Annotated in this window: 52 protein-coding genes and 1 riboswitch (2 of these 53 cut by a window edge); of the genes, 33 read left to right on the forward strand and 19 right to left on the reverse strand. The window is 56.1% G+C overall.

The window, feature by feature from the left end:
* Positions 1 to 687 carry the 3' portion of a phytanoyl-CoA dioxygenase family protein gene (locus KCR01S_RS03150; RefSeq protein WP_061279705.1) on the forward strand. Its footprint begins 132 nt before the window's first position, so the window shows 687 of its 819 coding nt (coding positions 133-819); its start codon lies beyond the left edge, outside the window; the stop codon is at positions 685 to 687.
* Positions 688 to 742: 55 nt separating this feature from the next.
* Here KCR01S_RS03150 and tynA read toward each other — a convergent pair whose 3' ends face one another.
* Together tynA and paaZ are read right to left on the reverse strand one after the other, a co-directional pair.
* Positions 743 to 3010, reverse strand: a complete 2268-nt coding sequence (tynA, locus tag KCR01S_RS03155) for a primary-amine oxidase (RefSeq protein WP_061279706.1) — start codon at positions 3008 to 3010, stop codon at positions 743 to 745.
* 216 nt (positions 3011 to 3226) lie between these two features.
* Positions 3227 to 5272 carry a phenylacetic acid degradation bifunctional protein PaaZ gene (gene paaZ, locus KCR01S_RS03160; RefSeq protein ID WP_061279707.1) on the reverse strand — a complete coding sequence of 682 codons (2046 nt, stop codon included), beginning with the start codon at positions 5270 to 5272 and terminating at the stop codon, positions 3227 to 3229.
* A gap of 285 nt (positions 5273 to 5557) precedes the next feature.
* Here paaZ and paaA point away from each other — a divergent pair, with 285 nt between their 5' ends.
* From paaA to paaY, 13 genes are all read left to right on the forward strand, one after another.
* Positions 5558 to 6487 (forward strand): 1,2-phenylacetyl-CoA epoxidase subunit PaaA, encoded by a 930-nt coding sequence (gene paaA, locus KCR01S_RS03165; protein ID WP_061279708.1) that lies wholly within the window; start codon positions 5558 to 5560, stop codon positions 6485 to 6487.
* Between the two features lie 11 nt (positions 6488 to 6498).
* A complete protein-coding gene (paaB, locus tag KCR01S_RS03170; protein WP_052283318.1) occupies positions 6499 to 6786 on the forward strand; it encodes a 1,2-phenylacetyl-CoA epoxidase subunit PaaB in 288 nt (95 codons plus the stop codon).
* A 7-nt stretch (positions 6787 to 6793) separates the two neighbouring features.
* The gene (paaC, locus tag KCR01S_RS03175) at positions 6794 to 7549 is read left to right on the forward strand and encodes a 1,2-phenylacetyl-CoA epoxidase subunit PaaC (RefSeq protein ID WP_061279709.1); all 756 of its coding nucleotides are present in this window, start codon (positions 6794 to 6796) and stop codon (positions 7547 to 7549) included.
* A gap of 11 nt (positions 7550 to 7560) precedes the next feature.
* Entirely contained in the window at positions 7561 to 8058 is a 498-nt protein-coding gene (gene paaD / locus KCR01S_RS03180; RefSeq protein ID WP_061279710.1) for a 1,2-phenylacetyl-CoA epoxidase subunit PaaD, read from the forward strand.
* Positions 8059 to 8065: 7 nt separating this feature from the next.
* Entirely contained in the window at positions 8066 to 9136 is a 1071-nt protein-coding gene (gene paaE / locus KCR01S_RS03185) for a 1,2-phenylacetyl-CoA epoxidase subunit PaaE (protein WP_061279711.1), read from the forward strand.
* A complete protein-coding gene (paaF, locus tag KCR01S_RS03190; protein WP_061279712.1) occupies positions 9133 to 9900 on the forward strand; it encodes a 2,3-dehydroadipyl-CoA hydratase PaaF in 768 nt (255 codons plus the stop codon). The genes paaE and paaF overlap by 4 nt, the downstream gene beginning before the upstream one ends.
* A gap of 2 nt (positions 9901 to 9902) precedes the next feature.
* Positions 9903 to 10691: a 2-(1,2-epoxy-1,2-dihydrophenyl)acetyl-CoA isomerase PaaG gene (paaG, locus tag KCR01S_RS03195; protein WP_061279713.1), complete on the forward strand. Its 789-nt coding sequence runs from the start codon at positions 9903 to 9905 to the stop codon at positions 10689 to 10691.
* 3 nt (positions 10692 to 10694) lie between these two features.
* Positions 10695 to 12113: a 3-hydroxyacyl-CoA dehydrogenase gene (locus KCR01S_RS03200; RefSeq protein ID WP_061279714.1), complete on the forward strand. Its 1419-nt coding sequence runs from the start codon at positions 10695 to 10697 to the stop codon at positions 12111 to 12113.
* Positions 12106 to 12528: a hydroxyphenylacetyl-CoA thioesterase PaaI gene (gene paaI, locus KCR01S_RS03205; RefSeq protein WP_061279715.1), complete on the forward strand. Its 423-nt coding sequence runs from the start codon at positions 12106 to 12108 to the stop codon at positions 12526 to 12528. Before KCR01S_RS03200 ends, paaI begins: the two co-directional genes overlap by 8 nt.
* Positions 12528 to 13733, forward strand: coding sequence for a 3-oxoadipyl-CoA thiolase (gene pcaF / locus KCR01S_RS03210; protein WP_061279716.1), 1206 nt, complete (start codon positions 12528 to 12530; stop codon positions 13731 to 13733). The genes paaI and pcaF overlap by 1 nt, the downstream gene beginning before the upstream one ends.
* A 28-nt stretch (positions 13734 to 13761) precedes the next feature.
* Entirely contained in the window at positions 13762 to 15078 is a 1317-nt protein-coding gene (gene paaK, locus KCR01S_RS03215) for a phenylacetate--CoA ligase PaaK (RefSeq protein WP_061279717.1), read from the forward strand.
* Positions 15079 to 15197: 119 nt separating this feature from the next.
* A complete protein-coding gene (paaX, locus tag KCR01S_RS03220) occupies positions 15198 to 16124 on the forward strand; it encodes a phenylacetic acid degradation operon negative regulatory protein PaaX (protein ID WP_167348802.1) in 927 nt (308 codons plus the stop codon).
* Between the two features lie 11 nt (positions 16125 to 16135).
* On the forward strand, positions 16136 to 16732 hold the full coding sequence (gene paaY, locus KCR01S_RS03225; RefSeq protein WP_061279719.1) for a phenylacetic acid degradation protein PaaY: 597 nt from the start codon (positions 16136 to 16138) through the stop codon (positions 16730 to 16732).
* Here the strand turns inward: paaY and KCR01S_RS03230 are convergent.
* A complete protein-coding gene (locus KCR01S_RS03230) occupies positions 16725 to 17618 on the reverse strand; it encodes a LysR family transcriptional regulator (protein ID WP_061279720.1) in 894 nt (297 codons plus the stop codon). The genes paaY and KCR01S_RS03230 overlap by 8 nt on opposite strands.
* A 99-nt stretch (positions 17619 to 17717) precedes the next feature.
* On the opposite strand from KCR01S_RS03230, the gene KCR01S_RS03235 reads away from it, so the two are divergent.
* Entirely contained in the window at positions 17718 to 18260 is a 543-nt protein-coding gene (locus KCR01S_RS03235) for a P-loop NTPase family protein (protein ID WP_061279721.1), read from the forward strand.
* An 83-nt stretch (positions 18261 to 18343) separates the two neighbouring features.
* A complete protein-coding gene (gene pptA, locus KCR01S_RS03240) occupies positions 18344 to 18571 on the forward strand; it encodes a tautomerase PptA (protein ID WP_052283306.1) in 228 nt (75 codons plus the stop codon).
* 110 nt (positions 18572 to 18681) lie between these two features.
* Here pptA and KCR01S_RS03245 read toward each other — a convergent pair whose 3' ends face one another.
* Positions 18682 to 19272 carry a flavin reductase family protein gene (locus tag KCR01S_RS03245; RefSeq protein ID WP_061279722.1) on the reverse strand — a complete coding sequence of 197 codons (591 nt, stop codon included), beginning with the start codon at positions 19270 to 19272 and terminating at the stop codon, positions 18682 to 18684.
* 191 nt (positions 19273 to 19463) lie between these two features.
* On the opposite strand from KCR01S_RS03245, the gene KCR01S_RS03250 reads away from it, so the two are divergent.
* The 6 genes from KCR01S_RS03250 to KCR01S_RS03275 all read left to right on the forward strand — a co-directional run bounded on the left by KCR01S_RS03250 (position 19464) and on the right by KCR01S_RS03275 (position 25296).
* The gene (locus KCR01S_RS03250) at positions 19464 to 20168 is read left to right on the forward strand and encodes an ABC transporter ATP-binding protein (RefSeq protein WP_167348805.1); all 705 of its coding nucleotides are present in this window, start codon (positions 19464 to 19466) and stop codon (positions 20166 to 20168) included.
* The gene (locus tag KCR01S_RS03255; RefSeq protein WP_061279724.1) at positions 20165 to 21124 is read left to right on the forward strand and encodes an ABC transporter substrate-binding protein; all 960 of its coding nucleotides are present in this window, start codon (positions 20165 to 20167) and stop codon (positions 21122 to 21124) included. Before KCR01S_RS03250 ends, KCR01S_RS03255 begins: the two co-directional genes overlap by 4 nt.
* Before the next feature lie 63 nt (positions 21125 to 21187).
* Positions 21188 to 22840 (forward strand): ABC transporter permease, encoded by a 1653-nt coding sequence (locus KCR01S_RS03260; protein WP_061279725.1) that lies wholly within the window; start codon positions 21188 to 21190, stop codon positions 22838 to 22840.
* Between the two features lie 79 nt (positions 22841 to 22919).
* On the forward strand, positions 22920 to 23765 hold the full coding sequence (gene nhoA / locus KCR01S_RS03265; protein ID WP_061279763.1) for an N-hydroxyarylamine O-acetyltransferase: 846 nt from the start codon (positions 22920 to 22922) through the stop codon (positions 23763 to 23765).
* Positions 23766 to 23851: 86 nt separating this feature from the next.
* Entirely contained in the window at positions 23852 to 24403 is a 552-nt protein-coding gene (locus KCR01S_RS03270; protein WP_061279726.1) for a shikimate kinase, read from the forward strand.
* A gap of 92 nt (positions 24404 to 24495) precedes the next feature.
* A complete protein-coding gene (locus tag KCR01S_RS03275) occupies positions 24496 to 25296 on the forward strand; it encodes an MBL fold metallo-hydrolase (RefSeq protein WP_061279727.1) in 801 nt (266 codons plus the stop codon).
* A gap of 53 nt (positions 25297 to 25349) precedes the next feature.
* On the opposite strand, the gene KCR01S_RS03280 is transcribed toward KCR01S_RS03275, so the two are convergent.
* From KCR01S_RS03280 to KCR01S_RS03310, 7 genes are all read right to left on the reverse strand, one after another.
* Positions 25350 to 26363, reverse strand: coding sequence for a magnesium transporter (locus KCR01S_RS03280; RefSeq protein ID WP_061279728.1), 1014 nt, complete (start codon positions 26361 to 26363; stop codon positions 25350 to 25352).
* 56 nt (positions 26364 to 26419) lie between these two features.
* A riboswitch (M-box (ykoK) riboswitch) is annotated at positions 26420 to 26602 on the reverse strand.
* A gap of 228 nt (positions 26603 to 26830) precedes the next feature.
* Positions 26831 to 27511: a respiratory nitrate reductase subunit gamma gene (narI, locus tag KCR01S_RS03285; protein ID WP_061279729.1), complete on the reverse strand. Its 681-nt coding sequence runs from the start codon at positions 27509 to 27511 to the stop codon at positions 26831 to 26833.
* On the reverse strand, positions 27508 to 28203 hold the full coding sequence (gene narW, locus KCR01S_RS03290) for a nitrate reductase molybdenum cofactor assembly chaperone (RefSeq protein ID WP_061279730.1): 696 nt from the start codon (positions 28201 to 28203) through the stop codon (positions 27508 to 27510). Before narW ends, narI begins: the two co-directional genes overlap by 4 nt.
* Positions 28203 to 29729, reverse strand: coding sequence for a nitrate reductase subunit beta (narH, locus tag KCR01S_RS03295; protein ID WP_061279731.1), 1527 nt, complete (start codon positions 29727 to 29729; stop codon positions 28203 to 28205). Before narH ends, narW begins: the two co-directional genes overlap by 1 nt.
* A complete protein-coding gene (locus KCR01S_RS03300; RefSeq protein WP_061279732.1) occupies positions 29726 to 33466 on the reverse strand; it encodes a nitrate reductase subunit alpha in 3741 nt (1246 codons plus the stop codon). The genes narH and KCR01S_RS03300 overlap by 4 nt, the downstream gene beginning before the upstream one ends.
* A gap of 168 nt (positions 33467 to 33634) precedes the next feature.
* Positions 33635 to 35020: a NarK family nitrate/nitrite MFS transporter gene (locus KCR01S_RS03305; protein WP_061279733.1), complete on the reverse strand. Its 1386-nt coding sequence runs from the start codon at positions 35018 to 35020 to the stop codon at positions 33635 to 33637.
* 177 nt (positions 35021 to 35197) lie between these two features.
* A complete protein-coding gene (locus KCR01S_RS03310) occupies positions 35198 to 35779 on the reverse strand; it encodes a TetR family transcriptional regulator (RefSeq protein WP_061279734.1) in 582 nt (193 codons plus the stop codon).
* A gap of 120 nt (positions 35780 to 35899) precedes the next feature.
* On the opposite strand from KCR01S_RS03310, the gene KCR01S_RS03315 reads away from it, so the two are divergent.
* Positions 35900 to 37390, forward strand: coding sequence for an MFS transporter (locus tag KCR01S_RS03315; protein WP_061279735.1), 1491 nt, complete (start codon positions 35900 to 35902; stop codon positions 37388 to 37390).
* 170 nt (positions 37391 to 37560) lie between these two features.
* Here KCR01S_RS03315 and yddG read toward each other — a convergent pair whose 3' ends face one another.
* Complete coding sequence (yddG, locus tag KCR01S_RS03320) at positions 37561 to 38442, reverse strand: aromatic amino acid DMT transporter YddG (RefSeq protein WP_061279736.1); 882 nt, start codon at positions 38440 to 38442, stop codon at positions 37561 to 37563.
* A 219-nt stretch (positions 38443 to 38661) separates the two neighbouring features.
* Between yddG and fdnG the strand changes: the two genes are divergently transcribed.
* The 4 genes from fdnG to araJ all read left to right on the forward strand — a co-directional run bounded on the left by fdnG (position 38662) and on the right by araJ (position 44733).
* Positions 38662 to 41709 carry a formate dehydrogenase-N subunit alpha gene (gene fdnG, locus KCR01S_RS03330; protein WP_156478735.1) on the forward strand — a complete coding sequence of 1016 codons (3048 nt, stop codon included), beginning with the start codon at positions 38662 to 38664 and terminating at the stop codon, positions 41707 to 41709.
* Between the two features lie 11 nt (positions 41710 to 41720).
* A complete protein-coding gene (gene fdxH / locus KCR01S_RS03335) occupies positions 41721 to 42608 on the forward strand; it encodes a formate dehydrogenase subunit beta (protein WP_061279738.1) in 888 nt (295 codons plus the stop codon).
* Complete coding sequence (gene fdnI / locus KCR01S_RS03340) at positions 42601 to 43257, forward strand: formate dehydrogenase-N subunit gamma (protein WP_061279739.1); 657 nt, start codon at positions 42601 to 42603, stop codon at positions 43255 to 43257. The genes fdxH and fdnI overlap by 8 nt, the downstream gene beginning before the upstream one ends.
* Positions 43258 to 43563: 306 nt before the next feature.
* On the forward strand, positions 43564 to 44733 hold the full coding sequence (araJ, locus tag KCR01S_RS03345) for an MFS transporter AraJ (protein WP_061279740.1): 1170 nt from the start codon (positions 43564 to 43566) through the stop codon (positions 44731 to 44733).
* A gap of 41 nt (positions 44734 to 44774) precedes the next feature.
* Here the strand turns inward: araJ and adhP are convergent, their stop codons facing one another.
* Positions 44775 to 45785 carry an alcohol dehydrogenase AdhP gene (gene adhP, locus KCR01S_RS03350; RefSeq protein ID WP_061279741.1) on the reverse strand — a complete coding sequence of 337 codons (1011 nt, stop codon included), beginning with the start codon at positions 45783 to 45785 and terminating at the stop codon, positions 44775 to 44777.
* A 216-nt stretch (positions 45786 to 46001) separates the two neighbouring features.
* Between adhP and KCR01S_RS03355 the strand changes: the two genes are divergently transcribed.
* A complete protein-coding gene (locus KCR01S_RS03355) occupies positions 46002 to 46610 on the forward strand; it encodes an inorganic diphosphatase (protein WP_061279742.1) in 609 nt (202 codons plus the stop codon).
* Positions 46611 to 46720: 110 nt separating this feature from the next.
* On the opposite strand, the gene KCR01S_RS03360 is transcribed toward KCR01S_RS03355, so the two are convergent.
* Complete coding sequence (locus KCR01S_RS03360; protein ID WP_061279743.1) at positions 46721 to 48433, reverse strand: ATP-binding cassette domain-containing protein; 1713 nt, start codon at positions 48431 to 48433, stop codon at positions 46721 to 46723.
* A gap of 396 nt (positions 48434 to 48829) precedes the next feature.
* Complete coding sequence (locus tag KCR01S_RS03365; protein ID WP_061279744.1) at positions 48830 to 50524, reverse strand: NAD-dependent malic enzyme; 1695 nt, start codon at positions 50522 to 50524, stop codon at positions 48830 to 48832.
* Between the two features lie 294 nt (positions 50525 to 50818).
* Here KCR01S_RS03365 and KCR01S_RS03370 point away from each other — a divergent pair, with 294 nt between their 5' ends.
* A complete protein-coding gene (locus tag KCR01S_RS03370; protein WP_061279745.1) occupies positions 50819 to 51865 on the forward strand; it encodes an NAD(P)-dependent alcohol dehydrogenase in 1047 nt (348 codons plus the stop codon).
* A gap of 83 nt (positions 51866 to 51948) precedes the next feature.
* Here the strand turns inward: KCR01S_RS03370 and KCR01S_RS03375 are convergent, their stop codons facing one another.
* Entirely contained in the window at positions 51949 to 52707 is a 759-nt protein-coding gene (locus tag KCR01S_RS03375) for a class I SAM-dependent methyltransferase (protein ID WP_061279746.1), read from the reverse strand.
* Positions 52708 to 52809: 102 nt separating this feature from the next.
* Between KCR01S_RS03375 and KCR01S_RS03380 the strand changes: the two genes are divergently transcribed.
* A complete protein-coding gene (locus tag KCR01S_RS03380) occupies positions 52810 to 53601 on the forward strand; it encodes a helix-turn-helix transcriptional regulator (protein WP_061279747.1) in 792 nt (263 codons plus the stop codon).
* Between the two features lie 141 nt (positions 53602 to 53742).
* Positions 53743 to 54363, forward strand: a complete 621-nt coding sequence (locus KCR01S_RS03385; RefSeq protein WP_061279748.1) for a LysE family translocator — start codon at positions 53743 to 53745, stop codon at positions 54361 to 54363.
* Positions 54364 to 54389: 26 nt separating this feature from the next.
* On the opposite strand, the gene KCR01S_RS25765 is transcribed toward KCR01S_RS03385, so the two are convergent.
* Together KCR01S_RS25765 and KCR01S_RS03390 are read right to left on the reverse strand one after the other, a co-directional pair.
* Positions 54390 to 54515 (reverse strand): hypothetical protein, encoded by a 126-nt coding sequence (locus KCR01S_RS25765; protein WP_265094850.1) that lies wholly within the window; start codon positions 54513 to 54515, stop codon positions 54390 to 54392.
* Positions 54516 to 54657: 142 nt separating this feature from the next.
* Positions 54658 to 55635 carry an NAD(P)H-dependent flavin oxidoreductase gene (locus tag KCR01S_RS03390; RefSeq protein ID WP_061279749.1) on the reverse strand — a complete coding sequence of 326 codons (978 nt, stop codon included), beginning with the start codon at positions 55633 to 55635 and terminating at the stop codon, positions 54658 to 54660.
* 150 nt (positions 55636 to 55785) lie between these two features.
* Between KCR01S_RS03390 and KCR01S_RS03395 the strand changes: the two genes are divergently transcribed.
* A complete protein-coding gene (locus tag KCR01S_RS03395; protein WP_167348807.1) occupies positions 55786 to 56676 on the forward strand; it encodes a LysR family transcriptional regulator in 891 nt (296 codons plus the stop codon).
* A gap of 29 nt (positions 56677 to 56705) precedes the next feature.
* On the opposite strand, the gene KCR01S_RS03400 is transcribed toward KCR01S_RS03395, so the two are convergent.
* Positions 56706 to 57290 (reverse strand): NUDIX hydrolase, encoded by a 585-nt coding sequence (locus KCR01S_RS03400; RefSeq protein WP_061279764.1) that lies wholly within the window; start codon positions 57288 to 57290, stop codon positions 56706 to 56708.
* Between the two features lie 153 nt (positions 57291 to 57443).
* Between KCR01S_RS03400 and KCR01S_RS03405 the strand changes: the two genes are divergently transcribed.
* Positions 57444 to 57671: the 5' portion of an antibiotic biosynthesis monooxygenase family protein gene (locus KCR01S_RS03405; RefSeq protein ID WP_061279751.1), read on the forward strand. The gene runs 96 nt beyond the window's last position; 228 of the gene's 324 nt are visible here — the first part of the coding sequence; its start codon is at positions 57444 to 57446; its stop codon lies beyond the right edge, outside the window.

A 57671-nucleotide genomic window follows, 5' to 3' on the forward strand; every position in this document is an offset into this window, starting at 1 on the left:
GATAATCCCAGTGAATATGGTCATGCGCGAACGGTGATCCCCAAAGATGGCTCGGCACCGTTTTTTCAGGACTACTGTAACTGGTCGCGGATCCCGGAGTTTGAGGATTTTGTCTTTCACTCAGCGGCGGCAGAAATCGCGGCAGCGTTAATGCAATCGCAAACGGCGCGATTTTTTCATGAACATACGCTGGTGAAGCAGCCGGGTGGCAGTACGGTCACGCCCTGGCATCATGACCAGCCTTATTACTGTGTTTCCGGGCAGCAAAATGTCAGCTTCTGGATCCCGCTTGATCCGGTGGCGGAACCCACGTCACTGCGTTGTATTCGCGGTTCGCATCGCTGGGAGGCGGAATACAGTCCTACCCGTTTTAATGGCACCAAACTGTACGATCACGCGCGTTTTCACACGCTGCCGGATATCGATGCGCATGAAGAGGACTATGACATTGTCAGTTGGGCGCTGGAACCCGGCGATGCCGTGGCTTTCCATTTCCGAACGGTTCATGGGGCGCGAGGAAACCATACCGCGCGTTCGAGACGGGTCTTTTCCGCGCGGTGGGTGGGTGATGATGCGGCCTTTGCCGAACGCGGAGGGGTCACTTCACCACCGTTTCCCGAGCTGACGCTGCGCGACGGTGAGCCGCTGATTTCGACGCTCTTTCCTCAAGTCTGGCCGCGTGGATAAATAAAAAGGGCGGTAAAATCATGCCGATTTTACCGCCCGTTGCGCATGCGAAACGTTATTTCTTCTTCTCGCCCAGCGTTGGAGTTTCGTCGAAGAAGTTCCACGGTTTCAACAGCGCATGGGCCCATTCGGTTGGCATAATCGGCCACTCTTCGGCGCGTGCGACGTGGGTGGTGCCGGTGGTAATCCATACCACGTCATCGTTATTTTTCAGCGACTCGTCATCCTTCGCATACTCTCCCAGGCCGGTGTCATGCACCGAACGGTTCGGGTACTTGCCTTCCGGATAACGCTCTTCCTGATGGTAACGGGTGACCCACAGCTGTTTATCCATAAAGCTCAAACGATGATAAATCCACTCATCTGGCGCAAATTTCGCGCCGGTTGCCGCCGGATGCGTCCCGCCTGCGTAAGGGATAATCTGGTATGACACCGGATTGCCCATACGGTTTTCTTTGGTGGTGTTGCTCAGCAGGCGAATGGTGCCTGGGTCATATTTCTGCGCGGCTTTCTGCTCAGTTTCGATGTCGTACTGATTCACCTGCATGGTGCTGGTACGCGGGCCGCCGCTGGTGTTAGGTTTCACTTCCGGATCCATCGCCACCAGGCTGTTATTCTCGCCGTCCACGTCGAGATCGAGGCGGAAGTTGTAAATATGCTGGTGAGTCGTGCCGACGATATTATGGTCGATCAGCGTACCGTAGCGGGTATCGTCTTTGGCGCTTGGATCGTGCATGGTTTTCGCCAGCACGCCTTTCACCGCTTCGATCCCGGTTGCACCGGCATCAATACCAATGGTGCCGTTTTCGTGGAATACCCAGTCGAAGATGTAGTCATAGTTGCCGACGGTGCTTATCCAGCGCACCACCAATTCGCGACGTTCGGTACTGACGTTCGGCTGGCCCATCTCCTGGTGCTTATATTCCGGCCCGGCGTAACGTTCAAAGATTGCCACCGCGCGTGGAATGGTGGTTGGCGTACCGGTGTAGTCGGCAATGGTTTCGTCCAGCAGTACGGCGTTGGACGGTGCGTCTTTGCCGCGGGCGATAGGCGAGGTCAGGGTGCCCATACCGTAATCGCCGGAGTCCAGATACGCTTTGAAGTACCAGCCGACATCCGGGTCGCCGTAAGGCACGATCATGCCGCCCAGCGATCCTTCGTACATCACCTGACGTTTTTTACCGTTGTCGTTATAGGTGACGGTAGAGAGAATCGGCCCGACGCGGGAGTTCAGCCGCAGGTGGAAGTCCCAGTTCTGCCAGTGCACCATATCGCCGGTGATGGTGTAGTTTTTACCTTCTGGTTCGATGATATCCAGCGGTTTCACCGATTTTGCTACGCGGTCGCGACCATCAAATGGCCGGGATTCCATCGGCACGGGAATGACCGGGCCTTCTTCAATTTTGATGATTTTTTTCTGCTCAAGGTCAACCACGGCCACCAGGTTTTCAATGGGGTGTGCCCAGTAGTTGCCGTCACCTGTGTCGAGATAGCTGACCACTTTCAGCAAGCGCGCGTCCTGCTTGAGGCCATCTTTGCCATCGAAATAACCGACGGTCAGCGGCGTGGTGACGACCTTGGTGGTGTCTTTAATACCGTGCTTTTTCAGCACTTCAGCAAACTCGGTGCTGGCGTTAATGATGTTCTGCACGCTGACGAAATCGTCAATCAGCACCATGCCATGGGCGTCTTTAATGGGCGTCCAGGAGAGGATCTTTTTGTTTTGCAGATCGACGACGGCTTCAATCACGTGTTTCCCGTCGAGCATAATCACGTCGGCGGTGCGCGGTGTATTCACCGGTGTGCCGTTCAGGGCAAAGTCCCATACCGCTTTTTTATCCGGTTCATGCAGGGAAATTTCGGTGAAACGGGTGTTGGCCTGGAACTCCGGCGCGGCTTTCACAATCGTTACCGCTTGGCCAATCTCTGCGGAGGACAGCGAGTTCAGCGGGTGTGGCACTTTCTCAACCTGGAAGGTCTGATCAAGGCCGGATTGGAAAACGTCGTTGATGAAGGTGTCAGAAACCCACGCCTTGCCTTGCTTCATCACCACCGGAACCTGCAAATTCAGGGTTTTTCCGTTGAGGATCGCGGTTTTCGCGCCCGGTTTCACTTTTACATAGGCGCCGTCTTTAATCAGGGTGTACATCTGCGCATAGTCATCCCACTGCACATCCGCGCCAAATTCCTGCAACGTTTTGTCCATTGGCACCATATGCGCTTCGCCGCCGTGGGCGATGGCCGGGCTCTGCCAGGCGCAACACAGTGCGATAGCCAGCGCGAGCGCCGTTTTACGTTTAGACAGATTCAAAGCTTTAGACATTGTGACCTCATCTTATCGTTATGTTGTGCCGTGCCAGGCTTTTCTTGTTCAGTCTCTTAACCTAACAGCCGAGCGTCATTAAGCGTTTGCTTGCGCTTGCCAGGTTATTTGTCAGTTTTGCCAGTTACAAAAAATGCCTCCGCAGAGGCATTGGGTAAATTGTTGCGCTGGCTCGACGTTGGCACACGCCGTTATCGTGCCGGGGTGACGGCTGCGCTAGGCAGGAAAATCCCCCTGCTGACGGGCAACCAGCGTCAGGATGGAGTAGAGGGCGACCGCCTGCTGATGCTGGTTGAAAATTTCCACCGACCATTCCACCACGCCGGTGGCTTTCTCTTCGGCATTGCGCTGACGTTTGACGGTTTTACGCTTGCAGGTCAGGCGAACCTGAATGGTATCGCCCGGCTTAACCGGTTCGATAAAGCGCAGGTTTTCCATACCGTAGTTGGCGATAACCGGGCCGACGCCCGCATCAACAAACAGACCGGCAGCGGCAGAAATCAGGAAGTAACCGTGCACCACGCGCTCGCCAAAAATCGACTCGGCGGCGGCGATTTTGTCCATGTGAGCGTAGAAGTGATCGCCGCTCAGACAGGCGAAGTTGACGATGTCCGCTTCGGTCAGCGTCCGGCGCGGGGTCAGCAGGCTATCGCCCGGTTGGATCTCTTCGAAATATTTACGGAACGGGTGAATGCGATCTTCCGCGACCTGCGCGCCGCGGACCCACTGCTGGCCGATAGCGGCCAGCATGGTTGGGCTGCCCTGAATCGCCGTGCGCTGCATGTAATGTTTCACCGAACGCAGGCCGCCCAGCTCCTCGCCACCGCCGGCACGTCCCGGACCACCGTGGACCAACTGCGGCAGCGGGGAACCGTGGCCGGTTGACTCAACGGAGGATTCTTCGTTCAGCACCTGAATACGACCGTGCGCACGCGCTGCACCGAGAATAAACTCACGGGCCAGCGCACCGCTGGCGGTGACCAGCGTACCGGCCAGGCTGCCTTCACCCGCGCGCGCCAGTTGCATAGCGTGTTCGCTATTCTGATACGGCATCAGCGTGGCAACGGGGCCAAAGGCTTCAATGGCGTGAACGGCGGAGACTTCATCCGGCTGGGTGCACAGCAACAGCGTTGGCGGGAAGAAGGCCCCGGCGGCGTTCAGATCGGCTTTTCCACCCAGCAAAACCTCACAGCCGGACTGCACGAGGCGGTTGACGTTGTCCTGCACATCCTGGCGCTGCTCGGCGTTAACCAGCGCCCCCATTTTGACGCCTTCCTGCGCCGGATCGCCGACCACCACTTTTTGCAGACGGGCAATCAGCGCGTCGCTCACCGCCTTAATCTGCGTCTGCGGCACAATAATACGGCGAATGGCGGTACATTTTTGTCCGGCTTTCGCCGTCATCTCACGCACCACTTCGCGGATAAACAGCGCGAATTCCGGTTGTTCTGGCGTGACATCTTCGCCCAGCACGCAGCAGTTGAGGGAGTCAGCCTCCATGGTAAATGGAATGGATTTTTCCACCAGATTAGGGTGCACGCGCAGCTGCTGGCCGGTATGGGCCGAACCGGTAAAGGTCACCACGTCCTGGCTATCGAGTTCGTCGAGCAGGGAGCCCGCGCCGCCGCAAATCAGGCTAATGGCCCCGTTTGGTACCAGGCCGCTTTCGACAATCGCTTTGACCATTGCCTGCGTCAATTGTGCGGTGGCGGTGGCCGGTTTGATGATCGCCGGCATCCCGGCAAGCCAGGTTGGCGCCAGCTTTTCTAACATCCCCCAGCACGGGAAGTTGAAGGCGTTGATATGTACCGCCACCCCAGATTTCGAGGTCAGCACGTGGCGTGCGGCAAAGCCGCCTTGTTTTGACAGGGGGATAAGCTCATCTTCCGGCCACAGAGTGTCGTCCGGCAGCTCGCGTCCGCCAAGCCCAGCATAGGTGAAGAGGGTACCGATACCGCCTTCAATATCCACCCAACTGTCGGCACGGGTGGCGCCGGTTTCGGCAGAAATGGCGTAGAAATCAGCTTTTAGCTCCAGCAGATGTTTTGCCACCGCTTTGAGCATTGCGCTGCGTTCAATAAAAGTCATTGCCTGTAAGGCTTTGCCACCGTTCTCGATAGCGAAACGACGCGCCTGCGCCATATCCAGACCTTCGCTGGTCACTTCCCACAGTGCTTCGCCGCTGATGGCGTGATGAATGGTGCGGGGACGGCCCTGGCCTGTCTGCCAGGTGCCGGATAAATAGCTGGCTAACTTCTGCATCGTAAATCTCCAGATATGTTACGTAATCTCGCTATAAATAGTTCTTTTCTGAATCACAAAATGCAAGCCTGATTTTAATAATTTATTAACAATGCGATCGCGGACACGAAGCGATAATAGGTCATCTGGCTGTTAATAAAGGATTTTGCAAAAGCCTTTGCGGTACGCATCACAAAATTCACAAACAAAATTTGTGGTTTTATTTAACTAAGATGTAACTTTTACAAAACAAAGTGATTCACAAAAATTGATTTGTTGAATTTATCGGAATCATAAGGTGATGACGTGACAGAAGAACAACGCTTTGACCAGCGCATCGCGCAGGAAACAGCCATCGAACCGCAGGACTGGATGCCCGATGCCTACCGTAAAACGCTGATCCGTCAGATTGGCCAGCATGCGCACTCCGAGATTGTCGGCATGCTGCCGGAAGGCAACTGGATCACCCGCGCCCCAACGCTTCGTCGCAAAGCGATTCTGCTGGCGAAAGTGCAGGATGAAGCCGGGCACGGCCTGTATCTCTACAGCGCCGCCGAAACCCTCGGCTGCGCCCGTGAAGATCTGTACCAGAAGATGCTTGATGGGCAGATGAAGTATTCCTCCATCTTTAACTACCCAACCCTGACCTGGGCCGACATCGGCGTGATTGGCTGGCTGGTTGATGGCGCGGCGATCGTTAACCAGGTTGCGCTGTGCCGGACTTCATATGGCCCGTATGCACGAGCAATGGTGAAAATCTGTAAAGAAGAGAGCTTCCACCAGCGCCAGGGCTTTGAAGCTTGCATGGCGCTGGCCGCGGGCAGCGAAGAGCAGCGCCAAATGCTGCAAGACGCGATTAACCGTTTCTGGTGGCCTGCGCTCATGATGTTTGGCCCAAGCGATGACAACTCCCCCAACAGCGCGCGCAGCATGGCGTGGAAAATCAAACTGCACTCCAACGATGAACTGCGACAGCGCTTTGTCGACAACACCGTCCCACAGGTCGCGATCCTCGGCATGCAAGTGCCGGATGCCGACCTGCAGCTGGACGCGGAGACCGGCCACTATCGTTACGGCGAAATTGACTGGCAGGAACTCAACGAAGTTATCAACGGGCGTGGGATTTGTAACCACGAACGTCTGGGCGCGAAACGTAAGGCCTGGGAAGAGGGGGCATGGGTGCGCGAAGCCGCGCTGGCACATGCTCAAAAACAACAGGCCCGCAACGCCGCCTAAGGAGAAAGAGAATGAGCAACACATACTGGCCGTTATACGAAGTTTTTGTCCGCAGCAAACAGGGGCTGTCGCACCGCCACGTGGGAAGCCTGCACGCCGCTGATGACCAGATGGCGCTGGAAAATGCCCGCGATGCCTACACCCGTCGCAGCGAAGGCTGCTCTATCTGGGTGGTAAAAGCCAGCAGCATCGTCGCCTCGCAGCCAGAAGAGCGCGGTGAGTTCTTCGATCCGGCGGAAAGCAAAGTCTACCGTCACCCGACGTTCTATACCGTGCCGGACGGCATGGAACATATGTGAGGCAGCGATGAATAACCTGAATCCTGTTGCAACGTATGCCCTGCGTCTGGGCGATAACGGCCTCGTGCTGGCCCAGCGCTTGGGCGCCTGGTGCGGCCATGCGCCGGAGCTGGAGATTGACCTGGCGCTGGCCAATATCGGTCTGGATCTGCTGGGGCAGGCGCGCAACTTCTTAAGCTATGCCGCCGAACTTTCCGGCAGCGGCGACGAAGATACGCTGGCCTTCGGCCGCGACGAACGTCAGTTCCGCAATCTGCTGCTGGTTGAACAACCGAACGGTAACTTTGCCGACACGATCGCTCGTCAGTTCTTTATCGACGTCTGGCACGTCGCGTTGTTCAGCCGCCTGGTCAACAGCCGCGATGCGCAGATTGCCGCGATTGCCGCCAAAGGGCTGAAAGAAGTGCGCTATCACCAGCGTTTTAGCCGCGGTTGGCTGGAGCGCCTGGGCAACGGTACCGACCTCTCCGCGCAGCGGATGCAGCAGGCGGTCGACAACCTGTGGCGCTTTACCGGCGAGCTGTTTATGGCCGATGAGCTGGAGTTAGCGCTGGTTGAGCAGGGGATCGCCGTCGACTCGCGTGAACTTCAGGCCGAATGGCAGGCAACGGTGCATACCGCGCTGCTCGACTCCGGCTTACAGATCCCGCAGGAAGCCGCGTTCCGCAGCGGCGGTAAGCAGGGGCTGCACAGTGAACATCTGGGGCCGATGCTGGCGGAAATGCAGTATCTGCAGCGCGCGTATCCCGGTCAGCAGTGGTAACGGAGGTGGTTATGCAACGTCTGGCTGCAATCGCACCCGCCGAGGTGCGCACCGTCTGGGGATTGCTCAGCGCCATCCCCGATCCGGAAGTGCCGGTACTGACGATTACCGACCTTGGCATGGTGCGCCGCGTCGAACGTCACGGCGACGGCTGGGTGATTGGCTTCACGCCGACCTATTCCGGTTGCCCGGCAACCGAACACCTGCTGGCGGAGATCCGTTCGGTGATGACCGAGCACGGCTACACGCCGGTGCACATTGTTCTGCAGCTTGACCCGGCATGGACCACCGATTGGATGAGCCCGGACGCCCGCGAGCGTCTGCGCCAGTACGGCATTAGCCCGCCGCAGGCCCACGCCTGTCATGCGGGAATGCCCAGCGAAGTGCTGTGCCCGCGCTGCGGTAGCACCCACACCTCGCTGATTAGCGAATTCGGTTCGACGGCCTGTAAAGCGCTCTATCGCTGCGACAGTTGCCGTGAACCCTTTGATTACTTTAAATGTATTTGAGGTTGCGATGACAACATTTCATTCGCTTACCGTGGCAAGCGTCGAACCGGAAACCCGCGATGCGGTGACCATCACCTTCGCCATTCCCGACGCGCTGCGTACCGAGTACGCCTTTCGCCCCGGCCAGCATCTGACGCTGAAAACCCGCCTTGGCGGTGAAGAACTGCGCCGCTGCTACTCCATCTGCCGTAGCCGAACGCCTGCTGAAATCAGCGTGGCGGTGAAAGCTATCGACGGCGGCCGCTTCTCGCGCTATGCCCAGAGCGATATTCAGCAGGGCATGGAATTTGACGTGATGGTGCCGCAGGGCCACTTTGGCTATCAGCCATCGGCCGAACGCTGTGCCAATTACCTGGCGATTGCCGCCGGTTCCGGTATCACCCCGATGATGGCGATTATTGAAGCCACGCTGGCGACAGAAAACAACAGCCGTTTCACGCTGATTTACGGCAACCGCAGCAGCCACAGCATGATGTTCCGTCAGGCGCTGGCCGATCTGAAAGACCGCTATCCGCAGCGTTTGCAGGTGGTGCACCTGTTCAGCCAGGAATCAATGGACAGCGATCTGCTGCAAGGGCGCATTGACGGCGACAAGCTGCGCGCGCTCTCCGAACACCTGCTTGATTTCAGCCGCTTTGACGACGCCTTTATCTGCGGCCCGTCGGCAATGATGGACGACGCGGAAACCACGCTGCGCGCCCTCGGTATGCCGGAGAAATCCATTCACCTTGAGCGTTTCAACACCCCTGGCACCAGCGTGAAGCGCGCTACCGGTGTGCAGGCGGAAGGCCGTACCGTCACGCTGCGTCAGGATGGCCGTGAGCGCCTGATTTCTCTGAGCGCCGAGGACGACAGTATTCTGGATGCCGCGCTGCGCCAGGGGGCGGACCTGCCGTTCGCCTGTAAAGGCGGCGTGTGCGCGACCTGTAAATGCAAAGTGGTCCGCGGCGAAGTGGCGATGGCCGCTAACTACAGCCTGGAAGCCGATGAACTGGCCGCCGGCTATGTCCTGAGCTGCCAGGCGCTGCCCACCAGCGGCGACGTGGTGGTCGACTTTGATGCGCGGGGGATGGCATGAGTGAACTGCTGATAACCCGTCACAACCGCGTACTTCAACTGACGCTGAATCGCCCGCAGGCGCGTAACGCCCTGAATAACGCGCTGCTTGAGCAGATTGCCGAGGCGCTTGAAAGCGCCGCGGCGGATGCCTCGATTAGCGTCTGCGTCATCAGCGGCAACCCACGCTATTTCGCCGCCGGTGCCGATCTCAACGAAATGGCGGAGAAAGATCTGCCCGCCACCTTCGACGATCTGCGTCCCCGTCTGTGGGCGCGGATTGACGCATTCAATAAGCCGCTGATTGCGGTGGTCAACGGCTACGCGCTGGGCGCGGGCTGTGAACTGGCGCTGCTGTGCGATCTGGTGATCGCCGGCGATAACGCACGCTTCGGTTTGCCGGAAATTACCCTCGGCACCATGCCGGGCGCCGGCGGCACCCAGCGTCTCATTCGCAGCGTAGGCAAAGCGCTGGCCAATCGCATGGTGCTGAGCGGTGAAAGCATTGACGCCCAGCGGGCGCAGCAGGCGGGGCTGGTGAGCGATATCCACCCGGCCAATCTCTCCGATGAATATGCGCTGAAGCTGGCGGCGACCATTGCCCGTCATTCACCGCTGGCGCTGCGTGCGGCCAAACAGGCGCTGCGTCTGTCGCAGGAGGTGAATTTACAGGCTGGGCTGACCCAGGAACGCCAGCTATTTACCCTGCTGAGCGGCACGGAAGATCGTCGTGAAGGGATTGCTGCCTTCTTAGAAAAACGTACACCGGACTTTAAAGGACGCTAACCGTGGAAGCTTTCATTCAGTGTGAGATTGAACAGGGCGTGATGACCCTGACGCTAAACCGCCCGGACCGCCTCAATAGCTTTAACGATGTGATGCACCAACAGCTGTCCGATTGCTTAAAACAGGCCGAGCGCGACGACACCATTCGCTGCCTGTTAATCACCGGCGCGGGACGCGGCTTTTGCGCCGGTCAGGATTTGAACGACCGTAACGTTGACCCAAGCGGCCCTGCGCCGGATTTGGGCATGTCGGTAGAGCGTTTTTACAACCCGCTGGTACGCCGTCTGGCCGCGCTGCCAAAACCGGTTATTTGTGCGGTTAACGGCGTAGCCGCCGGTGCTGGCGCGACGCTGGCGCTGGGTTGCGACATTGTGATTGCCGCGCGATCCGCCAAATTTGTGATGGCGTTTAGCAAGCTCGGCCTGGTACCGGACTGCGGCGGGAGCTGGGTGCTGCCGCGCGTTGCCGGGCGTGCCCGTGCGATGGGCCTGGCGCTGCTGGGCGATAGCCTGAGTGCCGAACAGGCCGCGCAGTGGGGGATGATTTGGCAGGTGGTGGACGACGCAGCGCTGAAAGACACCAGCCTGACAATGGCTCGCCATTTTGCCTCACAGCCAACTTTTGGACTGGGGCTGATTAAAAAAGCGCTGCAGCTTTCCGAGACCCACACCCTTGACCAGCAGCTTGACGTCGAACGTGACTTCCAGCGTATGGCCGGGCGCAGCGACGATTACCGTGAAGGCGTTAGCGCCTTCCTCGCCAAACGCGCGCCACAGTTCAGCGGGAAATAAGCTATGAGCCAGAATCAATTCACTGTCGCCGTGATTGGCGGCGGCACCATGGGCGCCGGCATTGTTGAAGTGGCGGCCAGTGCGGGGCATCCGGTGCGCCTGTATGACATCTCCGCTGAGGCGATTACCCGCGCCATCGATGGCATCCGTCAGCGTCTGGAAAGCCGCGTCAGCCGGGGAAAACTCAGCGCCGAACAGGCTCAGGCACTGCTTTCTCGCATTACGCCTGCCACCGAATTGAGCCAGCTTGCCGATGCACAGCTGGTGATTGAAGCGGCATCTGAGCGTCTGGAGATTAAACAGGCGCTGTTTAGCCAACTGGCGGAGATCTGTTCACCGTCCGCGCTGCTGACCAGCAACACCTCGTCCATCTCTATTACTGCTATCGCCGCCGGAATCAAGCACCCGGAACGCGTGGCGGGACTGCATTTCTTCAACCCGGCACCGGTGATGAAACTGGTGGAAGTGGTCAGCGGGCTGGCAACCTCTGCGGAAGTGGTTGAACAACTGTGCGCCTGCGTAAGCCGCTGGGGCAAACAAGCGGTGCGCTGCCGCTCAACGCCGGGTTTTATCGTTAACCGTGTGGCGCGTCCTTACTACGCGGAAGCCTGGCGCGCGCTGGAAGAGCAGGTGGCGTCGGCGGAAGTTATCGATGCCGCGCTGCGCGATGGCGGTGGATTCCCGATGGGGCCGCTGGCGTTAACCGATTTAATCGGCCAGGACGTCAATTTCGCGGTCACCTGTTCGGTATTTAACGCGTTCTGGCAGGATCGTCGTTTTCTGCCGTCGCTGCTGCAGCAGGAGCTGGCGATTGCCGGGCGTCTGGGCAAAAAAAGCGGCCACGGCGTTTACCGCTGGCCGGTGGAAACCCAGCCAGAACTGGCTGAACCGACATTAGCCGCCGACGCAGCCGCGCAAGTTGCCATAAGTGACAACGTCACAAAACTGGATGGCGTTTTGCTGCTGGAGACCTGTGGGGAAACCGCGCTGGCGCTAAGCGTCCGTCACGGTTGCCCGGTGGTGGTTTATGACCATAGCGCCGGCGATACGGTCGTGTTGGCGGCGTCGGCCACCAACTCACCGGCCGAGACCGATAAAGCCATTTACTACTTCCAGCAGCAGGGCAAAAAAGTGCTGCGTATCGCCGATTACCCGGGCCTGCTGGTGTGGCGCACGGTGGCGATGCTGGCCAACGAAGCGCTGGATGCGGTGCAAAAAGGCGTTGCCTGCGCCGAGGATATCGATACCGCCATGCGTCTGGGAGTGAACTACCCACGTGGCCCGCTGGCCTGGGGCGAATCGCTTGGCTGGGGACGGGTACTGCGCTTGCTGGAAAACCTTCAACAGCATTACGGCGAAGAACGCTACCGCCCGAGTGCACTGCTGCGCCAAAAGGCGCTACTGGAGATGCGTCATGAGTAACGAAGCCTGGTGCAACGCCCGCGCCATGTACGAGAAAGATACCTGCGCCCGCGCGTTGGGGATTGAGCTTATCGAAATGGATGATGGCTATTCGCAGATGACCATGGCGGTGACGCCATCCATGCTGAACGGCCATCAGACCTGCCACGGCGGGCAGCTTTTTTCGCTGGCCGATACGGCGTTTGCCTACGCCTGTAATAGCCAGGGGCTGGCCGCAGTGGCCTCGGCCGCCAGCATCGACTTTGTGCGTCCGGCATTTACCGGTGATCTGCTGACCGCCACCGCGCGGGTGAAACAGCAGGGCAAACTGACCGGCGTTTACGACATTGAAATTGTTAATCAGCAGCAAAAAACAGTGGCCCTGTTTCGCGGCAAATCGCACCGCATCGGCGGCACTATCACGGGAGAAGTCTAATGCGCGACGCGTTTATTTGTGACGGAATTCGTACTCCGATTGGCCGCTACGGCGGTGCGCTGGCGGGCGTCCGCGCCGACGATCTGGCGGCGATCCCGCTGCGCGAACTGTTAAGCCGCAACCCGCGTCTTGACGCTAGCCGCATCGATGATGTGATTTTCGGCTGCGCAAACCAGGCCGGTGAAGATAATCGCAACGTGGCGCATATGGCGACGCTGTTGGCGGGCTATCCGCACAGCGTGGCGGGCACCACCATTAACCGCCTGTGCGGTTCGGGTCTGGATGCCATCGGCTTCGCCGCGCGTGCCATCAAAGCCGGTGATGCGGATCTGCTGATTGCCGGCGGCGTCGAGTCGATGTCTCGCGCACCGTTCGTGATGGGCAAAGCCACATCCGCCTTCCAGCGTCAGGCCGAGATGTTTGATACCACCATCGGCTGGCGTTTTGTGAACCCGCTCATGCAGCAACAATTTGGTACTGACAGCATGCCGGAAACGGCGGAGAATGTAGCTGAATTGTTAAATATCAGCCGCGAAGACCAGGATGCCTTTGCTTATCGCAGCCAGCAGCGTACGGCGCAAGCCCAGCGCGACGGCATTCTGGCGCAGGAAATCGTGCCGGTGCAGATTATCGGTAAGAAGGGCGCGGTGAGCGCGGTGCGTGATGATGAGCATCCGCGTGCGGAAACCACGCTCGAACAACTGGCGGCGTTGAAAACTCCCTTCCGTAAAGGCGGCGTCGTCACTGCCGGTAACGCCTCCGGCGTCAACGACGGTGCCGCGGCAATGATCATCGCCAGTGAACAGCAGGCCCATGCGCAGGGACTGACGCCGCGTGCGCGGATTGTGGCAATGGCCACGGCCGGCGTTGAGCCGAAGTACATGGGGCTGGGGCCGGTGCCGGCGGTGCGTAAAGTGCTGGAGCGCGCCGGGCTGAATATTAACGATATGGACGTGATTGAACTCAATGAAGCCTTTGCCGCTCAGGCGCTGGGCGTCATGAGGCAGCTTGGGCTGGCGGATGACGCCGCGCATGTTAACCCCAACGGTGGCGCCATCGCCTTAGGCCACCCGTTGGGCATGAGCGGCGTGCGTTTGGCGCTGGCTGCAAGCCTGGAGCTGGAGCGACGCAAAGGACGCTATGCGCTGTGTACGATGTGTATTGGCGTGGGCCAGGGTATCGCCCTGATCCTCGAGCGAGTGTGAGCTAATTGACCTGCGAGTACCCTAAAAAATGACAACTACAACAAAATTAGATCCGATTGAAACCGCATCGCGTGACGAATTACAGGCTCTGCAAACCGAACGTCTGAAATGGACGCTCAAACACGCCTATGAAAATGTACCGATGTATCGCCGTAAGTTCGACGCGGCGGGGGTGCACCCGGATGATTTCCGTGAGCTGAGCGACCTGAGCAAGTTTCCCTGCACCACCAAGCAGGATCTGCGTGATAACTATCCGTTTGACACCTTTGCGGTGCCGATGGAGCAGGTGGTGCGTATTCATGCGTCATCCGGGACCACCGGTAAACCGACTGTTGTCGGCTATACGCAAAACGATATCGACACTTGGGCCAATATCGTCGCCCGTTCGCTGCGCGCAGCCGGCGGTTCGGCGAAAGATAAAATTCACGTCGCCTACGGCTATGGCCTGTTTACCGGCGGCCTGGGCGCGCACTACGGTGCGGAACGTTTAGGGGCAACGGTGATCCCGATGTCCGGCGGCCAGACTGAAAAGCAGGCGCAGCTAATTCGCGATTTCAAACCTGACATGATCATGGTGACGCCGTCCTACTGCCTGAACCTGATTGAAGAGCTGGAACGCCAGATGGGCGGCGATGCGCGGGGGTGTTCACTGCGCACCGGTGTGTTTGGCGCCGAGCCGTGGACTGCGGGGATGCGGGCGGAAATTGAGCGCCGCCTCGGCATTACCGCGCTGGATATCTACGGCCTGTCAGAAGTTATGGGCCCGGGCGTGGCGATGGAATGTATCGAAACCAGCGACGGCCCAACCATCTGGGAAGATCATTTCTTCCCGGAAGTGGTCAACCCGGAAGACGGTACGCCGTTGGCCGACGGTCAGCACGGCGAACTGCTGTTCACCACGCTAACCAAAGAAGCGCTGCCGGTGATCCGTTACCGCACCCGCGACCTGACGCGTCTGCTGCCGGGCACCGCCCGCACCATGCGCCGGATGGATCGCATCAGCGGCCGCAGCGACGACATGCTGATTATTCGCGGCGTCAACGTCTTCCCATCGCAGCTGGAAGAAGAGATCCTCAAAATTGAACATCTGGCGCCTCACTATCAGCTGGAAGTGGATCGTCGCGGGCATCTTGATTCGCTTTCCGTACGCGTTGAACTCAAAGAAAGCAGCTTAACGCTGAGCCACGAACAGCGCTGCCAGATTTGCCACCACCTGCGTCACCGCATTAAGTCGATGGTTGGCATTTCTACCGACGTGAGCATCGTTAACTGCGGCAGCATTCCTCGCTCTGAAGGCAAGGCGTGCCGCGTGTTTGACCTGCGTAAAGCGGCGGCAAACGGTTAAGGTCACCCCTCAGCCTTCGGTAGCCCGGCATCGAGCCGGGCTACCAGATCCTGCCATACCCGGGATTATTTCCTGTGCTATGATTCAAAAAGGATATAAATAACAACAGAATGAATCATATGGACAAACTCGATAGCTTTATTCAGCAGGCGGTGACGACGATGCCCATCAGCGGCACCTCGCTTATCGCCTCGTTATACGGTGACTGCTTATCCCAGCGCGGCGGCGAAGTCTGGCTGGGAAGCGTGGCCGCGTTATTAGAAGGATTAGGATTTGGCGAGCGCTTTGTGCGCACCGCGCTGTTTCGCCTGAACAAAGAAGAGTGGCTGGACGTGGTGCGAATTGGCCGCCGCAGCTTTTATCGTCTGAGCGACAAAGGGCTGCGCTTAACCCGCCGCGCGGAGAGCAAAATCTACCGCGCCAGCGCGCCGGAGTGGGACGGTACCTGGCTGCTGCTGCTGTCGGAAGGATTAGAAAAATCCACCCTGGCAGAAGTCAAAAAACAGCTGATTTGGCAGGGGTTTGGCGTGCTTGCGCCGAGCCTGCTGGCGTCGCCTTCGCAAAAGCTCGCCGACGTCCAATCGCTGCTGCATGAAGCGGGCGTGGCGGAGAACGTTATTTTCTTCGAAGCCCATTCGCCGCTGGCAATTTCCCGCGCCGCGCTGCGTGAACGGGTAGAGGAGTGCTGGCATCTGACCGAACAAAACGCCATGTACGAGGCGTTTATTTCGCTGTTCCGCCCGCTGCTACCGCTGCTGCGCGATGCGCAACCGGATGAGCTAACGCCAGAGCGCTGCTTCCAGATCCGTCTGCTGCTGATCCATTTTTACCGCCGCGTCGTGCTTAAAGATCCGCTGCTGCCGGAAGAACTGCTGCCCGCCCATTGGCTGGGGCAAACGGCGCGCCAGTTGTGTATCAATATCTATCAACGCGTGGCTCACGGCGCCCAGGCTTTTGTCAGTGAAAAAGGCGAAAGCTCGGTGGGCGAACTGCCCGCGCCGGGGCCGCTCTATTACCAACGTTTCGGGGGATTGCCCGAGGCGTAACAGGAGAAGCCATGCCGATTTACCAGATGGACGGGATGATCCCGGTGGTTCCCGCAGAAAGCTATGTGCACCCAACCGCAGTACTGATTGGCGATGTGATCCTCGGAAAAGGGGTCTACGTTGGGCCAAATGCCAGCCTGCGCGGTGATTTTGGCCGCATCGTGGTGAAAGATGGCGCCAATATTCAGGATAATTGCGTAATGCACGGTTTTCCGGGCCAGGATACGGTGGTAGAAGAAGACGGCCACATCGGTCACGGCGCCATCCTCCATGGCTGCGTGATTGGCCGCAACGCATTAGTTGGCATGAGCGCGGTGATTATCGACGGCGCATCTATCGGTGAAAACAGTATCGTCGGCGCGTCGGCGTTTGTTAAAGCGCGCGCCGACATGCCCGCCAACCACCTGATTGTCGGCAGCCCGGCGAAAGCCATTCGCAGCTTAACCGAGCAGGAGCTGGCGTGGAAAAAGCAGGGCACCCGCGAATATCAGGTGCTGGTTGAACGCTGTCAGAATACGTTATTTGAAGTGCAGCCGCTGACTGAGGAAGAGCCCAATCGTAAGCGGCTGGAGTTTGATGATAGCCTGAAGCCAAAATCGGCTATTTAGCGTCGCGTAGCGCGTCGACCAGCAGCGAAAAGGCGGTGGTGTGCTGGCGGCGGCTTGGGTAGTACAGATAGTAACCGGGGAACGGTACGCACCAATCGGCGAGCACGTGCTGTAAACGCCCGTCGGCAATGGCTTCACGTACCGTATCGTCCGGAACATAGGCCAGCCCCAGCCCGGCCTCGGCGGCATCAAGCCGTTGCGGCAGGCAGTTGAGGATTAACTGGCCTTCCACGCGCACCCGCAGCGGTTCGCCATTTTGCTCAAACTCCCATGCATACAGCCCACCGCGCGTGGGTAAGCGCATGTTGATGCAGCGATGCTGCTGCAAATCGTGCGGGGTTTGCGGTACACCGTACTTTTCCAGATACGCCGGTGAACCGACCACCGCCATGCGCATATCCGGCGCAATACGCACCGCAATCATATCGCGCGCCACCTGTTCGCCGAGGCGCACGCCGGCGTCGTAGCGCGCATCGACGATATCGGTGAGGCCATTATCAACGGTGACCTCGATATTGATATCCGGGTATTGCTGCATAAACGCTTTGAGTTTGGGCCACAGTATCTCATTCATCGCATGCTCGCCGGCGGTCAGGCGAATATTTCCCGCCGGATGTTCGCGGGAATCACGCAGGGCGGAGATCTCCTGCTCAATTTCCAGCAGATGCGGGCTAAGGCGCTGATAGAGCTTTTCGCCGGCTTCGGTAGGGGCAACATTGCGCGTGGTGCGGGTCAACAGACGGACATCCAGCCGGTTTTCCAGATTACGCATCGCATGGCTTAAGGCGGATTGCGACACGCCAAGCTGTGCGGCGGCGCGGGTAAAGCTGCGTTCGCGAGCGACCACCATGAAGGAGATCAGGTCGTTAATATTGTCTTTTAGCATGGAAGGGCCATTGATGAATTTGGTTCATATTTTCGCGGAATTTATTTAGTGTAATGGCCACAGGTTTATATGCAACTCTCTGAATGCTGGCGAGGCCCGATGAAAATCAATGTGGTAGGAACCAGCGGTGTTGGCAAATCAACGCTTGCCCGCCGTCTGTCGCAAACGCTCTCACTGCCGTATATCGAAATGGATCGTTTGTACTGGCGGCCCGACTGGCAGGGAACGCCCGATGACGAACTGTTCGCCAGGCTCACCGAGGCGACCGATGCGCCGGGATGGGTGCTGGACGGCAACTATAACCGCAGTCGCCCGGTAAAGTGGCGGGACGTTGATATGGTGGTGTGGGTCGATTATGGTTTCTGTCGCACCCTGCGCCAGGCGGTCTCCCGCGCCGCTACGCGGGCGTGGCGAAAGCAGGAACTGTGGCCCGGCACCGGCAACCGCGAAAGCTTTCACCGATCGTTTGCCAGCCGCGAGTCGATAATTCTATGGACTTTAAAAACCTGGCGGGCTAACCGCCAGCGCTACCTCCGCGATATGCACGATCCGCGCTGGCAGCATATCCGCTTTGTGCGTCTACAAAACCGCCGTGATACCGAGGCGTTCGTGGCCGAATTAACGGCCCAAAAAATGAATTAATTCGTGATATTAGCGCACAAAATGCCCGCCGTTTTTGCCGCGCTATGATAGTTTTAACGCTCTAACAATAAGGAGTCCTGCCCATGCCACACGTTGATATTAAATGTTTTCCCCGCGAGCTGAGCGATGAACAAAAAACCGCGCTGGCCGCCGACATTACCGAAGTGCTGATTCGCCATTTGAACACCAAAGACCGTGCGGTGAGCGTGGCGCTAAATCAGGTGCAGGAGAGCGACTGGCAGCAGGTGTGGGACGGTGAAATCGCCCCGAAAATGGATGAGCTGATTAAAAAACCGGGCTACAGCATGTAGCGGATCTGCCGCCATCACTGCGTTCTGTTCGGGCTACGCGCAATGTCATTGATGCGCAGCCCGATTTTCCTTCTCAATACTTAAAACCTTTGTACAGACTCCCGCCCGTGTTAAACCGGCTTATCATCCGGCGTATTCGCGCGGATCTGCCGACCGCTGGCAACAAACGTCCCGGCGCCAAGATGATGCAGGGTATTGCGCTTATCGTCATCAAACTGCCAGCGTCCGGCGACGAACGCCTGTTCATCGGCAGCGGCGGCGACTACTTCACCGAAGAGCGTGTCGTACTGAGCCGCCGCGGCGGTGGCGGGCAGTAACCGGCACTCCATCCACGCCAGACATTTCTCTTCCACCAGCGGCAGGCCGAGCACCGGGCCGGTTATTGCCGGAATACCGTAAGCGTTAAATTTATCTTCTTCACGGCCGCTGACGCTACCGACCGCGTAGGTCCAACTGGCGGCAGCGACGCCCGGTACGACGATGCCGAAGGTGCCATTACGTTCGATGATTTCCCGCGACCACGCGCTTTTATCGACCACAATCGCTATCCGCGGCGGCGCAAACTCGACCGGCATCGACCAGGCGGCGGCCATCACGTTGCGGCGTTTGGTTTCAACATCATAGCTGGTTATCAGAACGGTTGGACCGTGGTTAAGCAAACGGCTGGCGTGCTGGAGTTCAACGGGGCGAAAACGGCTCATGGGTTTTCCTTTGCGTGAATAGACATGTCTCTCGCCACACATTAAATCGCAATAAAAGCGTAATCAATACGTCATATCGCCTGCCTATAGTCGCCTGCACTAAGTCCCAAAGAGGATAACACTATGTTAGCTCCCCTGTATTTATCACAGGTGAGCGTGTCTGCCTTGTCGCCACTCCCATGGGGAGGACGATAATGCGCGCGCTTACCGGCATTCGGCTCGATGGCGTCTCCTTCGCCTTCGGCGCTACCACCGTACTCGATAACATCGCTTTGCACATCGAACCGGGCAGCATTGTTGCACTGCTGGGGCCATCCGGCTGCGGCAAAAGCACGTTGCTGCGCCTGCTGGCGGGGCTCAGCGTCCCGGCGCAAGGCTCTATTCACTTTGGCGATCGACTGGTGGCAAAACCCGGCTGGGGATTGCCGCCGGAGCAGCGCGATATCGGCATGGTTTTCCAGGATTACGCGCTGTGGCCGCATATGACGGCGGCGCAGAACGTGGCGTTTCCGCTACGGATGCGCAAGGTGTCATCAGGCGAACGCGAGCGGCGAGTCAACGAGGCGCTGGCGATGGTTGGGCTGGCGGACTTCGGCGGGCGGAAACCGTCGGGGCTTTCCGGCGGCCAGCAGCAGCGGGTGGCGCTGGCGCGGGCGATTGTTGCTGAACCGCGCGTGTTGCTGTTCGATGAACCGCTCTCCAATCTCGATAGCGAACTGCGCGAATCACTGTGCATGGAGATGAGCCGCCTGCTGCGCCAGCTGGGTATTACCGCCGTTTACGTCACCCACGATCGCCGCGAAGCCGAGCTGTTAGCCGACCGCATTGTGCATCTTTCTGCGGGCAGCATTGCTGCTGTTCGCGCCGTTGCTTCATCCTCAGGGGAACTTGTATGAAATCCATTAAACAGGGCGTTGCGCTTGCCATGATGTTATCTGCCACCATGATTTCCAGCGCCCATGCGCTGACCGTGTATACCGCGGGCCCAGGTTCGCTGGCGAAAAGTCTCGCCAGCGGTTACGAAAAGAAAACCGGCGTGAAGGTGAATATCTTCCAGGCCACCACCGGCAAGGTGATGGCGCGTCTGGAGGCCGAACAGGCCAATCCGCAGGCCGATGTACTGATCTCCGCATCGTGGGACACAGCGGAAGACTTACACCATCGCGGCTGGCTGCTGCCGTATCAGAGCGGTAATGCTGATAAGGTTCCGGCGGCGCTGAAAACCGCAGACTATGTGGCGCAGGGGATTTCGGCATTAGGGATCGTGTGGAACAGTAAAAGCGGCACGCCGGAGCCGAAAGAGTGGCGCGATCTGACCGAAGCGGCGTTTAAAGATAAAGTGACCACGCCCGACCCGGCGCTTTCTGGCGCATCGCTGGATTTGCTGATCGGGTTACAAAATGGCCTGGGAGATAAAGCCTGGACGCTGTTTGAGGCGCTGAAAAAGAATGGCATGGTGGTGAGCGGCCCCAACGCGCAGGCGGTGACGCCGGTGATGCAGGGGGCGAAAGCGGCGGTGTTTGGCGCGGTGGACTACGTCTCCTATGGCAATATTGCTCAGGGTGAATCGCTGAAAGTGATTTTCCCGGCCAGCGGCACGGTGATTGCGCCGCGTCCGATGATGATCCTCAAAACCACTCAGCACGCGGATGACGCGAAAGCCTTTGTCGATTATGTGCTGTCGTCGGAAGGCCAGGCGATGGTGGCTGACGCCTGGTTGATGCCTGCGCGCAGCGATGTGCAGGCAAAACGCCCGCTGCTGGGTGAGCTGAAAATTCTGCCGACCACCAGCGACGGCAGCAGCGAGCGCAGCGCGGTGCTTTCACGTTTTAACGCCTTGTTCGGGCAATAATTTTCCTTCTCCGCCCGGTGTGGTGTTAAGCCGCCGGGCGGTTTGCCATTCAAGGATCGTCGGGTGAAACAAAAATTCCTCTCCGCTGCCACGCTGACCGCCCTGGTTGTACTGGTGGCGCTGCCGCTGTTGTTTATTCTCCTGCAAGCCATATTCCCACACTTTAGCGCCGGTCAGCTGAGCGCACCGTTGAGCGGAATCTCCGCTTTGCTCAACGACCCACAGCTGATGCCGATGCTCGGCGGTACGCTATGGATTGCCTGCGGCGTGGCGCTGGTGAGCGTGTTGGTTGGCCTACCGCTGGGCGTCCTGCGCGGGCTGTTTAATCTGCCGCTGCCTAAGCTGTGGGATTTGCTGTTTTTGATTCCTTTTCTCACGCCGCCGTATATCGCCGCGCTGTCGTGGATGCTGGTGCTGCAGCATAACGGTTATCTGCAGCAGCTCACCGGCTGGGATCTTAACGATCTGCTGTTCAGCCGCTTGGGCATTGTGCTGGTGATGACGCTGAATATCTTCCCGGTGGTCTACTTTGCGGTCTCTCGCAGCCTGCTGGCGAGCGGACAGCTGCTGGCGACCGTCGCCCGGGTGCACGGCGCGAATAGCGGGCAGGCGTTCTGGCACGTGACGCTGCCGATGCTCTCTCCGGCGCTGGCCGCCGGGATGCTGCTGGCTTTTACGCTGGCGATTGAAGAGTACGGCGTGCCGGCGGCGTTAGGCTCGCGGGCAGGAGTGGTGATGCTGACCGTTGGCATTGAGAAAAAACTCGCCGATTGGCCAATTGATTTAACCGGTGCGTCGCTGCTGTCTATTCTGCTGATCGCCGTGGCGCTGCTGGCCTGGTGGCTGCAAAAGCGTCTTACCGGCAATACGGAAGTGACCAGCGTGACGGGCAAGCCGGGTGAAAACAGCGGGGCGGCGCTGGGCTGGATGACGTTACCCGCCGTATTGCTGATGACGACGATTGGCGCGCTGGCGGTGCTGCTGCCTGCGGCGTCGATGGTGGTGACCAGTCTGATGAGCACCTTATCGGGCGGCCTGAATGGCGATAACTTTACCTGGCGTCACTTTGGCGCGCTGTTTGCCCAGCAGGGCGATGCGCTGTCGGCGCTGGGCACCAGCTTATCGCTGGCGCTAGCCTCGGCGCTGATCGTTGGTCTGCTAGGGCTGGTGGCGGCCTGGCTGGTATTGGTGCAAAAGATCAAAGGCAGCGCACTGATTGACGCGCTGTCGCTGATGCCCGCCGCGCTGCCCGGCGTGGTGGTGGGCGTCGGGCTGATTTTGCTGTGGAATCAGCCGTTCTGGCCGCTGTCGCCGTATAACACGTGGTTTATGCTGCTGCTCTCTTATTGCTGTCTGCTGCTGCCGTGGCCGGTGCGCTATGTCGGCAGCGCGCTGCGGCAATTGGGCACCAATCTGGAACCGGCGGCGCGGGTTCACGGGGCGTCGTCGTTCCAGGCGCTGCGGCTGATTGTGTTGCCGCTGGTGTTTCCGGCGCTGCTGGCGGCAATGCTGATGGTCTTTGCCGTCGCTTCCCGTGAGCTGGTGACCTCATTGCTGCTGGCTCCAGCCGGGACACAGACCGTGGCGGTGTTTATCTGGCGGCAGTTTGAACAGGGTTCGGTGGGACAGGGCATGGCGATGGCCAGCCTGACGTTGTTTGTCGGACTGGCGTTAATGCTCAGTGCCTTAGCGCTGATGCAGCGCAATACACGCTAGCTCAACCGATCGCACAAAACAGTCAATGCGGGGACAAAAATAGGCTATAAAGTACGGAAACAAAATGCTGGAGGCATTGATGACCCGCTTTTTAAACGCCTATTTCGCTCGTCTGGGTTGGACGGGCACCCCCGATGTCTCAATCGAGACGCTGCGCAGTTTGCATCTTCATCATAACGGCGCCATCCCCTTTGAAAACCTCGATGTGCTGCTGCCGCGCGAGATGCATCTCGACGATCAGGCGCTGGAAGATAAGCTGGTCAATGCCCGACGCGGCGGCTACTGCTTTGAACAAAACGGTCTGTTTGAGCGGGCACTGCGCGAGATTGGTTTTAACGTCCGCAGTCTGCTGGGCCGTGTGGTGCTGGCGCATCCACCGCAGATGCCGCCGCGCACCCACCGTTTATTGCTGGTGGAGACCGACGGTGAACGCTGGATTGCCGATGTCGGTTTTGGCGGCCAGACGCTGACCGCGCCAATAAAACTGTTGGCCGACATTGTGCAGACCACGCCGCATGGTGATTACCGCCTGCTGTATGAAAATCAGGAGTGGATCCTGCAATTTAGCCATCACGACCATTGGCAGTCGATGTACCACTTCGATCTTGGGCGTCAGTATGCCTCTGACTATGTGATGGGCAACTTCTGGTCGGCGCACTGGCCTCAGTCTCATTTCCGTCACCATTTGCTGATGTGCCGCCACCTGCCGGACGGCGGTAAAATGACGCTCACCAATTTCCACTTTACCCACTGGGATAAAAACCATGTAGTGGAAAAAATTGATTTCCCGGATGTTCCCGCCCTTTATGAAGCGCTGCAAAGCCGCTTTGGCCTCGGCGTTGATGATCCAAAACATGGCTTTAGCGTCGCGGAGCTGGCGGCGGTGATGGCGGCGTTCGATACCCATCCGGATGCCGGGAAGTAGCTCACGGTATGCCATACGTTGGCCGCTTAAGATAATCCTCTTTTATCGAAAGCGGCCTTTCTATCCGGCCGTGCAGCGGAGTGCAGATGCATGTGTTGCTGATTGGGCCGGGCGGTGCGGGCAAAAGCACCGTCGGGGCGTTACTGGCACAACGACTGGATTATCCCTTCATCGACCTGGATACGGTATTTTGCGAACGCATTGCCAATATTCGTGATTATCTGCAAACCCACGGCTATGAATCCTATCTTGAGCAGAACGCCGCGCTGTTTGCCTCGTTATTAAACGAACAAGAGAAAAACGCGGTATTCGCACTGTCATCCGGTTTTCTCGCGACCGATATCCGCCCGGATATTGTGCAGATTAATCGCCAGCGGGTGCGTGAGTGCGGAGTGTCAGTTTTGCTAATGCCGTACAAGAACGTCGACGATGCCTGTCGTTGTATCGTTGGACGCCAGCTTACGCGCGGCTTTGGCCTGGAACGCCACAAAGAAGAACGTAAATTTCGCCAGCGGTTTGGTGAATATAGTGCGCTGGGTGATGTGCAGATTTTTTCCGTTTCGCCGCCGCATGATATTGTCGAACAAACAGTGCAGGGATTGGCGCGATTTTCCAGCATGAGCCGCGTATCACGGTAACGTAAGGACGAGTCTTTATACTGACGGGCTCATTTTATTGGCCGAAACCGGGGGCCGCCAGGCATCTGGTTCATTATCAGGGAAGAGAGACGATGGGGCTGACGCTGCGCGTACTTCTGGAAAACCACCGTAGCGAGGGGGCGAACCCCGCGTTGCGGGCAAAAGCCGGGCTTAGCCTGCTTCTTCAGGATGATCAGACCTCCATTTTGTTCGATACTGGCCCCGATGACAGTTTCATGCACAACGCGACGCTAATGGGCGTGGACCTGAGTGATGTCACCGCCACGGTGCTGTCTCACGGTCATTACGATCACTGCGGTGGCGTGCCGTGGCTGGCGGATAATAGCCGGATTATCTGCCATCCCGATCTGGGGCATGAACGCTTTGCCGCGCTCTCGTTTGCTGGATCCCAGCGTAAAATCAAAAAACTCTCACTCGACATCGATTACTCGCGCCATCGTATGGAATACACTCGCGCGCCAGTGCAGATTAGCGATCGTTTTATCTGGTCCGGCGAAATTGCGGTAGAGAAACCGCGGGCTTATGGTGTGCTCGGCGGGCAGTCGGCGGCGACGGACTACGTGACCGATGAGGGCGTGCTGATTTATCTGTCGGATCGCGGCTTGGTGATCATTACCGGCTGTGGGCACCGGGGGCTGGAGAATATCGTACGCCACTGCCAGAACATCACCGGTATCCGTCAGGTACACGCGCTGATTGGCGGTTTTCATCTGCGTAGCGCGTTGCCTGGCGAGTTGTGGCGAGTGAGGCGATTCCTGCGGGAGCTGAATGTCGATACCGTGATGGGCTGCCATTGTACCGGGGCGTGGGGGAAACTGTGGCTACCGCAGGTGATTTCTCCGGCAACCGGCGATACGTTTGTTTTAGGCTAGGTGTCGTGAGTTTCCCGGCCACAACAGCGACCGGGAAGCAGCGAATAAATGGGTTAGTTCAGGCCTAAGAAATGCTGGGCAATTTTGAAGTAAATAATCAGCCCTGTGCCGTCAATCAGCGTGGCGATAAACGGCGCTGAAACCACCGCCGGGTCGATCCCCAGGCGCTTAATCACCAGCGGAATAACCGACGATACCACCGCACTCCACAGCGTGACGCACACCAGCGTCAGGCTGACAATAAAGGTGATTTCCGGGCCAATGCCCATCATCCATGCCCGGATACAGCCTGCGGTCCCCAAAGTGATAGCCACCAGCAACGCCGTCGACATCTCTTTGCGTAAAATGCGCCCCAGGTCGCGCAGACCGACTTCGCCCAGCGCCATGGCGCGCACCAGCGTTGAGGTGATCTGCGTGCCGCTGTTCCCGCCGGTCCCAATCAATAGCGGGATAAAGAAGGCCAGCGCAATGGCTGATTCCAACGCCTCTTCGAAATGCTGGATCACGCTGCTGGTGTAGGCTTCGGCGATAAACAGCAGCAGCAGCCACACCGCGCGTTTCTTCCACAGCATCACCGGGCTGATGTCCAGATACGGTTTATCCAACGGCAGGGTGGCACCCTGGAGCTGCGCATCTTCCGTTACTTCATCCTCAAGCAACTGGGCTATCTCTTTTTCATTAAGACAGCCGATAAGCTTACCGTTATCGATAACCGGCAGCAGCGTCAGGTGATGTTTTTCAATGATGCTGGCGGCAGCGGCTCGTGAGTCCTGCGGGCCGACGTGAAACAGCGTCGTACCCATTAATTGCGTCAGCGGCTGGCTGTCATCGGCAGCCTGCAGTAATTTGCGTGTCGATAATACGCCGCGCAGGTTTTCACCGTCGACGACAAATACCGCGCACGGAAAATGATCGTCATTTAATATCTGTAAAAAAAGCTCCCGCGCTTCTTTGATATTCAGATGTTCGGGCAGGGAAATAAAATCTCGAGACATGTAGCTTGAGATAATATCGCCGGCGTGCTGCTCGACTGGGTAGAACGGTGCTGTTGCTTGAATATGTGACATTGGAAATTCCCTATAGAAAAACGCGCTTATAGGGCGAACAAAACTGGAAGAGCTGAGAAGAATCCCTACGTCCCGGTTTTAGCACTGAACAACGTATCTGTACGGTCTACACCGTCAGAAGTTATCTTGGCAACACCTTGATTCGATGGATGCCTGTATTTCCCTGTGATGGTCTCTCTCGATACCACCAGGGCGATAACTTATGTTTATTCAGGAGCCTCGCCATAACAAGATTATTAATAAATTGGCCGAGCTTGCTGATATTTATCGCCGTGAAATGATCAGGGCGGCAAATGATATTTTCTTCACCTCGTGGCTTGTGATTCATTTGGTGAGCGTAATATAGCGCGAGATTTTAATTAAGGAAGACAAAGAATATTGTTGTTGAGTAAGCGTTTAGAATTTTCTTGTGGCATAAAAAACCCGGCGTCGCAACGCTCGGCCGGGTGTAATAGAGAATAAAGCCGTTAGCGACGAGAACGCACCACCTGATAACGGCGGGTCAGATATTCGATTGGCGCGCTCCAGACATGAACCAGACGCGTGAACGGGAACAGCAGGAAAATGGTCATCCCCAGCACTAAATGCACGCGATAGACCCATGCTACACCGTCAAGATGCGCCGATGCGCCGCCGTGGAACGTCACCACCGCCTGCGCCCAGTTCACCAGTTTTAACATTTCGCTGCCGTCAGGATGTTGGGCGGAGAATGGAATGGTGGAGAGGCCAAGGCAGCACTGAATCAGCAGAATGCTGAGGATCAGGATATCGGCGGTGCTGGATGTGGCGCGAATGCGCGGGTTGGTGAGGCGACGAATCAATAGACCCGCGCCGCCGACTAGCGTCAACACGCCGCAGGCGCCGCCGAGGATCATCGCCATCAGCTGTTTCTGCGACAGCGGCAGCCAGGACTCATAGACCCAGTGCGGCGTCAGCATGCCGAAGAAATGGCCAAAGAAGATCCCCAGAATGCCGACGTGGAACAGGTTTGACCATAGCACCATGCCGCGTTTGTCGAGCATTTGGCTTGAGGAGGCGCGCCAGGTGTATTGACCGTAATCGTAGCGCAGCCAACTGCCCAACAGAAACACCGTGCCGCACAGGTAGGGGTAGATATCGTAAAAGAAGACGTTGAGGTACTGTATCATTTCGGGCCTCCCGCACGGACGTCCACGTACTGTGGCGCCACGTCCTGGCTAAAGCGTCGTTGATAGCTTTGCAGTGGGGAACTGTCGCAGGCGGTGGCATTATCTTCGATAAACTTCACCTGTTCTTCTTCCCATACCGCATCCAGCGCCTGGCGGGTGTCATCGCGTGCTTCACCCGCCACCTGTTTAGTGACACTGTCACTTGATAATGAGGTGTTGGCCAGCGCCAGCAGGGTATCGAACAGCTGATACCACGGTGCTTCGCGCTGTTTTAATCGCCCGCCGAGCAGCGCCAGAATCGGCGCGACGTTCTGCAGGCCTTCGCGCGCCTGCGCCTCGGGCAGAATGCTGAGATATTCGAGATACAGCGGCAGATAATCAGGCAACTCGCGGCAATCCAGCTGCAAACCGACCTGCTCGTACTGGGTCATCAGCTCGACCATGGCCTGGCCGCGATCGCGCGATTCGGCGTGCACGTGTTCAAACAGCAGCAGCGAGGTGGCGCGGCCGCGCTCGAAGATTTCACACCATTCGGCCTGTTTATCGAGCAGCGCCACGCCCAGGTGTTGCTCGAGGAAAGGACGCAGCGCTGGCGTATCGCTGTCGATAAGAGAGAACAACTCGTCTTTGTTCTCCCAACTGAGCTCATCGGGGTACTCCAGCAGTAGCCCGATGATTTTCAGGATCCGCATTAGTCTTTCTCCCCGATGTTGATGGCATCAATACGATGGCTGTTAAACAGGTTGAACTTGGTGTCCGACCCGTGGCAGCCGTCGCCGAAGGTGAAGCCACAGCCATTTTTTTCCGGGAAGGCGTCTTCCGCCATTTCGCGGTGGCTGGTGGGGATCACGAAGCGATCTTCGTAGTTGGCAATCGCCAGATAGCGGTACATCTCTTCGACCTGTTCAACGCTCAGGCCCACTTCTTCAATCGCCCGGGTATCGGTCACGCCTTCAACCGTCTGCGAGCGTTTGTAGTGGCGCATCGCCATCATGCGTTTGAGCGCGCGCAGCACTGGACCGGTATCACCGGCGCTGAGCATGTTGGCCAGATACTGTACCGGGATACGCAGGCTTTCGACCGCCGGCAGAATGCTGTCGGATTTCGGCAGGCCGCCCGCATCGGCAACGGATTGAATGGGTGACAATGGTGGGACGTACCAGACCATTGGCAACGTACGATATTCCGGGTGCAGCGGCAGGGCCAGCTTCCAGTCCATGGCCATTTTGTACACCGGCGAGCGCTGGGCAGCGTCGAGGGTGTTTTGCGTGATGCCCTGTTTCAGCGCTTCTTCAATCACCGCCGGATCGTGCGGATTGAGGAACACATCGCACTGACGCTCGTAGAGATCGGTTTCGCGTTCAGTGCTGGCGGCTTCTTCAATGCGGTCGGCATCGTACAGCAGCACCCCGAGGTAGCGGATGCGGCCGACGCAGGTTTCTGAACAGACCGTAGGCTGGCCGGACTCAATGCGCGGGTAGCAGAAAATGCATTTTTCGGATTTCCCGCTCTTCCAGTTGAAGTAGATTTTTTTGTACGGACAGCCGCTGATGCACATCCGCCAGCCGCGGCATTTATCCTGATCGATCAGCACAATGCCATCTTCTTCACGCTTGTAGATGGCGCCGCTCGGGCAGGTGGCGACACAGCTTGGGTTGAGGCAGTGTTCGCACAGGCGCGGCAGGTACATCATGAAGGTGTTTTCGAACTGACCGTACATCTCTTTTTGCATGGCGTTGAAGTTCTGGTCATGGGCGCGTTTCTCAAACTCGCCGCCGAGCAGTTCTTCCCAGTTTGGGCCCCATTCGATTTTGTTCATCCGCTGCCCGCTAATCAGTGAGCGCGGGCGGGCGGTTGGCAGGTTTTTGCCTTCCGGCGCGTTGTGCAAATATTGATAGTCGTAGGTAAACGGTTCGTAGTAGTCGTCGATACCGGGGATCAGCGGGTTGGCGAAGATTTTAGCCAACACGTTAACGCGGCCGCCCATGCGCGGGGTCAGCTTACCGGTAATGCCGCGCACCCAGCCGCCTTGCCATTTTTCCTGATTTTCCCAGTCTTTTGGAAAACCGATGCCGGGCTTGGTTTCGACGTTGTTAAACCAGGCGTACTCCATTCCTTCACGGCTGCTCCAGACGTTTTTGCAGGTCACGGAGCAGGTGTGGCAGCCGATGCATTTATCGAGGTTTAAAACCATTCCAACCTGTGAGCGTATCTTCATTTTGACGCCTCCTGAACCTGATCATTGCCTTCATCATCCAGCCAATTAATGTTTTTCATTTTGCGAATCATAATGAACTCATCACGGTTCGAGCCGACCGTTCCGTAGTAGTTGAAGCTGTAAGCCAATTGCGCGTACCCGCCGATCATGTGGGTGGGTTTCGGGCAAATACGGGTGACCGAGTTGTGGATCCCGCCGCGGCGTCCGGTGATTTCTGAGCCTGGAATATTCATAATGCGTTCCTGGGCGTGGTACATCATGGTCATTCCCGGCGGTACACGCTGGCTGACCACCGCACGGGCGGTGAGCGCACCGTTGGCGTTGAACGCTTCAATCCAGTCGTTATCGGCAATCCCTAGCTCTTTGGCATCGGTCTCACTGAGCCAAACAATAGGGCCACCGCGCGACAGCGTGAGCATCAGCAGGTTTTCGCTGTAGGTGGAGTGAATGCCCCATTTCTGGTGCGGCGTCAGGAAGTTGAGCGCTTTTTCCGGGAAACCGTTGGGTGGGATCGCGTTCATATGGCTGACGCTGCGGGTGTCAATCGGCGGGCGATAGGCCACCAGGCTTTCGCCAAAGTCGCGCATCCACGGATGATCCTGATACAGCGACTGCCGTCCTGAAACGGTGCGCCACGGGATCAGCTCGTGTACGTTGGTATAACCGGCGTTATAGGAGACGTGCTCATCTTCCAGACCCGACCAGGTGGGGCTGGAGATAATTTTGCGCGGCTGCGCCTGAATATCGCGGAAGCGTATTTTCTCGTCTTCTTTATTGGTCGCCAGATGTTTGTGGTCGAGCCCGGTAAATTCCCCCAACGCTTCCCAGGCTCTTACCGCCACCTGGCCGTTGGTTTCTGGCGCAAGGGCGAGGATCACTTCTGAGGCGTCAATCGCAGTCTCAATACATGGGCGGCCTTTCGCTGGGCCATCAAGCTTGACGTAGTTGAGCTTGCCGAGGAAATCGACTTCGGTGTGGGTTTTCCACGCAATCCCTTTACCGCCGTTGCCGAGCTTATCCATCAGCGGCCCGAGGGAGGTAAAGCGCTCGTAGGTGGCTGGATAGTCGCGCTCCACGGCGATAATGTTCGGCGCGGTTTTACCCGGAATCAGATCACACTCGCCTTTACGCCAGTCCTGAATGGCGAACGGCTGCGCCAGCTCCGCCGGGGAGTCGTGCTGCAGCGGCTGTAGCACCACGTCGGTTTCAGTCCCCAAATGGCCCTGGCAGATTTCTGAGAACGATTTGGCGATCCCTTTGTAGATTTCCCAGTCGCTTTTCGACTCCCATGCGGGGTCTACCGCCGCAGAGAGCGGGTGGATAAACGGGTGCATGTCCGAAGTGTTCATATCGTCTTTTTCATACCAGGTGGCGGTTGGTAGGACGATATCGGAGAACAGACAGGTGCTGGACATACGGAAATCTAGCGTCACCAGCAGATCGAGCTTGCCTTCCAGCGCTGCGGTCTGCCATTCCACTTCCTCCGGCTTAACGTCATCCGTCGAGCCCAGGTCTTCCCCCTGAATTCCGCTGTCGGCGCCCAGCAAATACTTCAGCATGTATTCATGGCCCTTGCCGGAGGAACCCAGCAGGTTAGAGCGCCAGATAAACATGTTACGCGGGTGGTTTTTGCCGTTGTCAGGCTGTTCGCAGGCCATGCGGATGTCGCCGGATTTCAGTGCCTGTACGGTGTATTCCTGCGGAGTCATCCCCAACTCTTCGGCTTTGGCCTTCACCGTCAGCGGGTTAACGTTCAACTGCGGCGCGGACGGTAGCCAGCCCATACGCTCGGCGCGGACGTTAAAATCAATCAGATGACCGGTATATTTATCCTGATTGGCCAACGGTGAGAGCAATTCCTGGGCGGTCAGTTTTTCGTAGCGCCACTGGCTGGCGTGGTTGTAGAAGTAGGAGGTGCTGTTCATCTGGCGCGGCGGACGGTTCCAGTCCAACGCGAAGGCTAGCGGCAGCCAGCCGGTTTGCGGACGCAGCTTTTCCTGACCGACATAGTGCGCCCAGCCGCCGCCGCTTTGGCCGACGCAGCCGCAGAACACCAGCATGTTGATCATGCCGCGGTAGTTCATATCCATGTGGTACCAGTGGTTGACCCCGGCACCGAGGATAATCATCGAGCGACCGTGCGTTTTGTGCGCGGTATCGGCGAACTCCAGCGCGATTTTCTCAATGTTATGCCGCGAAACGCCGGTAATCTGCTCGGCCCAGGCGGGCGTATAGGCTTTGACCTCGTCAAATCCTTTTGCCGCCAGTTCATCATCCAGGCCGCGATCGAGGCCATAGTTTGCCAGCACCAGATCGTAGACGCTCACCACCAGACGGCTGCTGCCGTCGGCAAAGGTCAGCTGTTTTGCCGGCAGTTGGCGTACCAGAATCGGATCCTGTTTCACGCTTCTGAAGTGCGGGTTTTCGTTACCGCCAAAGTAAGGGAACGCGACGCCAACCACGGTATCGCGATTATCGATCAGCGAAAGGGTGAGTTCAGCTTCTTTGCCCCCGGCCAGCGTTTGCAGGTTCCATTTGCCTTTTTCGCCCCAGCGGAAACCAATCGAACCATTCGGCGCGACCAGTTCGCCGTTGCTGTCATAGGCCACGGTTTTCCACTCTGGATTGTTGCTTTCACCCAGCCCATCGACCAGATCGGAGGCGCGCAGCATGCGGCCCGCGGTATACGAACCGTCATCGCGGCCGTCGAGCATAACCAACATGGGCATGTCGGTATAGCGGCGGCAGTAGTTGATAAAATAATCGCTCGGATTATCGAGGTGGAAAGCCTTTAAAATCACATGCCCCATGGCCATCGCCAGCGCGCTGTCGGTACCTTGTTTCGGCGCCAGCCACTGGTCGCTGAGCTTGGCAACTTCGGAGAAGTCAGGGGTGATAGCGACGGTTTTGGTGCCCTTATACCGGACTTCGGTGAAGAAGTGGGCGTCCGGGGTACGGGTCTGCGGTACGTTAGACCCCCAGGCGATGATATAGCTGGAGTTGTACCAGTCGGCAGATTCCGGCACATCGGTCTGCTCGCCCCAGGTCATCGGCGATGCTGGCGGCAGATCGCAATACCAGTCATAGAAACTCAGGCAGGTGCCGCCAATCAGCGACAGATAACGAGTCCCGGCGGCATAAGAGACCATCGACATCGCCGGAATCGGTGAGAAGCCCGCCACGCGATCGGGGCCATAGTTTTTGATGGTCCAAACGTTCGCCGCGGCAATCAGTTGGTTTAGCTCCTTCCATGAGGAGCGAACAAAGCCACCTTTGCCGCGCGCCTCTTTGTAGCTGCGGGTCTTTTCCGGGCTTTGCATAATGCTATCCCAGGCCACAACCGGATCCGGGTTTTGCGCCAGCGCTTCACGCCACAGCTCAATCAGCTTTCTGCGCGCCAGCGGGTACTTCAAACGGTTCGCACTATACAGATACCAGGAGTAGCTGGCGCCGCGAGGGCAACCGCGCGGTTCATGGTTGGGCAGGTCGGGGCGGGTGCGAGGGTAGTCGGTTTGTTGCGTTTCCCAGGTGACAAGACCATTCTTGACGTAAATCTTCCAACTGCATGAGCCTGTACAGTTCACACCATGCGTGGAGCGGACGATTTTGTCGAACTGCCAGCGCTGACGGTAGCTATTTTCCCAATCACGGTTGTTGTCATAGACCTGTCCGTGACCGTTGGCAAAGGTCTCGCCTTTCTGCTTAAAGTAGCGAAAGCGATCCAGTAGTTTGCTCATGACATTTTCTCCTGACGGAAGACAAAGTCTCCGTGGTTACACTGCTCACATTTATCCGCCATCGTTGACGTTGCAGATGCATCACCCGCAGCAGACGGATGTCCGTGGCGGGTGATGCGTGGTGTTGCTGACGTTGTGCAACTCGCACGACTTAAGGAATCGTTCTATTTATTTGGTTGTCGGTTTACGGCGGCCGTAGACCAGCCAGGTCACCAGCACGCAGACGACGTAGAAGACAAAGAACACTTTCATCGCACCAACCGGCGAACCGGTCATGGCCAGGGAGGTGCCAAAGGCTTTAGGAATGAAGAAGCCGCCGATAGCGCCGATGGCGGAGATAAAGCCCAGCGCCGCGGCGGTGTCGGTGACCGCTTCGTGCTGTGCCTCTTCATCGCTGCCGCCGCGTTTTTTCACGCTGTCGATGGTGATTTGACGGAAGATCACCGCAATCATCTGGAAGGTTGAGCCGCTGCCCAGCCCGGCGGTGAGGAACAATCCCATAAACACCACGTAGAAGGCGAGGAAACTACCGGATCCGCTGCCTGGTAAGGTCAGGAACAGCAGGCCGGAAAACAGCGCCATCAAGATGAAGTTCACCAGCGTGACCTTTACGCCGCCCAGACGATCGGAAATGACCCCGCCAAACGAGCGGGCCAGGGCGCCAATAAACGGTCCGAAGAAAGCCAGCTTCAGGATGTTGACGTCCGGGAACTGGGTTTTTGCCAGCATGGCGAAACCGGCAGAAAAACCGATAAACGAACCAAATGTCGCAAGATAGAGCAGGCTCAGTAACCACATGTGCGGGCGCTTCAATACCGGCAGTTGATCGCGCACCGACGCTTTCGAGCTGGCAATGTCGTTCATACCAAACCAGGCAGCGAGCGTCGCGATAATTAACAGCGGTACCCAGATGATGGCAGCATTGCTGAGCGTTAGCGTCGAGCCATCTTCCTGAGCGACGCCATGGAAGCCGATAAAGGTGAACATCGGCAGGAAAATAACCGCCGGGGCCACCATCTGCATCACGCTGACGCCAAGGTTGCCCAGACCACCGTTAACACCTAAGGCGCTGCCTTGTTTCGCTTTCGGGAAGAAGAAGCTGATATTGCCCATGCTGGAGGCAAAGTTCGCGCCGGCAAATCCGCACAGCAGTGCGATGGTGATAAATACCCAGTATGGAGTAGCGGTGTTTTGAATGGCCAACCCCAGCCAGGCACATGGAATGACAAGGATAATCGTACTGATAACCGTCCAGCGGCGGCCGCCCAAAATAGGCACCATAAAGGAGTAGGGCACGCGTAATATTGCGCCGGAAAGAGAGGGCAATGCGGTTAATAAAAAGAGCTGGTCGGTAGTGAAATTAAATCCCACTTTGTTGAGATTAACTGCTACGGCACTAAATAACATCCAAACGCAAAACGCGAGTAATAAGCAGGCAACAGAAATCCACAGGTTTCTCCTTGCAATTGATTTTCCTTTATTTTCCCAGAACGCCGAATTTTCAGGTTTCCAGTCTTTTAGAAGATAATGATTCTCTTTCTCATTATTTGCCATAATACCCTCGAGAGCAGCGTCATAAAAAAGAAACAAAGGAAAAACAGCGAAGTAGGTGGAGGGGGATTATTATCGCCAGGCCGTTTTATCTCTTTATCGTTGAAGAATAGATAAAAAAAGCGCGTTGTAAGAAAACGCGCTGTGAATAAAACGTTGTTAATTGTTACTAAATGTAAATTAAGAGGGATTAAGTTCTAGCGTAATATAATGTTGTATATAGCGAGTGAAGGTTTCATCATTAATTTCGTTCATCCCTAGCGCGTATATTCCATCTAAGCCACAAACCAATGCAATTAATCGCCAGGCGATATTTTCTGCGCTATCAATTGGCCGGAATTCATTGGCTTCGGTTCCCTGTAAAATGAGAGCAACGGTTTCTTTGTGCCACATATCCATCGTTAGCAGGTATGCGCCTTTCATGTCGTTATCGCTATCGGCTAACAGCTGTGCCTCGCGCCACAGACGGATGTAGGGTTCAAGCCGACCATCATCGCTGCCGACCATGGCAAATAACCGCTCGTGCCAGCTCGCATCGTCTGGGACCAGCGGCATATCAAGCATTTCGCGAATCAGCCTTACGAAGGCCAGCGACTTAAGTTCGCCAATAGAGGTGAAGTGATGGTGTACCTGCCCGCTGGCGACACCGGCAATGGTGGCAATATGGCGAACGGTCATTGCCGTAAAGCCGCCATTTAGCGCCACCTGCATCGCCGCTTTAAGGATCACTTCCCGCCGTTCATCCCGAGTTAAATAGTTCATTTTTCTTTGTTTAAGTGGGGTTTAACTGAGAATAACAAAAAATTGGACATGCGTTCAATAATCCGGCAGGATCCTTTTCCTGGACAACTGTCCAACATAAATGAAATGAGGAAAGGAACTATGTCACGCCAATGGTTAACGCTTATGGCAATTTTGATGGTCTATATCCCGGTGGCGATCGACGCGACGGTGCTGCATGTTGCCGCACCGACGCTAAGCGTCGCGTTGGGGACGAGCGGCAATGAGCTGCTGTGGATCATTGATATTTATTCATTAGTGATGGCCGGGATGGTACTGCCGATGGGGGCGCTCGGCGATAAAATCGGTTTTAAACGCCTGCTGCTGCTCGGTAGCGGGATCTTTGGCATCGCCTCGCTGGCGGCGGCTTTTTCACCCACCGCGCTGGCGCTGATTGTCTCCCGATCGCTGCTGGCTATCGGGGCGGCGATGATTGTACCGGCGACGCTTGCCGGGATCCGCAGTACGTTTGCCGAGGCGAAGCATCGTAATATGGCGCTGGGGCTATGGGCGGCGGTAGGTTCCGGCGGTGCCGCATTTGGCCCGCTGGTGGGCGGCCTGCTGCTTGAGCATTTCTACTGGGGCTCGGTATTCCTGATTAACGTGCCGATTGTGCTGGTGGTGATGCTTTGCAGCGCACGTCTGGTACCGCGCCAACCGGCGCGCCGCGAGCAGCCGCTGAATCTGACTCAGGCGCTGATGCTGATCGCCGCCATTCTGATGCTGGTGTATAGCGCCAAATCTGCACTCAAAGGGCAACTGGCAGTATGGATCACCGTATCGGTGGCGCTGGTGGGGATGCTCCTGTTGGTCACTTTTGTCCGCCAGCAGTTGGCGGCGAGCCGACCGATGATCGACATGCGCCTGTTTACTCATCGTATTATTCTCAGCGGGGTGGTGATGGCCATGACCGCGCTGGTGACGCTGGTGGGCTTTGAACTGCTGATGGCGCAAGAGCTGCAGTTTGTACATCAAAAAACGCCGTTTGAGGCGGGGATGTTTATGCTGCCGGTGATGGTGGCCAGCGGGTTCAGCGGCCCTATTGCTGGGATTTTGGTCTCACGGCTGGGCCTGCGTCAGGTGGCGACCGGCGGCATGTTGCTGAGCGCATTCAGTTTCCTGGGGCTGTCGGTGACCGATTTCAGTACCCAGCAGTGGCAGGCGTGGGGGCTGATGGCACTGTTGGGCTTCAGTGCAGCAAGCGCGCTGTTGGCATCGACATCGGCAATCATGGCGGCGGCGCCGAAGGAGAAAGCGGCGGCGGCAGGGGCGATTGAAACCATGGCCTACGAACTGGGGGCCGGGCTTGGGATCGCGCTGTTTGGCCTGATTCTGACCCGCAGCTACAGTGCGGCGATTGTCTTGCCGCAGGATCTGGATAGCGAATCCGCCACCCGCGCGGCATCGTCAATTGGCGAAGCCATGCAGTTAGCGCAGTCGCTGCCGGTTATTCCGGCACGAGCGTTGGTTGAAGCGGCGCAGACGGCGTTTATTAGCGCCCATAGCGTGGTGCTGGGTACTGCTGGCGTGCTGTTGCTGCTGTTGGCTGGAGGTATTTGGCGCGGGCTGGCGAAAGTGCCGGATCCGGTATAAGTCGGATATTGCCTAACACGGCGAGTTTACGATTGAGATACCCGGGGTGACAGCCGGGTTTGGTGTCCCTCCGGGAACCAAATCCCGGCGTTTACCCTAATCACTTTACTTACTTGAACAGTGATTGGATATCATGTTGGGCGCAGGCGCAAGCTTGTGCCCGATGACGTTTAGGGACGCCGGGTGGCGTACCAACACAGCAGTGAACCACCGCAGACCATCGCCGCACCTTGCCAGAATGACCAGGATAGCGCGGCGCTTAACAGGAATGCCGCCAGTGCCGACGACAGTACCGGCGTAAAGTAGGAGGCGGCAGCCAGCAGGCTGACGTTCCCGTGAAGAATACCGACATTCCAGGCCGCATAGGCAAATCCTAATGCCAGAGCACAGGTCACGAGTTTAATCACCACCGGCCAGCTAAAGATCATCGGCGGTTGTTCGCTCATCAGGAATTTTACCCAGAGGGCGAGTGCGGTGAATAAAACAAACAGGGTGATACCATTTTTGCCTTTGGCATACTTCGCGGTGACCGTGCAGTAGGCTGCCCAGATAAAGGCCCCCACGAATGCCAGAATATAGCTCAGCGGGCTGGAGATAACGTTGCTGCGTATTTCTGCAAGATCCAATCCGTGCTCACCGCCTAATACCCAGGTGACACCCACTATTGAGAGTAATAATCCCGGGATAACCAGCCAGGTGGTTTTTTGACCATTAAAGATAATCGCAAATAAAATCGTCAGGCTAGGCCAGAGATAATTCACCATGCCGACTTCGATGGCCTGTTGGCGAGTGCCGGCATAGCCTAATGAGAGCGCGAGGCACATTTCGTAGCTGACAAAAAACAGGCTACCTACCAGCAAATAGCGCGGTGGAATTTGGCGCAATTGTGGGAAGCCAACGGTAAAAATCAGCAGCAGGCCGCTGAGGCTGTAAATCATTGCGGCTCCGCCCACCGGGCCGAGCCCTTCGCTTACGCCGCGAATCAGACCCACCATCGTACTCCACAAAATAATGGCGCTAAATCCAATGAGCGTCGCTCTTTTCTTATCCATGCCCGACCTGATGCTTTAATCAACGAAGTCTGCGGTTATAGCATTTTTTCACCTTGGCTGGTGATATTTTTCCGCAGCGCCTAACCCTAAAGGATTAATAAAAATCGCGGACGTTGACTATTAAGGGGGCTTCGGTTTTTGACATTGATTTGACGCAAATAAAATAGGGGTAATGCTGTTAGTTTTGGCCGCGAAGTTCACCTGATAATGAGGAAAACAATGGACGTCAGCCGCAGAAAGTTTTTTAAAATCTGCGCGGGCGGTATGGCAGGAACGACAGCAGCGGCGCTGGGCTTTGCCCCAAAAATAGCGCTGGCTCAGGCGCGTAATTTCAAATTACTGCGCGCCAAAGAAGTTCGTAATACCTGTACATACTGCTCCGTGGGTTGTGGGCTATTAATGTATAGCCTGGGCGATGGGGCAAAAAATACCCGTGAAGCCATTTACCATATTGAAGGCGACCCGGATCATCCAGTAAGCCGTGGCGCACTGTGTCCTAAAGGGGCGGGTCTGCTGGACTACGTGAACAGCGAAAGCCGCCTGCGCTACCCGGAATATCGCGCACCTGGCTCAGATAAATGGCAGCGCATTTCGTGGAATGAAGCCTTCGATCGCATCGCAAAATTAATGAAGGCCGACCGCGACGCCAACTTTATTGAGAAGAACGAGCAGGGCGTGACGGTTAACCGCTGGCTCTCCACCGGGATGCTGTGTGCCTCGGCGGCAAGTAATGAGACCGGCATGCTGACGCAGAAGTTTGTGCGCTCGCTGGGCATGCTGGCGGTAGACAACCAGGCGCGCGTCTGACACGGACCAACGGTAGCAAGTCTTGCTCCAACATTTGGTCGCGGTGCGATGACCAACCACTGGGTTGATATCAAAAATGCCAACGTCGTGATGGTGATGGGCGGTAACGCCGCTGAAGCCCATCCAGTGGGATTCCGCTGGGCGATGGAAGCGAAGAATAATAACGATGCGACGCTTATCGTTGTCGACCCGCGCTTTACGCGTACGGCGTCGGTGGCCGATATCTATGCGCCGATTCGTTCCGGTACCGACATTACCTTCCTGTCGGGCGTCCTGCTGTATCTTATCGAAAACAATAAGATCAATGCCGAATACGTGAAGCATTACACCAACGCCAGCCTGCTGGTACGCGATGACTTTACCTTCGAAGACGGCCTGTTCAGCGGTTACGATGCCGATAAACGTCAGTACGACAAATCTTCGTGGAACTATCAGTTCGACGAAAACGGCTATGCCAAACGCGATGAAACCCTGACGCATCCGCGCTGCGTGTGGAACCTGCTGAAAACGCACGTTTCCCGCTATACGCCAGACGTGGTGGAAAACATCTGCGGTACGCCGAAAGCGGACTTCCTGAAAGTGTGTGACGTGCTGGCTTCCACCAGTGCCGCTGACCGTACCACCACCTTCCTGTATGCGCTGGGCTGGACTCAGCATACCGTCGGTGCGCAGAACATCCGCACCATGGCGATGATTCAGCTGCTGCTGGGAAATATGGGTATGGCTGGCGGCGGCGTGAACGCGCTGCGCGGGCACTCCAACATTCAGGGTTTAACCGACTTAGGCCTGCTGTCGACCAGCCTGCCGGGCTATCTGACGCTGCCGTCGGATAAGCAGACCGACCTGCAAACTTATCTGGCCGCCAACACGCCGAAAGCGACGCTGGCCGATCAGGTGAACTATTGGAGCAACTATCCGAAGTTCTACGTCAGCCTGATGAAATCGTTCTATGGCGATGCTGCAAGTAAAGATAACGACTGGGGCTTTAACTGGTTGCCGAAATGGGATCAGGCCTACGACGTTATCAAGTACTTCAACATGATGGATAACGGCAAGGTCACTGGTTATATCTGCCAGGGCTTTAACCCGGTCGCGTCGTTCCCGGATAAGAACAAGGTGGTTCGCAGCTTAAGTAAGCTGAAATACATGGTGGTTATCGATCCGCTGGTTACCGAAACCTCGACGTTCTGGCAGAACCACGGCGAATCGAACGATGTCGATCCATCGACGATCCAGACCGAAGTCTTCCGTCTGCCGTCAACCTGTTTTGCCGAAGAAGATGGCTCGATTGCCAACTCTGGCCGCTGGCTGCAATGGCACTGGAAAGGTCAGGATGCTCCGGGCGAAGCGCGTAACGACGGCGAGATTCTGGCCGGCATTTACCACCGTCTGCGCGAGATGTACCGCGAAGAAGGCGGTAAGGGCGTTGAACCGCTGCTGAGTATGGGCTGGCATTACAAACAGCCGGATCATCCGGAATCCGAAGAGGTGGCCAAAGAGAACAACGGCTACGCGCTGGCGGATATCTACGATGCGAACGGCGTACTGGTGGCGAAAAAAGGTCAGTTGCTCAATAGTTTCGCGCTGCTGCGTGATGACGGGACAACCTCATCCTCGTGCTGGATTTACGCCGGTAGCTGGACCGAGCAGGGTAACCAGATGGCTAACCGCGATAACTCTGACCCATCGGGGCTGGGCAATACGCTGGGTTGGGCATGGGCGTGGCCGCTGAACCGTCGCGTGCTGTATAACCGCGCCTCTGCGGATGTGAACGGCAAGCCGTGGGATCCAAAACGGATGCTGATCAAGTGGAACGGGAGCAAATGGACGGGGAACGATATCCCGGACTTTAATACCGCGCCTCCGGGCAGCGCGACGATGCCGTTTATCATGCAGCCGGAAGGCCTCGGCCGTTTGTTTGCCATCGATAAGCTGGCGGAAGGGCCGTTCCCGGAACACTACGAGCCGATGGAAACGCCGCTGGGTACCAACCCGCTGCACCCGAACGTTATTTCAAGCCCGGTTGTGCGTCTGTATGAACAGGATGCGGTGCGCCTCGGTAAGAAAGATAAGTTCCCGTACGTGGGAACTACCTATCGTCTGACCGAGCATTTCCATACCTGGACCAAGCATGCGCGTCTGAATGCGATTGCGCAGCCGGAACAGTTCGTGGAAATCAGCGAAGGGCTGGCAAAAGCCAAAGGGATTGCCAATGGTGACAAGGTGACGGTCAGCAGCCAGCGCGGTTTTATTCGCGCAGTGGCGGTAGTGACTCGTCGTTTGCAAACGCTCAACGTCAACGGCCAGCAGGTGGAAACCGTCGGGATCCCGCTGCACTGGGGCTACGAAGGCGCGGCACGTAAGGGCTATATCGCCAATACCCTGACGCCTAACGTCGGCGATTCCAACTCGCAAACGCCGGAGTACAAGGCGTTCCTGGTTAACATCGAGAAAGCGTAAGGAGCGTTTATATGGCGATGGAAACACAAGACATTATCAAACGCTCTGCAACCAATTCGATGACTCCCGCGCCTCGCGCGCGGGACTACAAAGAAGAAGTCGCCAAGCTGATTGATGTCTCTTCCTGCGTGGGCTGTAAAGCCTGCCAGGTGGCCTGCTCTGAATGGAATGATATCCGTGACGAGGTAGGGCATTGCGTGGGGGTTTACGATAACCCGGCCGATCTGAGCGCCAAGTCCTGGACGGTGATGCGTTTTAGCGAAACCGAACAGAACGGTAAGCTGGAGTGGCTGATTCGTAAAGACGGCTGTATGCACTGTGAGGATCCGGGCTGTCTGAAAGCTTGTCCATCGGCCGGTGCGATCATCCAGTACGCCAATGGGATCGTCGATTTCCAGCAGGATAATTGTATCGGCTGCGGTTACTGCATCGCCGGGTGTCCGTTTAATATTCCGCGCCTCAACAAAGAGGATAACCGCGTTTATAAATGCACCCTGTGCGTAGACCGCGTTAGCGTCGGTCAGGAACCGGCCTGTGTGAAAACCTGTCCAACCGGCGCGATTCATTTCGGCACCAAGAAAGAGATGCTGGATGTGGCGCAGGAGCGCGTGGATAAGCTCAAAAAACGCGGCTACCCGCAGGCGGGGATTTACAATCCGCAGGGCGTGGGTGGGACGCACGTGATGTATGTTCTGCATCACGCGGACCAGCCGGAGCTGTATCACAAGCTACCGAAAGAACCGTCGATTGATACCAGTATCAATCTGTGGAAAGGGGCGCTGAAACCGCTGTCTGCCGCTGGATTTATCGCCACCTTTGCCGGGCTTATTTATCACTACATTGGTATTGGCCCGAACAAAGAAGTGGATGATGACGAGGAGGAAGATGGCCATGAGTAAGTCGAAAATGATTGTGCGCACGAAGTTTATCGATCGTGCCTGTCACTGGACGGTAGTGATTTGCTTCTTCCTGGTGGCGGTCTCAGGAATTTCCTTCTTCTTCCCAACGCTGCAGTGGCTGACCGAAACCTTCGGTACACCGCAGATGGGGCGTATTCTGCACCCGTTCTTTGGCGTGCTGATTTTCGTCGTGCTGATGTTTATGTTCGCCCGCTTTGTGCATCACAACATTCCGGATAAGCAGGATATTCCGTGGGTGTTGGGCATTGTTGAAGTGCTGAAAGGCAACGAGCATAAGGTCGCGCGGGTTGGGAAATATAACGCCGGGCAGAAGATGATGTTCTGGACCATCATGAGCATGATTTTTGTGCTGCTGGTGAGCGGGGTGATTATCTGGCGTCCGTACTTCGCACAGTACTTCCCGATTCAGGTCGTGCGCTATGCGCTGCTGATTCATGCTACCACGGCCATCATTCTGATCCATGCGATCCTAATCCATATGTACATGGCATTTTGGGTAAAAGGCTCGATTAAAGGGATGATTGAAGGTAAGGTCAGCCGTCGCTGGGCGCAGAAGCACCATCCGCGCTGGTATCGCGACGTAGAGCGTCTTGAAGCGCAGAAAGAGAATTCGGAAGGGCTGAAGTAAGTTCTCTTTCTCGATAACCGAGAGCGGTTTGATGTTCCCGTTACGGGGGCGTTGAACCGCTCTTTTTTGTATTTGTAAGAAGTGAAAGTTTGCTATTGGTGAGCAGTGTATCAAGCGCCGCAATGACGCTTGATCGGCGTCGGTATAAGCTACGGACAAACACGTGAGCCAACCTTTACCGCAGTATGAATCAATTGCGCTGTTTTCATGGATAATCCCGCCGTTGGGCGATTTTGACTGGTCTGTGCTCAGCGAATGGTCAATAATGCCGTCCCGCAAAGGCAACATAAACAAGTGATTAGAGGGATGAAAAAAACAATTTTCGCACTGGCGCTGGGTACTTTTGGTCTGGGGATGGCCGAATTTGGCATTATGGGCGTTCTGCCAGAACTGGCGCGCGATGTGGGGATTTCGATCCCGGCGGCCGGCAACATGATCTCGTGGTATGCCTTTGGCGTGGTGATTGGCGCGCCGATCATTGCGCTGTTTTCTACGCGCTTCTCTCTGAAATCCATCATGCTGCTGTTGGCCGCGCTCTGTGTGCTGGGCAACGTTGTGTTCACCGTCTCTTCAAGCTATCTCATGCTGGCGATTGGCCGACTGATTTCGGGTTTTCCGCACGGGGCCTTTTTTGGTGTTGGCGCCATTATTCTGTCGAAGATCGCGCCGCCGGGTAGGGTGACTGCGGCTGTGGCGGGGATGATTGCCGGGATGACGGTGGCCAATTTGGTCGGGGTGCCGGCTGGAACGTGGCTAGGCCATCAGTTTAGCTGGCGCTATACGTTTCTGGCGATTGCGCTGTTTGACGCCGCGGTGCTGGTGGCGATCATTGCCTGGGTGCCGACCCTGTTTGACAAATCCGATGCTCGTCTGCGCGAGCAGTTTCATTTCCTGAAAAGCCCGGCGCCGTGGCTGATTTTTGCCGCCACCATGTTCGGTAACGCCGGGGTGTTCGCGTGGTTTAGCTATATCAAGCCGTTTATGATGAACGTCTCCGGATTTTCCGAAGGGGCCATCATGTTCATCATGATGCTGGCAGGGCTCGGGATGGTGCTCGGCAATATTCTCAGCGGTAAACTCTCTGGCCGCTACAGTCCGCTGCGGATTGCGGCCACCACCGATGGTGTGATTGTCGCGGCGCTGCTGCTGATTTTCCTGCTCGGTGGGATGAAGATTGCTTCGCTGACGCTGGCGTTTATCTGCTGTGCTGGGCTTTTTGCGCTGTCGGCACCGCTGCAAATTTTGCTGCTGCAAAATGCGAAGGGCGGTGAAATGCTCGGGGCGGCGGGGGGACAGATTGCTTTTAACCTCGGGAGCGCGATTGGCGCGTTCTTTGGTGGTCTGATGATTACGCTGAATTTTGGCTGGAATACCGTGGCTCTGCCGGCTGCGGCGCTGTCATTCCTGGCGATGACCTCATTACTGATTTATGCGCGCTATCAGCAACGTCAGCTTGTATTGGCTGCTGGTGGTTGAAGACAGAAAAAGCCTCTCCCGGCAGGGAGAGGCTCAGAACATTAATGGCGTAAATCAATCACCATACGGCCACGGATCTGGCCTTGTTCCATCTCTTTAAAGATAGCGTTGATGTCTTCCAGCGGACGCATCGTGACTTTCGGCACGACTTTGCCTTCAGCAGCAAACTGGAACGCTTCGGTCAGGTCCTGGCGGGTACCCACGAGCGAACCCACCACTTCAATGCCATCCAGTACCAGACGCGGAATATCCAGGCTCATGGATTCCGGCGGCAGGCCAACGGCAACCACGCGGCCACCGGCGCGAACGGCGTCAACGGCAGAGTTAAATGCGGCTTTCGCCACAGCGGTTACCACAGCAGCGTGGGCGCCACCGGTTTTTTCCTGCACGATTTTCGCGGCATCTTCACTACGGGAATTGATCACCAGATCGGCACCCATCTCTTGCGCCAGCTTCAGCTGTGCATCGTTCACGTCCAGGGCGATGACTTTGGCATTGAAGACGTTTTTCGCGTACTGCAGCGCCAGGTTGCCCAGGCCGCCGAGGCCGTAGATGGCAATCCATTGGCCGGGTTTGATGTTGGAGATTTTCACCGCTTTATAGGTGGTCACGCCCGCGCAGGTGATGCTGCTGGCCGCGGCGGAGTCGAGGCCATCCGGGACTTTCACTGAATAATCTGCGGTCACGATGCACTCTTCAGCCATCCCGCCATCGGCAGTGTAGCCGGCATTGATAACCGAGCGGCACAGGGTTTCGTTGCCGCTGTTACAGTATTCGCAGTGGCCGCAGCCCTGGAAGAACCATGCCACGCTGGCACGGTCGCCAACTTTCAACGAGGTTACGCCTGGGCCGACTTCCTTAACGATGCCGACGCCTTCGTGGCCGAGGATAACCCCGGTCTTATCACCGAAATCGCCGTTTTTCACGTGCAGGTCGGTGTGACAGACACCACAACACTCCATTTTTAACAGGGCTTCACCGTGCTGCAGAGGGCGCAGTTTTTTATCGGTAACGTTGACCTGATGATCGTGAGTGACTACAGCAGCCTTCATAACCTTACTCCTGGTTTATATGTATTTGATAATAATACTCATTAATGAATAGTCATTAACACTGAAATTGCAAGGCGGGAAGGGTGAAGAATCTGGTGGTTTTTCAGTTCTCTAGTGTTAAGCGTTCATAAAAGTGCCATTAAATGGTCATCTTCCGTTCAACTGCAAACTCTACCGTGTCGTTCTTATTTCTGATAACAATAGAGCGACAACACAATGCATCTGGTAAAAACAATCCTCGCGGTAAGCCTGGCCTTCTCGGCCACTGTTCAGGCCCATAACGTACTTGAGTTCCCGCAGCCGGAGAATAATCCGGAAGAGTTTTATGCGGTCACCGAAATTCCGGCAGGTGGGATCATCAAATATGAAACCGACGCCAAAACCGGGTTTATTATTGCAGACCGTTTTCAGTCTATGCCGGTGGCCTATCCGGCAAACTACGGCTCATTGACCCAGTCGCTGGCCGGTGATGGCGACCCGCTGGACGTGGTGTTTTATACCCGTGCGCCGATGGCACCCGGTACGTTGATAAAACTGCGGGCGATTGGCGTGCTGAAAATGGTCGACGGGGGTGAAAAAGATGACAAAATCATCGCTGTGCCGGCGAGTAAAATTGACCCAACCTATGATGAAATCAAGAACATCAGTGACTTGCCGAAAATAGAGCAGGAGCGTCTGGAAGCCTTTTTCCGCGTTTATAAGCAGCTACCCGCCGGGCGCAAAAGCGTAGAACTTAGCGGTTTCAACGATGCCGCTGCGGCAAAACAGGAAATCAAACAGGCCTGGGATGCGTGGAAAGAAAAACACCCGCAACCACAGCTTTAAGAAATAGCCCGGCGTTTGTTATCTACAGCCGGGCTATTGTGCAGTGATAATCACAACCGCTATCCATTATGGAAACCCGATTCCCCGGATAGCGGTTGTTTAGCGGAGCGCTAGCCTAATTGCTGATTAATCTGAGCGATCTCCTCCTGCCACTGTTGCTGCAACTGCGGCTTTTGATGCTTCGGTTTTCGCGCCAAATCTTGCGCAAGTCGCTGTTCCAGCATGACGAGCCGTTCCAGCAGTTCGTCATCATCCGTCGCTATTTGTGGTGTTTCTGTTACCGCCTGGCGTCCTGCTTCAGGGCGGTCGTGGTTCCGGATTTGCGCATACACGGCATCGGCATCCGGCCACTCGCTGAGCCCACTGTCATCAATCAGCCAAAAACGGTTACAGCTTTGGCTAATCAACTGGCGGTCGTGGCTCACCAGCAGCAACCCGCCGGGATATTCTTCTAGCGTCTTTGCCAGCGCTTCTTTACCTTCCATATCCAGATGGTTGGTCGGTTCATCAAGCAATAACAGGCTATAACGAGCAAGTGAAAGCCCGACAAACAGCAAGCGTGAACGCTCACCACCGCTAAGCGTATTCACTTTTTGCCCGTGTCTCGCCCAACCAAAACCGGCGGAAATGAGCGCCCGTTTACGGATTTCCGTTGACGGGGAAAAACCCTCGAGTGCGTCAAGCAGGGTATCGTTATCAGCCAACTGATGCAGCGTTTGGTCGTAATAGCCCGCATGCAGTCGCGGGTGGAGACGTAATCCGGCGTCCGGAACGGGTTGTTGCAGCTGTTGCCATAACAACCGCAGCAAAGAGGATTTCCCGCCGCCATTGCGGCCCATAATCGCCACCCGATCGCCGCTTTGCAGACGCGCCACACCGGTGGTGAAAAGCGGCGGCAGGCCCGGAGCCGGGGGTACCGCTAATTGATCCAGTTCGAGCAGTCTGTCCGCACGCAGCGCGTCACCCTGCATTGCCAACGTCCACGGCGTACCGTTGGTCAGCTCAGTTTGGTTCTCTTTTAATCGCGTGACCTGTTTTTCCATCTGCTTGGCTTTACGCGAGAGATCTTCGTTGTCGTACACCCGTCCCCAGGTGGCCAGCCGTTTGGCACTGGCGGTGACGCGGTCGATCTCCTTTTGCTCGGCTTTATGACGCAGCGCGTCGCTTTCGTCCTGTGCGACTAACGCCTGACGAGCCGCGGTGCAGGGCAGAGCGAAGGTGTGTAGACTGCTATCGCGTAGGATCCAACTGGTATTGGTCACGGCGTCCAGCAGTGGATTGTCATGCGAGACCAGGACAAAACTGCCGTTCCAGCTATTCAGGAAGCTTTCCAGCCACAGAAGCGTCGGCAGATCGAGGTGGTTACCGGGCTCATCCAGAAGCAGCAGGTCCGGCTGTAATATTAGCGCGCGGGCTAACAGCAAGCGCGTGTGCTGGCCGCCGCTAAGGGTTGAGGCCGTTTGCCCAATCTCATCAACGATAAATCCCATCTCCAGTAATAGTCGTTCGGCCTGCCAGCGCTGACTCGCACGCGCAGCGGTTGGCAATTGCGCCAGTACCGCCTCGATAAGCGGCTGCGTTAACAGCGCCGAAGGTAAATGCTGTTCCACACGCGCCATCAGACAATGACTGGCGAGTGAAACCTGGCCCGAAGAGGGGGCGATCGTGCCGTCAAGGACCTGCAGCAGAGTACTTTTTCCGCAGCCGTTGTAGCCAATCAGGCCAATACGGTCGCCTTTTTTCAGGGTAAAGGAGAGTTGGGTGAAAAGAGGGCCGAATGCCGTCTCAACGTGAAGAGATTGTGCCGTTAGTAATGTGCTCATTTGCTTACTCAAGAGTTACAGGCATGAAAATGCCTCGTCAAACATCGCTGACGATAACCTGGTAAGCCCGAGGGAAGGGATTAAGTGTCGGTGTCTTCGCTCAAGCCGAAGTTATCGCAGCACGATATCGATAACGCTTGAGCTGGTGCGATCACCAAGAGTATGTGAAATATTAAAATTTTCACAATACTGCATAATTAGCCTCCTTATTTCATGGTCAGGTTGCAAAGTGAAAAGAGTGTAGCGTGGTGATTAACATTCCGCCAGTGAATAAATCATTAGTTACAACATACATTATAATGATCATCAATAAGCAGGTCTGGAACAACGTGCAAAATAGGGTTGAGTAGCCCTGTGAAGTGCCAGTTACGGACAAACCACAGGGCTTTGGCAGGATTAAATCGAGGTTCGACGATAGCTACGGTATTCCGGCTGCCAGAAGTTTTCATCAATGGCTTCTTGCAGCGCATCTGCAGAGGTATTGGTCGCTACCCCCTGCTGTTGCGCCATTTTGCCAACGGCAAAAGCAATCGCGCGGGAAACCTTGTGAATATCCTTCAGCTCCGGCAGCACCAGACCTTCACCGGTGTTGGCCAGCGGGGAGTGTTTCGCCAACGTTTCACTGGCTGACATTAGCATTTCATCGGTGATACGAGACGCGCCGGAGGCAATCACACCCAAACCAATGCCAGGGAAGATGTAGGAGTTATTGCACTGTGCAATCGGATAGACCGTGTCTTTCCAGACGACTGGCGCAAACGGGCTGCCGGTCGCAACCAGCGCCTGACCGTCTGTCCAACTGATGATGTCCTGCGGTGTCGCCTCTACGCGAGATGTCGGGTTCGACAGCGGCATAACGATAGGGCGTGGGCAATGGGCATGCATTTCACGAATAATCTCTTCGGTGAAGAGCCCGGTCTGGCCAGAAACACCGATCAGGATATCGGGTTTCGCATTGCGAATGACATCCAGCAGGGAGATTTCGTCATTCTCATGCGTCCAGTCCTGAATTTTTTCCTGCTTCTGAGCCAGTTTAGTCTGGAAAGCGAGGAGGTTCGGCATCTGGTCGGTCAGCAAGCCGAAACGGTCGACCATAAAGACGCGGCCGCGTGCCTGTTCTTCGCTCAATCCTTCGCGCTGCATCTGCAAGACGATCTGTTCGGCGATACCACAACCGGCCGAACCGGCCCCGAGGAAGACAATTTTTTGTTCGCTAAGCTGGCTGCCTGCGGCGCGGCTAGCGGCAATCAGCGTACCCACCGTAACGGCTGCCGTGCCTTGAATATCATCGTTAAAGCAGCAGATTTCGTCGCGATAGCGATTCAGCAGCGGCATCGCGTTTTTCTGTGCGAAGTCTTCAAACTGTAACAGCACGTTCGGCCAGCGGTGTTTTACCGCCTGGATGAAGTCATCAACAAACTGATAGTACTCGTCATCGCTAATACGCGGGTTACGACATCCCATATACAGCGGGTCGTTCAGCAGTTGCTGATTATTGGTGCCGACATCGAGAACCACCGGCAGAGTATACGCCGGACTAATACCACCACAGGCGGTGTACAGCGACAGTTTCCCGATAGGAATCCCCATGCCGCCAATGCCCTGGTCGCCCAGGCCGAGAATGCGTTCACCGTCGGTCACCACAATGACTTTGATGTTATGGTTTGGCACGTTTTGCAGAATATCGTCCATATTGTGACGATTCTGATACGAGATGAAGACGCCGCGCGCGCGACGGTAGATCTCGGAGAAACGCTCGCAGGCTGCGCCAACGGTCGGGGTATAGATGACCGGCATCATCTCATCAAGATGATTTTCTACCAGTCGGTAGAACAACGTTTCGTTGGTGTCCTGAATATTGCGCAGGTAGATATGTTTATCGATCTCAGTTTTAAATCCCTGATACTGGATCCAGGCGCGCTCGGCCTGTTCTTCAATTGTTTCAACCACTTCAGGCAATAGCCCGAGCAGATTGAAATTGCTGCGTTCTTCCATGCTGAACGCACTGCCTTTATTAAGCAGAGGAAATTCCAACAGAACCGGCCCCGCATAGGGGATATAAAGGGAACGATTTTTATTACCTGATAACATCTTACGTAACTCCGTTGTCTTCATTCCAGACCCCGCGATGGGCTGGCAGAAACTGCAGCGCGCAAGATTATAGAGCAACGATTAACATGATGGTGACAAATTGGGGGTAAGGGCGCAAAAAAGCGTGCGGTCGCTGATTTTTTCGCCACCTTAACCCTTTGTGCGCTGCCGGTCGCCTGCGGCTATTCATGAACTAAGCTCATGACGGTATTGCATGAGCGGGCATAGTTTCGGCAAACAATGTGCTGTAGCGTGTTTTAGCTGAAAGTTAAACCAGAAGTGCGAGGTAACGTCATGAAAATTTTAGGTTATGCAGCCACAAATCCGTCAGCGCCGCTGGCTCCTTTTTCCTTTGAACGCCGTGAGCCGAGAGCGGATGACGTGGTTATCGATATCCTCTATTGCGGCGTTTGCCACTCCGACCTTCATCAGGCGCGCAACGACTGGGGTTTTAGCACCTATCCGATTGTTCCTGGACATGAGATTGTCGGGCGGGTTCGTACCGTCGGCAGTGAAGTCAGCAAATTTAAAGCCGGCGATCTCGCCGCGATTGGTTGTATGGTTGACTCTTGTCGCGTTTGCCAGCCGTGTCAGCATGGGCTTGAGCAATATTGCGAAGAGGGAAATATTCAAACCTATAACGGCCAGGATCGTCACGATCGCTCCACCACCTACGGCGGGTATTCCCAGTCGATTGTCGCCAGTCAGGACTTTGTGCTGCACGTACCGAAAAACCTCGATTTACAAGGTGCGGCGCCCTTGTTGTGCGCTGGTATCACCACTTGGTCGCCGCTGCGGCACTGGCAGGTTGATGCAAACAGTAAAGTGGCCGTCATCGGGCTGGGTGGGTTAGGGCACATGGCTATCAAACTGGCAAACGCGCTCGGAGCGGAAGTAACGCTATTCACCCGATCGCCGGGTAAAGAGGCCGATGCCAGACGTCTGGGAGCCTCCCACGTGGTGGTGTCTACCGACGAGGCGCAAATGGCGCAGGTGCAAAATCAATTCGATTTGATTATTGATACCGTTCCATATGTGCATGAAATCAATCCCTATCTGTCGACCTTAACCCTCGATGGCACGCTGGTCTTCGTCGGTCTGGTGGGGGATGCGCCGCAATTTAGCACCGTACCGCTGCTCTTAGGTCGCCGGTCGATCGCCGGTTCTTGCATTGGCGGCATAGCGGAAACCCAGGAAATGCTCGATTTCTGCGGGCAGCATGGGATTGCCGCGGATGTTGAAGTTATTGATATTCAGAATATCAATGCTGCATTTGCGCGAATGCTGAAAAGTGATGTGAAGTATCGATTTGTCATTGATATGGCCTCGTTGGTCGATTAAACAAACGCACGTAGTGACACTGTCACTTCTTATTGAGCAGAGTATCGCTGACGCCGGGTTATCCGGCGTCGCGGCATTTGTCTTTATCGAGCTTCAAACATGATGGTATCACTCACGAAACTACCATCATCTGCAATCGCAAAGTGCGTTCTGACGTCGTCGGAGACTTTACTTTGCAGATAGCGAATGGCCTCAACAATGTTTTCTGGCGTTTTCATTCGCGCCACCCAGGAGCTGAATTCCAGGTGCAGCTTGTCGCCAACCAGCTTTTCAACCACCATCCCGCGATGGTTGACCATCGACAGCCACTGTCCCTGTGAATAGTTATGGATATGCGAAGGGTCGCGCAACATTTCCACGGTTTGCAGCCAGACATCGAGAATGGCTTTTCCCGGTGAGGCGATATCCATCATGATAAAACGACCGCCCGGTTTAAGAACGCGGCGAATTTCCATCAATGCCGCCTGAATATCATGCCAGTGGTGAGCGGAATAACGGCTGATAACGATATCGAAATGGTGATCGGCAAAGGGCAGTACTTCGGCTGGCCCCTGTACACAGGTAATATTGCTAATACCGCGCTTTTTCGCCTCCTCGGCGACCACCGTCAACATCCCCTCGGACAAGTCATAGGCGGTAACTTCAGCCACCAATGGGGCGGCGGTGAAACTGGCATGCCCGGCACCGCAGCCAACGTCCAACAGACGGGCAGCCTTATCGTCCGCTAACCATTCGCTCAAGCGGCGCAAATCTGCCCCCTGGGCATGAACGCTGCTCTGCAAATAGGCCGATGCCTGACCGCTAAACTGAGACTGTACTAATGCTTCATGATGGTTGCTCATTCCTGTCTTCCTCTATTGTTATTGTGTTGTTAAATCGGACTATACGATCAGATTAATACGGGTACAATATGGGCATTTATACTGGTATAAAGAATTACTACCATGGACAAATCAGGACTGACGGGGCCAGAAGCACTGGGCGCTTTTTTACGCGTGAAGCGGGAAAATACATCACCGGAAATGCTGGGGATCCCAATTATCTCTCGCCGAAGAACCAAAGGGTTGCGCCGCGAAGAAGTCGCGCAGATGAGCGCTATCAGCACCACCTGGTATACCTGGCTTGAGCAGGGGCGCGATATTACCGTCTCGGCACAAACGCTGTCGGGGATCGCCTCCGCGCTGAAATTAACTTCCGCCGAGCGTGAATATCTGTTTCTGCTGGCGCATAAGAGCGACCCACTCAACGAGCAGGTACCCGCCGTTGAACCGGCAATTCTGGCTACGGTGAATAACGTCTCACAACCCTGTTATTTATTAGATCTCACCTGGCAGGTGTTGTCCTGGAACAAAGGGGCCGAGGCGCTGTTTGCCGGTTGGCTGGATGTGGACAACGCCCCCAATATGATGCGCTTTATGTTTGAGCACCCGCTGGCGCGTAAACTGGTTGATAACTGGGAAGCGCGAGCAAGGCGAATTGTCGCTGAACTACGGGCCGATGCTGTGCACTATCCAAACGACTCGCTTTTGAACACCTTCGTACAGCAGATGAGTGAAAGCAGTGCTGACTTCCGCGAATTCTGGTCGCAGCAGCAGGTGATTGTCCGCGAAGGCGGCGAACGACTGTTCCACCATGATGTACAAGGCGACCTGGTATACCGCCAGTTAAGCTGGCAGCTCACCAGCAACCGGGCACTAAAAATGATTATGCTGCTTCCGGAAGAGACGCACCCATAATCAGTGACAGTGTCACTAATTATTCGATAAATACTCGCCTCCACCAACGACAGGGTTCATTCGTCGAACCCCGTGCCGTCATCATTTTTTGTTGCATCCATGTTAATTCTGCAATAGCATCCACGCTTTCGGAGCTCGAAAATGTCTGTTGCTGATTCTCTTTTCGCTTTCTCTTTCGCCGCATTACTCCTCACGCTCACTCCTGGACTTGATACCGCGCTGATCCTGCGTACCGCCACGGCCGAAGGGGGGAAAAGGGCGTTTCAGGCGGCATTGGGCATCGATACCGGCTGTTTTATCTGGGGCGCGCTGGTTGCTTTTGGGCTTGGCGCCGTACTGGCGACGTCCGCGTTGCTGTACGATCTGCTCAAATGGTGCGGGGCGGGATATCTTTTCTGGCTAGGGATCCAGTTACTGCGAAAACCACCACAAGCCGTGGTCGGCCAGCCCTCCGCAGGCGCACGAGGCCATCATAGCTTTGTGCGTGGTCTGTTGAGTAACACCCTGAACCCAAAAATGGGTGTGTTCTATGTTTCCTTTCTACCACAGTTTATTCCCAGCGGGCATTCACCGATTCTCTGGACCTTTATCTTAGTGGCGATACACGTCGCGCTCGGCACGGCATGGTCCGTCACTCTGATTCTCACCACCCGCTATGCCGCGCAGCTCCTGCGTAAACCCCGTTTTGTTCAAGTGATGGACCGGGTTACCGGCGGGGTCTTTATGCTGTTTGCCGTGCGGTTAGCGTTAAGCCATCGCTAACCAACAGCGCCTCGGTGATGAGTTGTTCAAGCAGAATGACTCGCCATCTGCCCCGTGCTCAGCTGTTTTAACATGATGCCCATCGCACCCGCTGACGGCAAAGATTGACCCGCCGTCAGTAAATCTGGCGGCATACCAATACGCGTGCGCATCGTGATCCCCAGTCCTGCCCGAACGGCAGCCCCGACGCCGCTCAAACTGTGACCACTTAGCCCGAAGACTGGCATTTTTGGCCGCGGGGAAATGTATTGCCCGAAATAATGATAACGGGCAGCAGGAGCTGCCCGTTAACGGTTACGCGGTTAACTGCTCGACAACCTCTGCCACCGAGGTAATGGCGGTAATACCACCAATCCCGGTCCCCAGCGAGATATAGCCTTCATCGGTATTGCCCTCCAGCATACCAAGACGCAGACCACGCAGGCCGCCCATAGCACCGCCGATCTCCTCTTTGCTGGCGCCAGCTTTATCCATTGCCACCAGTTTGCTGGTCAGTTTTCCCGGCAATGAACGATAGAAATCGGGCAGGGTGCGGAACAGGTTCAGATCCAGCCCGTTAGCGGCGACAATTTTCTCTTTAATGGACTGCGGCACTCGGCTTTCTTCCGTGCTGATAAATACCGAACCGGCAAACACGCCTTCGGCTCCCAGCACCTGCGCCGCACGGGCGGTGCGTTTATCGACAATACCGCCCGCCGCAAGGATCGGTACGTTTACCACTGCATCGGCAATCATGGGGACAATTGAAAAGGTGCCCAGTACGTTACCCGGCAGCGTACCGCCTTCATCAAACCCGGTGGCGACAATAATATCGGCCCCGGCACGCTCGGCTTCGCGAGTATTTGCCGGCGTTGGATTGATATCACGGTAAATGATGATAATTCCAGCAGCTTTGAGCTCGTCAAACAGCGCCGGGATAATGGCCCCGTCGCCATAGCCGGTATAAACCACCGCATGGACGCCTTCTTCTTTAATCACTTTCAGAATAGGCGGCGTCCAGATATCGTTTTCTGGCGTCGGGATCAGGTTGACGCCAAAAGGTTTTTCCGTCAGCTTTTTCGTTTTACGGATCTCTTCTCGCATTTTCTCAGCGGTCGCTTCCGGCGTCGATACGGCGGTTTCAGCGGTTAAGCCGGCATTAGGCCCCAAAACGCCCAGCCCGCCAGCGTTGCTCACCGCGGCCACCAGACGCGCGTCGGTGAGCCAGGACAGTGGTCCTTGGATGACGGGTTTTTCAATACCCAGAATCTGGCAAATACGGTTGTTTTTCATAATGTTATTTCCTTGTTACAAGCAGGGATATGCTGGAATGCGGGCAGTGTAGGCTTCCTGATTGTTCAGAAAAATAGTGAAAATTGTTCTTCACTATTATTAAATGGATAACAATGTTGTTGTCGAGGTTGGGGAGGCGGAACCATGCAAATGAATCTATTTGAAAATATTAAGATTTTTATCGAAATTGTGGATTCCGGTAGTTTTACCCAAGCCGCGGAAAACCTGCAGATCCATCGCCCGGCGGTGACAAAAGCGCTACAGCAACTCGAACAAGAAAGCGGTGTCCGTCTGCTCCAACGCACCACGCGGCGAATCAATCTCACGTCGGAGGGGGAAGAGTTTTATCGGCGCAGCAAGCCGTTACTGGCCCAGGCGGACGATCTGTTGGAATCGTTCGCGCCGGGACGCCCGCTTCACGGCCAGCTACGCGTAGACATGCCGATTGCCTTTGCCCGACAAATTGTGGTCCCCAAACTACCTGCCTTTTACCAGGCGCACCCTGATCTCGAGATCATCCTAAGCAGTTCTGACGTGCGCCGGGATATGCTGCGGGATGGCCTGGATTGCGTGTTGAGAATGGGGGCACTGGACGATGGTGACTACGTGGCAAGAACACTGGGCAATATCAAAATGACCACCTGCGCCAGTCCGGACTATCTTGCGCGCTTCGGTATTCCGCATACCCTCGAAGATTTACAAAATCATCAAGGGGTTAACTGGATTAACAGCAGCAGCCGACAGGTGATGCCGTGGAGTTTTCAGCGCGGTACCGTAACTGAAGAGATCTCAATTCCGGGCAAATTAATCCTCGACAACTCAGAAGTGTATATTGCAGCAGGCCTTGCCGGGCTAGGATTGCTGCAGGGGATGAACTTCTTCTTACAGCCATATATCGATAAAGGGCAGTTGGTCGAAGTATTACCTGATTTCCCATGCCCTCGCCGCAGGCTGTCGCTGCTTTATCCACACCGTCATTTATCGCATAAAGTTAGAGTCTTCGCCCAGTGGCTGGAAGGGCTGATCGAGACGCTGCGCTGACGCAGATACCGGCCGGTATCTGGCGTCAGTTAGAGGATCCCTTTCACCACCATGTGGTAAAGCAACATAATAGTTTTCCCGTCGATAATCACGCCATTATCGATAGCCGCCAGCGCATCGGCGATCGGCATTTCCAGCACTTCAATATCTTCCCCTTCAGCTTCAATTCCACCGCCGGCGCTGACGCGATTTTCAGGGCTATACTCGGCGATGAAAAAGTGCAGTTTTTCCGTTACTGAGCCCGGGCTCATAAACGCCTCAAAGACCTTTTCCACATGGCTAATCTGATAACCGGTCTCTTCTTCGGCTTCTGCTTTGATGCGCTGTTCCGCCGCCATATTATCGAGCAGGCCGGCTGCGGTTTCGATGAGGTAACCGTTGTGCCCGTTGATGTAAGTGGGAAAACGGAACTGGCGGGTCAAAATGACCGTGCGGGCATCACGATTGTAGAGCAGGAGCGTAGCGCCGTTACCCCGGTCATACACCTCGCGGCTCTGGCGCTGCCATTGACCATTTTGTCGCTGCAAATCGAAGGTATATTTTTTGAGGAGATACCAGTCGTTGGCCAGCGTTTGATTTTCGATGATGCGTACTTTTGCATGTATATGGGTCATTTTGCCGTCTCGTAAGAATGAGAAGGCATGATAATCGCCACAAACATGCATATTCAAGATATTTCATGCAAACCAAATGTTTCGGTCAACAACGAAGTATCCATCCGTTGCGGTATTTATAGTGCGTCTTCTTAGTACATAAAGGAGATAGCAATGATCGCCGTTATTTTTGAAGCCCGCGCCATGCCGGACCAACAGGGCCGTTATCTGGCACTTGCCGCTGAGCTAAAAGCGCAATTGAGTCAGATAGCAGGATTTATTGAGATTGAACGTTTTCAAAGCCTGAGCACCGAGGGAAAAGTGCTGTCGCTTTCCTGGTGGGAAAGTGAAGAGGCGGTACGGGCCTGGAAATGTCATCCCCAGCATCTTGCCGCCCAGCGA

Source organism: Kluyvera cryocrescens NBRC 102467 (assembly GCF_001571285.1).
Lineage (GTDB): Bacteria > Pseudomonadota > Gammaproteobacteria > Enterobacterales > Enterobacteriaceae > Kluyvera > Kluyvera cryocrescens.

Coding starts and splice junctions, on each gene's coding strand:
- adhP (WP_061279741.1), bottom strand. CDS start 45,785: ATGAAGGCTGCTGTAGTCACTCACGATCATCAGGTCAACGTTACCGAT.
- fdnI (WP_061279739.1), top strand. CDS start 42,601: ATGAGTAAGTCGAAAATGATTGTGCGCACGAAGTTTATCGATCGTGCC.
- KCR01S_RS03200 (WP_061279714.1), top strand. CDS start 10,695: ATGAGCCAGAATCAATTCACTGTCGCCGTGATTGGCGGCGGCACCATG.
- KCR01S_RS03230 (WP_061279720.1), bottom strand. CDS start 17,618: ATGCTAAAAGACAATATTAACGACCTGATCTCCTTCATGGTGGTCGCT.
- KCR01S_RS03275 (WP_061279727.1), top strand. CDS start 24,496: ATGGGGCTGACGCTGCGCGTACTTCTGGAAAACCACCGTAGCGAGGGG.
- KCR01S_RS03360 (WP_061279743.1), bottom strand. CDS start 48,433: ATGAGCACATTACTAACGGCACAATCTCTTCACGTTGAGACGGCATTC.
- paaC (WP_061279709.1), top strand. CDS start 6,794: ATGAATAACCTGAATCCTGTTGCAACGTATGCCCTGCGTCTGGGCGAT.
- nhoA (WP_061279763.1), top strand. CDS start 22,920: ATGACCCGCTTTTTAAACGCCTATTTCGCTCGTCTGGGTTGGACGGGC.
- pptA (WP_052283306.1), top strand. CDS start 18,344: ATGCCACACGTTGATATTAAATGTTTTCCCCGCGAGCTGAGCGATGAA.
- pcaF (WP_061279716.1), top strand. CDS start 12,528: ATGCGCGACGCGTTTATTTGTGACGGAATTCGTACTCCGATTGGCCGC.
- paaD (WP_061279710.1), top strand. CDS start 7,561: ATGCAACGTCTGGCTGCAATCGCACCCGCCGAGGTGCGCACCGTCTGG.
- KCR01S_RS03385 (WP_061279748.1), top strand. CDS start 53,743: ATGTCTGTTGCTGATTCTCTTTTCGCTTTCTCTTTCGCCGCATTACTC.
- KCR01S_RS03375 (WP_061279746.1), bottom strand. CDS start 52,707: ATGAGCAACCATCATGAAGCATTAGTACAGTCTCAGTTTAGCGGTCAG.
- KCR01S_RS03370 (WP_061279745.1), top strand. CDS start 50,819: ATGAAAATTTTAGGTTATGCAGCCACAAATCCGTCAGCGCCGCTGGCT.
- paaF (WP_061279712.1), top strand. CDS start 9,133: ATGAGTGAACTGCTGATAACCCGTCACAACCGCGTACTTCAACTGACG.
- KCR01S_RS03235 (WP_061279721.1), top strand. CDS start 17,718: ATGAAAATCAATGTGGTAGGAACCAGCGGTGTTGGCAAATCAACGCTT.
- KCR01S_RS03380 (WP_061279747.1), top strand. CDS start 52,810: ATGGACAAATCAGGACTGACGGGGCCAGAAGCACTGGGCGCTTTTTTA.
- paaK (WP_061279717.1), top strand. CDS start 13,762: ATGACAACTACAACAAAATTAGATCCGATTGAAACCGCATCGCGTGAC.
- paaX (WP_167348802.1), top strand. CDS start 15,198: ATGGACAAACTCGATAGCTTTATTCAGCAGGCGGTGACGACGATGCCC.
- KCR01S_RS25765 (WP_265094850.1), bottom strand. CDS start 54,515: ATGCGCACGCGTATTGGTATGCCGCCAGATTTACTGACGGCGGGTCAA.
- paaE (WP_061279711.1), top strand. CDS start 8,066: ATGACAACATTTCATTCGCTTACCGTGGCAAGCGTCGAACCGGAAACC.
- narW (WP_061279730.1), bottom strand. CDS start 28,203: ATGCGGATCCTGAAAATCATCGGGCTACTGCTGGAGTACCCCGATGAG.
- KCR01S_RS03395 (WP_167348807.1), top strand. CDS start 55,786: ATGAATCTATTTGAAAATATTAAGATTTTTATCGAAATTGTGGATTCC.
- yddG (WP_061279736.1), bottom strand. CDS start 38,442: ATGGATAAGAAAAGAGCGACGCTCATTGGATTTAGCGCCATTATTTTG.
- KCR01S_RS03245 (WP_061279722.1), bottom strand. CDS start 19,272: ATGAGCCGTTTTCGCCCCGTTGAACTCCAGCACGCCAGCCGTTTGCTT.
- KCR01S_RS03365 (WP_061279744.1), bottom strand. CDS start 50,524: ATGTTATCAGGTAATAAAAATCGTTCCCTTTATATCCCCTATGCGGGG.
- KCR01S_RS03300 (WP_061279732.1), bottom strand. CDS start 33,466: ATGAGCAAACTACTGGATCGCTTTCGCTACTTTAAGCAGAAAGGCGAG.
- KCR01S_RS03255 (WP_061279724.1), top strand. CDS start 20,165: ATGAAATCCATTAAACAGGGCGTTGCGCTTGCCATGATGTTATCTGCC.
- KCR01S_RS03305 (WP_061279733.1), bottom strand. CDS start 35,020: ATGGCAAATAATGAGAAAGAGAATCATTATCTTCTAAAAGACTGGAAA.
- tynA (WP_061279706.1), bottom strand. CDS start 3,010: ATGTCTAAAGCTTTGAATCTGTCTAAACGTAAAACGGCGCTCGCGCTG.
- fdxH (WP_061279738.1), top strand. CDS start 41,721: ATGGCGATGGAAACACAAGACATTATCAAACGCTCTGCAACCAATTCG.
- paaY (WP_061279719.1), top strand. CDS start 16,136: ATGCCGATTTACCAGATGGACGGGATGATCCCGGTGGTTCCCGCAGAA.
- paaZ (WP_061279707.1), bottom strand. CDS start 5,272: ATGCAGAAGTTAGCCAGCTATTTATCCGGCACCTGGCAGACAGGCCAG.
- paaB (WP_052283318.1), top strand. CDS start 6,499: ATGAGCAACACATACTGGCCGTTATACGAAGTTTTTGTCCGCAGCAAA.
- KCR01S_RS03310 (WP_061279734.1), bottom strand. CDS start 35,779: ATGAACTATTTAACTCGGGATGAACGGCGGGAAGTGATCCTTAAAGCG.
- KCR01S_RS03390 (WP_061279749.1), bottom strand. CDS start 55,635: ATGAAAAACAACCGTATTTGCCAGATTCTGGGTATTGAAAAACCCGTC.
- KCR01S_RS03400 (WP_061279764.1), bottom strand. CDS start 57,290: ATGACCCATATACATGCAAAAGTACGCATCATCGAAAATCAAACGCTG.
- KCR01S_RS03270 (WP_061279726.1), top strand. CDS start 23,852: ATGCATGTGTTGCTGATTGGGCCGGGCGGTGCGGGCAAAAGCACCGTC.
- araJ (WP_061279740.1), top strand. CDS start 43,564: ATGAAAAAAACAATTTTCGCACTGGCGCTGGGTACTTTTGGTCTGGGG.
- narI (WP_061279729.1), bottom strand. CDS start 27,511: ATGATACAGTACCTCAACGTCTTCTTTTACGATATCTACCCCTACCTG.
- KCR01S_RS03355 (WP_061279742.1), top strand. CDS start 46,002: ATGCATCTGGTAAAAACAATCCTCGCGGTAAGCCTGGCCTTCTCGGCC.
- narH (WP_061279731.1), bottom strand. CDS start 29,729: ATGAAGATACGCTCACAGGTTGGAATGGTTTTAAACCTCGATAAATGC.
- KCR01S_RS03280 (WP_061279728.1), bottom strand. CDS start 26,363: ATGTCACATATTCAAGCAACAGCACCGTTCTACCCAGTCGAGCAGCAC.
- paaI (WP_061279715.1), top strand. CDS start 12,106: ATGAGTAACGAAGCCTGGTGCAACGCCCGCGCCATGTACGAGAAAGAT.
- KCR01S_RS03315 (WP_061279735.1), top strand. CDS start 35,900: ATGTCACGCCAATGGTTAACGCTTATGGCAATTTTGATGGTCTATATC.